Origin of the sequence: Methanobrevibacter sp. (genome assembly GCF_045541095.1) — an archaeon.
Lineage (GTDB): Archaea > Methanobacteriota > Methanobacteria > Methanobacteriales > Methanobacteriaceae > Methanocatella.
On record NZ_JAZQIJ010000186.1, the window covers coordinates 1 to 41,676 of the forward strand.

The following is a 41,676-nucleotide window of genomic DNA, read 5'->3' on the forward strand; positions in this document are numbered from 1 at the left end:
TAAATAATCAGATAAAAACATTAGAAAAAGAGAGAGATGATAAAATATCTGAAAAAACTGCAGCTAAGATCTTATTAAATGAAACTGAAAGTAAATTAAATATTGCGTATACTAATCAAAAAAGACAAGAGTCTAATAATAAAAAAGTTAATAATCTTAAAAAACAATTAGATCTTTGCAATGATGTAATTAAATATGTTGAAGAATTAAAGGATGTTATTGATAATAATATTAGAAAGAATGTTGAAAAAGCTACTTCAGAACAATTTAAACAGTTAATGTGGAAAAATAATTTTGAAAAGGTATTAATTTCAAAAAATTATGATGTTAGTTTAGTGGAGGTTACTGGGGATATCAGTTCAACAGGGACATTATCTGCAGGTGAAAAATTAGTTTTAGCATTATCATTTGTTGCTGCATTGAATAATATTTCTACGTTTAAATTGCCAATAATTATTGATACTCCTATGGGTAGATTAGGTCCTGAAATGATAAATAATATTTCTAAAACATTTCCAAAATACATGGCTAATAAACAAGTAACTTTATTAGTTACTGATACGGAGTATAATGAAGATTTTAAAAATGGAATAAAAGAAAAAGTATTTTATGAATATAGAATTCAGCATGATGAAGGAAATAATGGATCTAAGTCTTGGGTGGTTTTAAATGAGTGAAAAAAAAATTAAGGATAGAGTTTATATTAGTAAATCAGATCGTAATATTTATCAAGACTTGCGTGTAAAACATGGGGTTTTACAAGGTGTTGAAAATGCTGATTTGTTTTTAATATCTATATTTTTAGCTTATGAGAAAGAAGGAAAAAATATTCTAAAAAAAAGAACTCCTAGATTGTCTGATGGATTAATTAGATTGGAAAGTTTTAGTCGTGATGCTTGGAGTATAATTAAAGCATTTGCAGTTTATATTGATGGGACGGTTGATGTTTTGGGTGATACTAATAGGATTGTAGAAATAGCTCAATCATATGCTTATCATGGTATTCATATATTAAATGATATATATTGGGATAATGATGATTTTGTAGATTATCTTGAAACTTCTATTATTGATAAATTTGATAAAGAAAAAATTGGACTTTGACTACAATTAAGGTGTTTTTATGGTGTATAAAGAAGAAGAATTTAGAAATGTTGCAGTTGCTAATAGAAAATCTTTAATAAAAAGTTCAGTAATCATTCCAATTGGTCAAAATAAGTATAAATTTAAAATTTCAGGAATTGGACAGAAAGCTATACAACTTGAAAAATTTTTTTATTATTCTGAAATAATTAATTCTGTTCAAAAGGGTATTGATGATGGATTGGAGTACCTTATTGAACAAATAATTATTGATCCTAATAAAGTAAAAAAACCTAATTTAGATAGTGCATCAGAATTAAACTTACGTGCAACTGCTAATAAACAAGCATTAAAGAAAATGTCTGTTGATGCATATGTAGGTACAAAAAAATATGAGTTTTTGATTGCAGGTATTGGAAAAAAGTCCATAAAAATTGTAATTTATATTGGTTATGAGAATATTTCCAATGAATTAAATCAGGGCAAAAATATTAATTTAGAATTTATTTTAAAAGAAATATTAGTTGGAAATGAAGTTGATTACAGTATTTTTGAGAATGTAATTGTTGATGAGGCTCCTGTTGAAATTTTACAAGAGAATGATGAAATTGTAACTAAACCGGTTATCACTAAATTGAGTCAAAATAAAAGTAAAGAATTAATTTCTAAAATTGAAGGAGTAACAAAATTAATTTTTGATTCAGTAGATGATATAAATTCGGATATTTTCACGGTTAATGATGTACTTGAACAAGATCGTATAAAATCATATGCAGTTCAAGGAAAAAGTTTTGAGCCTATAATTATTAAAAATATTGAGGAATTAATTGATTTGGGAATTATTTCCAAAGGGGACGACGAAAATTACTATAAATTGTGGTAAGTTGCCTTTTTTATTAAACTATATAATGTAAGCTGCTAAATATTAAACCAGAGATGACTAATCATGAAAACTTTAAATGTTGTAGCAGCTATTATCAAAAAGGACAATAAAATTTTAGCCACAAAAAGAGGCTACGGTGAATTCATAAACATGTGGGAGTTTCCAGGCGGAAAAATAGAAAACAATGAATCAAAAGAGCAGGCTCTAATCAGAGAAATCAAAGAGGAACTCGACTGCATCATAAAACCAACAAAATTCGCCCTAGACTTAGAATATCAATATCCTACTTTTTATCTCAAGATGAGCTGCTTTGAGGCAATAATAACTGAAGGAACTCCAAAGCTACTGGAACATAATGATGCCAGATGGCTTGCCAAAGCAGACTTAGATACAGTTAACTGGATTCCTGCTGACATTCAGATTATTGATTACTTAAAAGAAACTATGGGTGATTAATATGGATACAGATGACATTAAAAACATTGAAAAAAGAATCGAAGATGCCCAAAATCTAAAATCAAACCTCGAATCCAAAGTAGAAAAACTGCCGGACTCACCAAGAAAGGATCAGTTCCAAATGCAACTGGACAAAATAAATGACCTAATAGCACACCTGGAAAAAGAAAAAGAAGAGCTATCATAAATGAATCCTGAAAACATTTTAAAGGGCGCTGAAACCGCATTCATAAATGAATTTTCAAACTCCAGTGAGGACTATCGTCCAAAGCTATTGTACAATGACAAAAACACTAAGGTAATCAATTCCATAAAGGATGAACTTAAAAACTGCGATGAATTCATCATCTCATCAGCGTTCATCACTATGGGAGGTATCACACCACTTTTAGAGGATTTCAGATATCTCGAAGCACACGACATTCAGGGCAAAATCCTCACCACTGACTATCTCACCTTCACTGAACCCAAGGCATTGAGAAAACTCAACGAATTTAAAAACATCCGGATAAAAATCTACTCACAGGATAAGGAAGGTTTCCACACCAAGGGATATATCTTCAAAAAAGATGATCTCTACAAGGGAATTGTCGGAAGTTCAAATCTAACGATGAACGCATTATCCGTCAACAAGGAGTGGAACGTTGAGTTCACATCACTCGGTCAGGGAGAAATGCTTACCCAAATCAAGAGGGAATTCAACACTTTATGGGACGAAGCAGATGATTTAAAAGACGTACTTCCCCAGTATGAAAAGATTTACAACGACAACAAGAAGTTCGCCGATTTGAGAAAAATCAGGGAAAAAATCAAGGAGCAAAACATAACGCTCACTCCAAACTACATGCAGGAGGAGTTTTTGGATAACATTAGAAATCTCATAAAGCAAGGAGAAGACAAAGCAATTCTGGTATCGGCCACAGGAACAGGTAAAACATACGCTTCAGCATTCGCCGTAAAGGATTTCAAACCTAAAAGATTTTTATTCCTAGTCCACCGTGAACAGATTGCAAAACAGTCCATTAACGCATACAAGCATATTTTCGAAGACCATGAAAATTTCGGCCTTCTTTCAGGCACTTCAAAGGATTTCAAAAAACCTTATCTTTTCTCAACCATCCAGACAATGTCCAAGGAAGACGTCTACAGAAATTATCCTAAGGATTATTTTGACTACATCATTGTCGATGAGGTTCACAAGGCCGGTGCTTTGTCATACTTGAAAGTAATTGACTATTTCGAGCCGAAATTCCTTCTGGGAATGACCGCTTCACCTGAGCGTACCGACGGATTTAACATATATGACATTTTTGATAATAACATCGCTCATGAAATCAGACTTCAGGAAGCTCTTGAAGAGGATTTGTTATGTCCGTTCCACTATTTCGGAATTACAGACGTCGAGTTTGAAGACTCCACAATAGATGATGACTTCACCGACTTCAATCTTTTGGCCTCTGATGAAAGGGTAAATTATCTCATTGAAAAATCAAACTTTTACTCATATTCTGGAGACAGGAGAAAGGCTTTGGTGTTCTGCTCAAGAAAAAGGGAAGCCAAACTTTTATCTGAACAGTTCAACAAAAGGGGATATAAATCTGTTGTGCTTACAGGTGATGATTCACAGGAGAAAAGGGAAAAAGCCATCGACAGGCTTACCAACGACTCAAATCCGGATAAGATTGAATTCATTTTTACGGTTGACATCTTTAATGAGGGTGTTGACATTCCAGAAATCAACCAGGTTTTATTAGTCAGACCAACTGAATCTCCAATTATTTTCATTCAGCAATTGGGAAGAGGTCTGAGGAAATTCAAAAACAAGGAGTATGTGGTAATCCTTGACTTTATCGGCAACTACAAGAACAACTTCATGATTCCGATTGCGCTTTCAGGGGATCGGTCCTATGACAAGGATAAAATAAGAAAATATCTGATGGAGGGAAGTAAGGTAATTCCCGGCGCTTCATCTATCAACTTTGATGAGATTTCAAGAAAGCGTATATATGACTCAATCAATAACTCTTCATTTTCCAAAAAGACACTGTTTAAACAAAAGTACGCTAATTTAAAATATAAGTTGGGAAGGATTCCTTCATTATATGACTTCGCAATCAACGCAGAATTCAATCCGGAAATCATCCTCAACCACAAGGACTATCCGACATACCACACTTTCCTCAGGGATATTGAGGACGACTATTCGTCTGAACTTTCAGATATGGAGCTTGCGTCACTGAGTTTCATCTCCAAAAAGATAATCAAGGCCATACGGCCACATGAGCTTGTCATCCTGAACTGCCTTAAATACAACAGATACTTCACAATTGAAATGATTGGGGATTGTCTGATGAAGGTTTACGGTTTGACAAACCAGGATGAATCAATTTACGGTGCAATGAACTTCTTAAGCCTTAATTTCTACAGAAAGGAAAAAGGCGAAGGATATCAGGCAAACACCGTCAAGGGTTTTGTCGGCGAGGCAATTGATTATGAGGATATCTTCTTCAAATATGATGGCAATAATGACAAATCACACAGGTTTGAAATTTCAGATTATTTCAGGAAGTGTCTTGCAAATCCTGTTTATCTAAAACACTTTGAAGATGCCTTAAAATACGCATTTTTCAAATACGAGCATGTCTATAAAAGCCAGAACCCGTTCAAGCTATATGAGAAGTACTCAAGGGAGGACGTTTTGAGAATCCTCAACTGGAAACATTTCATGAACGGCCAGAACATCGGAGGATACAAGATAAAGTACAATACCTGTCCGATATTCGTAACCTACAACAAGTCCGAAGACATATCTGAAACCATTAACTACGAGGATCACTTCATATCCAAGGATACCTTCAACTGGATGAGCAGAAACAACAGAAAAACTTCTTCAGCCGAACTTGAACCGTTAATCAACTACAACGGTCTTGACGTTGAGCTTTTCATACAGAAAAACAACGACGAGGGAATTGAGTTTTACTACATTGGCCAGCTTGAACCTTTGAAATATAAGCAGATGTATCGTACAATCAATGACAAAGAGCAGCCTATCGTCAATTTCAAATTCAAGATTTTAAATGAAGTCAAAGATGAGATTTACAACTATTTTGTAAATGACTGATTCTATTTTTAATGTCGTCTGTTTCCAGTATCACTTTCACATATTTGCATCATTCACATAAGGCGGTTTGGTCAAATCGGTCAAGTTTTAACGGATGCGATTAATTGGTGTCCTGTTTTTTCCCACAAAATATTTTTATGTGGAAAAATTGTAATTTTTTATCTTGGAGTATCAAATATCTTTTTTTTATTTTTAATCCATTAAACATACGATTCAAAGTGAAATAAGTTTTATTTTTATTTTTTTAATTGTTTTAAGATGTAAGTGAGCACTAACATTCGAAAAACTTTATATATGGGCTTGTTTATATAATTAATTGTGCAAAGCAGTGTTGATTTGTGAAATCAGACACTTGCATTTTATACTCATCAAAAAGGAATAAACATTAATGGAGGCATAAAAATGAAATTCAAAAACAAAATATTTGCAATTCTTGCAGTTTTCTGCGTAATTCTTTCTGCATGTGCAGTAAGTGCGGCCGACGACGGTATCTTAAGTATGACAGACGGTGACATGTACGATCCTGGTGTTCCATACCATGCTGATGGAACTGATCCTACACTTTCTGCTGGTAATAATTCAACTGACGGTGACATGTATGACCCTGGTGTTCCTTACCATGCTGACGGAACTGATCCTACTGGTAATGCTACTGATGGTGACATGTACGATCCTGGTGTTCCATACCATGCTGATGGAACTGACCCAACTCAAACTCCTATTGGAAATGAAACCGGAAATGCTACCGGCAATGCAACCCAACATGCCGCTGGCGGGGAACATACAACAACCCACACAATGCCTGCTACCGGAAATCCAATCTTAGTGCTCCTGGCAATCGGTGCTGTTCTTGGTGGAGCAACTTTAATGACCAGAAAAAAATAATTGGGATATGCGAAAATCATCTGATTTTCAAATCTCCCTTTTTATTTTTAAACTATTTTTTTTTAAATTTTATATTTTTCTATTTTAAGCATTTTTAACTCTTTTTTAATCATTTAAGGTGTAAGTAAGTGCTTGCTTTCGAAAAACTTTATATGTGGGGTGTTATATATTATTATTTAGATTGCCTAAAAAGATTTAGGATAATAATACGACCTGGTGTTCCATATCCTGGTGACTGGTCAGATCTTACAAACTTCTATTGGAAAACCGGAAATGCTACCGGCAATGCAACCCCATCTTGCCGTTGGCGGTGAACATATACCAACCTACACAAGCCTGCAGCCGGAAATCCAATATTATTTACCTCTAAACTATTTCTCAATTAAACCTTTTTTTAAGTATTTTCACAGTAATCAGCGCAGAAATTACGCCGATTATTGCTCCTCCGATAATGTCTATCGGATAGTGGACTCCTCCGTAAATGACCACAAATGATAATATCGCCAGATATATGACGGTCACAACAAGCAGTTCTCGCCTGTATTTGTCGGCCGTCAAAAGAACGGTTGAAAGCACTGTAGTTGAAATGCCGAAATGTCCTGACGGAAAGGAATAAAAACCGTTATCATTGACGGCCAGCCGTATGCCTTCAAGGGCTATGAATGGCCTTGGACTCGGATAGAATGTTTTTGATATCATTATCAGAACAATCGAAAAGAAGTATGCCACAAGACAATACAGGGCGATTTTGAAAATCCTGTCCCTTTTTAAGATTTTTGATCCTATCAAAACCAGAATAATCAGGGCAAATATCACTCTTACATCGGTGATTGAGTATATTATAGGCACTACGGTGTCCAAAAAAGGACTTTGCAGGCCGTTGTTGATAAAATACATCAGGTCTATATGTATGTTTCCCATTTTCATGCCCCTTATAATCAGTCATGTAAATGTATGATAAGATATGTTAATATAATTGATGCATGAAAAATTTTTCATCAAAAGAAAAAAAATAATCCGCACGGGGCGGATTATCAAAGACTAATTTTTTAGCGTTTAGACGTAAACCCAGTAGTAGCGTGTAGTTGTGTATGTCTGGTAGTTGGAATCTGTACTGTATCCTGTGTCATAATCCGTGCTTGCCGGTGCGATGTATTCTCCAACTTCCACCGTATCGCTTTTAGCTGACGGGGCATATGTGTCATCTCCAAGAATGCGTGCTGAAACGGTGTATTCTCCAGGTTCCAGGTTCTCAATTTTCACATCTCCGAAGTAATCCGACACAAGAGTGTATTTCACGGTCGTGTTGTTTTCATAGGTTATGTTCACTTCAACGCTTGCGTTTTCCAAATAATCGGTTTTTGTTTCATTTTCATAGTAACGGCAGTCAATTTCAATATATCCTGTTCCGTTTTCGTCTGCATGGTAGCCTGTTATGTCAATTTCTGTTTTTAGGGGATCTTTCGGCTGCGGCCATAAAAGAAAAAGGGCCGCAATGACAAATATCACAATTATTCCCAAACAGCATTTGGTACCGTCATCCATATCATCACCTTTATGTTAATATGTAATCCGGATGTATTAAGTCGCATAAAGCAGAAGCTTTAATCATGTTATTTTCTTTTATTTAATTAAATAATTATTTAAATTATATATTTTCATATTTTAAGCATTTTTAATTCTTTTTTCACTATTTAAAGATGTAAGCAAGTACTTGCATTCGAAAAACTTTATATGCGGGGCTGCATATATTATTATTTAGATTACAGAAATGTAATTGAAAAAATTGATTTATGGTGATAATTATGATAGTATTTGGACCTATAACAAAAGATCGTCCTGGACATAAGAAAGCTGGTGGTTTCGGCCGTTTAGCTGGATTACGTCCACTGGCATAGATTAATAAATTAATAGCGGGAAATTAATTTTCCTATAAGTTTACCTTCATTTTTGAAGGGATTATTCTTTTTTATCTATCTTTTTTTAATTCTGTATTTTTTATCTATTTTTTCAATGTTTTCCTAAAGTTTTTTGCTTTAAAAATAATATCCGATTAAAGTGCTGTTGTATGGCCAAATGTCTCGTTTTGATATTTTTCGGAGTTGCCCAAAACAGCAAATTTGTTAAAACAGACTTAATTTCCTGTCGGGACTCCTCGTAGCCGGTGTAGATTATCACCTGCAATGATGCAATATCCATGTCAGTGATTTCCTTATTGTTTTTAAGTTTATATTAGGATAATCTGTTGATGGCCGTGTTTTTTTGAAATCGGATACAAACTTAAATATTTTAAAAATCATAACAAATATTATAAGCTTATTCATTGGTGGATTATGAATAAAAAAATGATTGAATATCTCATTATTGCAACTGCCGCAATCCTTTTGATTTATGGGGCTTATTCCATTATGAGCTATGAGTACAGGGATTCACAGATTGATGTAACTGATTCGATGTTTGTGACCTATCCTTCAAGTTCTGAATACAATGTAGTCGGAGATAAGGTTGAATTCAGAAATGCGGCATATGATTTCTATAATATGGACATCAGCAAAGTTAACTCCACAGATGGGAGACTTTCCAATCTGCTGAACCATTTTGCCAAAGTCAGTCAGGGAAGTATCGATTATAAAAATGAAAGCTGCTATTTGCTCACCATGGAATTTGATGACGGAAGCGGTTTTAAATATCATTCAATGATTATTCCTTTTGACTCATTCAACAAGGACAACCTTACTTTCACAAAACCTGCAACGGTGTATCTCTTTGAAGCAAACAACAGGGAATTCGTTGTAGATACCGCATTCAACAGTAGGGTGATATTATGACCATACAACATGATGTTTTTATAAGCTATTCAACAGCCAATCAGGACATTGCAGACAAGATACATTTCACACTTGAAAAGAACGGACTCTCATGCTGGATTGCCACAAAAGACATTCCGTCCGGAAGGCTTTATATTGATGAAATTGGTGCAGGCATAAAATCCGCAAAAATGGTGGTTTTAATCTATTCTAAATTTTCCCAGGAGTCAAAATACGTAAAAAATGAAATCCACATGGCATATAAGTATGACAAGCCTATAATTTCATTCAATATTGACGGATCCGAGCCGAGTGAACATATGGGATACTATCTCAAGGTGATGCAGTGGCTGGCGGCATATCCTAATCCTGAAGATTATCTTGAAAAACTTGTTAGGGATGCAAGGGAAATATGCGATGAAAAAAATGACGTTCCGGTTGTAGTTGATTTCACCAATTTTGAAAAAACCGACTTTTCAAGGCATAAACATGACTGGATATCCCTGGCACTTCTCTGCCTGCCTGTCTACTGGGCTTCTTTTATATATATGGGAATTACGGCCAACAAAAAGAAATGGGTTTTTATGGGATTGCTGTATCTGATTCCAACACTGGTGCTTTTAATTTTATATTTCCAGATAGCCGACTATCTGTTCATATATTATCCTATGTTTATCCTTTTTGCCGTAATATTTGTTCTTATCTGGATACTGGCCATCATACATGGTCTTGTAATCAGAAATGAATTTTTAACATTAAAAGCAATATTAAGATTCTCATCCATGGATGAGGAGCTCTTCAATTACCTGTTTGAAGGATACATTAATGCTAAATGAGAGGTTTTGATATGAGTCATGAAGTTTTCATATGCTATGATGTAGATGATGAGGATGCCGCTGAAGCGCTCTATCATATACTTGAGGAAAACAATATCTCATCATGGATTAAATCCAGGGAAATGGAACCTGATGATCCCGTTGACGAAATAACCACTGCAATTGAAAATTCAGACTCCTTTGTTTTCATTCTTTCAAAAAATTCAAAGGATACAAATTATGTCATTACCGAAACTGACATTGCATTTTCCAGAGAAATTCCAATCATAATATTAAACATCGATGATACAAGATTGAAGGGCAATCTTGAGTTTATTTTACAAAATCCAAATGAACTGAATTCATTTCCCGACTGCAAAATGCAGCTGGAAACCCTTGTTCGAAAGATTTCAAATAATCGTATTTCATATCCTAAAGTCGATTCCAAATATCTTGCAGCTTTTGAAAAAAGAAATCCCCGCCGCAGGCATAACGTCATTAAAAAATATGCCCGTATAGCCGTTCCGGTTATCATTGCATTGCTTTTTATTTATTTTGCAGTCATTATTCCGACAGGGCAGATGACGAGTGATGACGGTGTATTTTCAATGAACATTACTCACGTTGAAGTCACTCCTTCAGGGGGTGATTTTAAATATGTCGTTTACGGAGAATCCTATAACCTGCCGGTTGATAAGGAAAAGTATTTCATGAACATCAGATTTTTCGATAAGGACGATACGATGGTATATGAAATAAATTCAACGGCAGATGAGTTTAAATCAGGCATTATATGCACAGATTATCTTAAAAGCGATAACGTAACTCACATTGGTTTCAGACTGACCGATTTGGAGGATAATGAGCTTAAAAGCCAGGACTATGTGATGAACGGTTAATCATTTAACTGTTATTTTCACTTTTTTAGTAACCTTGTTGTAATATTTATTGCCTTTATATGTAACTGTGGCCTTGAAAGTTCCTTTTTTAGTCAGTTTCAGCTTAAAGGTGGCTTTTCCTTTTGAATTTGTTTTCGCGGTGTAGGTCTTTCCTTTGACTTTAACTGTAACTTTCACTTTTTTCATAGCTTTTCCAAGGTTGTTTTTAAGTGTAACTGTGTACTTTTTGCTTTTTGTTTTGAATGTTTTCTTTTTGGCTGTAAGTTTAGGTGTAGCCTTTTTGATGGTAATTTTAACTGTCGTATGTGCGGAAGTGTAGTATCCGTTGTCCTCAAAGCTTATATGGGCATAATAAGTTTTAGGCACGAGATTTACATTCATGCTGTCACGGCCATTGGAGTCTGTAACTAAAATGCTTGTCTTTCCGTTTAATTTGACGCTTAAAGGCGCATCTGAAATAACATTTCCGTTGGTGTCTTTTAATGTTATGGTAAGTTTATCCCCTTTTCCGTATACTTTTACAAGAGATGATGCTAAAATTGCAGGGGCTGTTCTGCCGAATTCATCTGTAATCTGGAGAACTGCGGTTTTCACGCTGTATTTGAGAATATCGTTTGTAATTGTTCCTGAAAGTGAGTATGTTCCATAGTCCAGGGAAGTTGTATCCAGATAAAATCCTTCATAATCTTTTGAATAATTCAATAAAAGTTGGATTCTGTTGTTGCTCTGATCAGTCAGTGTTATATTGAGTTTTCCAAATCCTGTTACGTATATTGCATCTCCGTCTGCATCTTCCATGCGGCACACACTTACGTTCTGGCCTTTGACTGTTGTGAGGTCTGCAAAGACCAGATACAGTTTGGTATCAGAATCGACTCCGTTAACGTTGTAGTGGACAGTTTTGCCTTCAACATCGATAGTGTTGTTTTTCAAATCCAGTTTTCCATAGGCCGGTTTATCATCACTGTAGTGATATGAATATTCAATCGCCGGGATGTCCTGTGAGGATGTGATGTTTGTCTTGTCAACATATATGTAGGCTGCACAGTACATGGCGCTTCCCCATCTGGCGGTGTTGTTTATGAGACTGGATGATTCTATCTGTGTTCTGGCATCTGTGTAAAATGCTCCTCCGCTTCTTAAAGCATTATTCTGCGTAAAGTTGCACTCAGAAACATTGAGATATGCCATTATCTCTTCATTACCGGCATAGATGTAGACTGCACCACCGTAATTTGCACTGTTGGCCTTAAAGCTTGATGCGGTGAGTGTGTAGGTTCCGTTTTCATAAAAATCAATGGCTCCTCCGTATGAATGGGCAGTGTTGTCTTTAAAGAGGCATGATGAAATTTCAGCATTTTCCAATGCAAATAATGAGCCTCCAAAGTTTGCGGTATTGTTTATAAATTCGCATTTCATGACTGTATGATTTTCCTCTCCGCCCATGTAAATTGCTCCTCCGCTTGTATCGGCCATGTTGTCGCTAAAGCATGATTCGGTGATGTTTAATTCATTTTCACTATAAATTGCTCCTCCAAACGGAGCTGAGTTATTTTCAAATTCTGAGTTGTAAACATTCAATATTCCCATGCTGCAGATACTGCCTCCCCCATCGTCTGCTGAGTTGTTTGCAAATCTTGAAGAGTTAATTATTGTGTTTGAAATAAATCCTGAATTATAATTCTCATATTCCTCGGAATAAATGGCGCCTCCAATTTGGGCATGATTTCTTGTAAAATCGCTGTTAAATATATAAAATTCACTCATTCCATTGTAATAGACTGCACCTGCGTATTTTGCTGAATTATTGATAAATTTTGAGCTGTTGATGATTTTTGCACCATAGAGTGCACCTCCTATATTGGCAGCGGAATTCTTTGTGAAAGTACAGTTCACTATCAAATCGCTGCCGTATATGGCTCCTCCGTTATTTGCATGATTTCCGATAAATATGGAGTTGTAGTAGCGTGACTGGGCGAATTTCCAAATTGCATCGGCAGATTTTATCATTTGCAGCTCAGTGTTGTAAACTGCACCTTCGCCATGTGGGGCGGTATTGTTTATGAATTGGGAGTCATAGACATTCAGAAACTTGCTGGTATAGAGAGCTCCTCCGGAATCGGAAGCTGCACTATTGTTTATGAAATTTGAGCGATAGATATTCATATTGTCATAAGAGATTATGGCACCTCCGCCATAACCTCCAAGTATTCCTATATTGCCACGGTCATTTTCAGAAACGGAATTGCTGATGAAATCAGAATCATAAATGTTTATTGTATTGTGGGCATTTATTGCACCACCGGAATTATTAACGGAATTTCTTTCAAATCGGCAGTTTATAAATTCATTTACATACGCTTTGGAAAATACCGCTCCTCCTGAAATTGCAGAGTTGTTTTTAAACAAACACTTTTCAAAACTGTTGGAATATACACTTGTCCTTACTGCTCCTCCGTTGGACCGGGCAGCGTTTCCTGTGAAGTTTGAAGCTGTAACCATAACATTTCCAAGACCTTCCATATAGACTGCAGAGCCGTATTTATCTGCAGTGTTGGCCTCAAAGATGGAATTTCTGATGGTTGTGGTTTTACTTGCAATCAGATACAGTCCTCCGCCCATATTTGCTGAGTTGTTGAGGAATCTGCAGTTGTTTAAACTGACATCGAATAATGAATAGATTCCGCCACCATTTTGAAGAGCATGAGAATTTATGAAGCTGCAGTTGTTCAGTGTGACGTTTCTGGCTGCAATAAATATTCCTCCTCCGTTTGAGGATAATGTATTGTTGAATATTATGTCATTTAAAACGACATTGTCTGCGCTTATGTAAAATCCTGTTGCTTTACCAAGTCCGTTGATAACATGTCCGGCACCGTTTACGGTTAAAGTCCTATTTACATGCACTCCATATTCCCTATCATCGAATTTTTCGCTGTAGAAATAATCCCTATCAAGGCTGACTGTGTCCTTTGCATTGTTAATCAGATCCTGAATCGCATTGAATGAGACATCCTCATCGTTCTTTTTCACTGTAAAGCTGAAGCTAACGATGTTTGATTCAAAAAGATTGTCCCTGTACTGGGCAGAAAGGGTATGCTGACCATCTTCAAGATTTATATTCAAATTGGCCACTCCATTTCTGATTTGGCCATAATATGTGCTGTTGTCGATTATGAATTTCACAAGACAGTAGTTGATGAAATCCATGTCAACGTCACTGAATTCGACTCTGATATTGAAATTATTTGTGTTTACTGTGTCGAATTCATCGATTTTTATTCTGATGTCTGTCAGATTGATGTTTTGGGTGAATGCCTTTATGCAGGCAACATTGCATGAATCCGCATAGTCATAAAGGTCAAACCAGGTTTCACCATCAAGGCTTATGAAGGAAACGTTCTGGCTGAAAGTTTTTTTGGTAATTTCCTCTGCTGAACATACTGGAATGCAGTTATAGCCCTTGTTGTGATTGTTTATGGCAATTGTGAACTCATCGCCTTCATCCAGCTGGATGACTGTGTTGAATGGTATGGTGTAATATCCCGCAGGTGAAGTTCCGTTCTGTGTAAAAATAAATTCTCCGTTTTTATAAACCATAACTGTAAAATTGGTCTGTCTGTCAAAATATGTTGAAAATGCAGAAAGGATACTGTCATTATCTGCTTTAAAAGTATTTTTAAAAGATATTGTATCCATATAATGATAAAACTCGCTCACTCCGGCAAAGTCATACTGGTAAATTTTTGTATAAGGATTGTTGTCATTGAAAATGAATGTATATGCGTGCAGGTTGGGATATATCTCTTCTGATATCTTTTCATAATATGAAAGGTATCCAAAACCATTGTTTTCCCATTCGGCTCCCCAGCTGTTTTTAAATATCCATGCACCCTTTGAAGGATTGCCCAGTGAGTCATAACCTGTATAGTTGTCATCCCATCCGACAAGTGAAACTGAATGGTAGTCATTTCCCCATCTGAATGTCACGGAAACTGCACCATTGTCCTTTATTGCAAGTTTATACGCGGTGTTGTCTCTGCTGTCGGTCCTGCCAGGCAGGAATTTGACATTCTGAATATGGAACAGCGGATTTTCCAGAATGGATATTGAAGAGTAATCGTCATAGGTATCTTTTGACTCATCAACCGGACCTAACCAGCTTGTCAGGTAACTTAAAAGCATGGAGTCGTATCCTGCATAATTTGTTTCAATTTTTATTCCATAAACCGAATATGCTGACATCAGATTCTTGGCGTTTTCTGTGGAAAAATCGTATTTGATGCCTGTGGCCTTGCTGAGGCATGTTTCAAGAGTTGCAAGTCCGGAAAATGCCCAGCAGTTACCTCCTGTTTTCTGGTCTTTAACGGATGAGACAAAACCGTAGTCGTTTGAATTGTAATATGATGACAATACCTCTATTTGGGAAGGGAGTGGTGTTAAATATACAATGGAGCTGTTGACTAGATTTGCTGGCTTAAATGAAGTCGCTTCATAGAGATTGTCATGTTTGATGTTTACATATGGATTTCCAAAATCTATGGTCAATGCTTCAGTGAAGTTATAGTTTCCGTTTTGAACTTTATTGGACAGGTCTATGCTATAGTTTTCAATAAGGTTATACTCTCTGAAAAGCTTATCTCTTGAACCGGTATATAGATTACCTTCTAATCCTTTATTATATAATAATATATCCAAATCTTCAAAAAGATAAACGTTTAATCTTGGATTGGTGAGCTGGTCACTAAACGTAAGGTCGATTGAAATATTGTTGAGTTTATGGTGGTTTGAAATTGAAGTTAATCTGCTTGCGTCATCAGTTCCGTAAATCATCATGGTTACCAGATCGTCATTAACCTCATAAACGGGATACGGGAAATACAAATCTGGATTGATTTCAGATGACATTCTGTAATATAGGGGATTACTTATGATATAGTAATCTTCACCGTTCAAAGTAGCTCTGAATTCGGCAAAAACATGATAGTTAGTGGAATAATAATTTGAAATTGTACCCTGTTTTCCGTCGTAGAATATTGCCTGTCCTTCTTTTGCAAAACTGTTACCAAATGTATTTTCCACCATTATGAAGTTATTCGGAGTCCTTGTGTATATTGAACCTCCCGCTAAAGCATGTGAAGTATAAAACCTGTTTGTAAAGTAGTCTATTGTACCATAAGTGTCATAAATTGCGCCTCCATAATAGTTTGCATGATTATTGGAGTAAGTAGACTGGTAAGAGTTTAAGATTGAATCCAAATTGCATATGGCGCCTCCAAATTCAGCGGTATTATTGTTGAATTTTGAATTAAAGATGTGCAGTTCACTTTTTGAATTATAGATTGCTCCTCCTCCGTCAGTCTTTGATATTGAATTGTTGAAGTTGCTTTCCCTAACGGTGATATTGGAATTCAGGGAAGCGATACATCCTCCGAAACTGAATGATATTGAATCGCTGAATCCGCATCTGTCAATGAAAATATTTGAATTTTTACTGTAGATGGAACCTCCATAATATGAAGTGTATCTGTTTTCACCGTAATCTTCATCATTTTGATAGATATATGGTGTGAAATGTGCATTGTACATGTTCAAATCGCAGTTTTCAATATAAATTGCACCTCCCTTATATGTGGAAGAGTAATCCAAAAACCGTGTACTTCTAATGGAAATTTTTGAATTTATTGCCGCAATTGTTCCACCATTAAATGCGTTGTGAACATTTTGAAAAGTGCAGCCCTCTAAAATCAGTGCAGTTTTACTGCTTTCGGGTGTATCACAAGTGATTATTCCGCCGTAGGTACTGTCGAATATTCCTGAACCTGTTTCAATTTCGTGAGGATTTTGCAAGTCAAATTCTTTTTTTCCCTCAAAATTACAATCTTTTGCCTGCAATGTTGCCTGATTGAGAATTCTGATATTGTTTAAAAGCAGGCGGTTCAATATTAAATATGACTCTTCTTTTATAATGAAATCATACTGGTTTGACACTTTGGAGCTGATTATGACATTTGACCCTTCACCGACCAGTTTTGCCCCATTAATAATGGTGCAGCTGTCGTTCAACTCATATGTTCCGTCTGCAAAGTATGCTGCAGATCCCTGACGGATTCTATCGGCATATAAATATTTATAAGGGTTACTTTTAGAACCGTTCCCGTCATATTCTGCATTTGCATCAAAATAGATTATATTGCCGTCATGTGATGAAGAGGAATTTATGAGTTCAGTATTGAATGTATCATTTCCTGAAATATTTGCATTATTTGATTTGAATGTGCACCTAGTTGCAGATCCGCCATACATTGCTCCACCATATTCTATTGCCGCATTATATTCAAAATATGAATCTATGATTTCCACTTCGTATGTTGCTCCGCCGCTTTGAGCATAATTGTATTTGAAACGGCAATTTTCGGGAGTTAGGTAATATCCGTACATTGCTCCTCCATAGAATGCGTAATTTCCAGTGAATCTGCAGTATTCGGTTATAAATCCTTCATATATTGCACCTCCATAATCCGCATAGTTTTCAGTAAATGTGCAGTTTATGCATGTGCCCTGATATGAGGCTCCTCCGAAATTCGCATTGTTTTCGCTAAAAGTACAGTTTCTGGCAGAACCGTATTTCATTGCACCTCCATAATCTGCGGAGTTTTGAGTAAATGTACAATTATTGCATACAACATTATATATCGCACCCGCTTCCCATGTTGCTGTGTTGTTTGTAAATCTGCAGTTTTCAACGGGTGCATATTCGGAAAACTGTATATTGACGGCGCCTCCTACATTTGCACGGTTGTCAGTGAAACTGCAGTTTTTAATGGTGTACTTTTCCATATTTGAACCGGTGTAAATTGCCCCTCCAAGGTGCTGTGCACTGTTTCGGGTAAAGATACAGTTTACAAAAGAGCCTCCGCATCCTGCACCTCCGTTATATTTTGCTGTGTTTTCACTAAAAGTACAGTTTAAACAATCAACACTGTAAGTTGCACCTCCGTAACCTGCAGTGTTTCCAATAAATGTACAATTTTCAGCACTGCATTTGCCGGTTATGGCTCCGCCCTGGGTATCTGTTTTACCATTGATGAATATTATATCGCGGAATATGATATTTTTATTTTTAACATCAAAAATCTTTGCCGCATTGCTTCCGTCTATTGTATGGCCGTTACCCCAGATGGTTACTGCATGGTTGAGGATAATGCCGTCATTATGGATAATGTCAAATTCAGGGTTATACGCATAGTCATGATTCAAATAAATTTCACTGCCCTCGTTACTTTTAATGTATTTGTCCAGATCAATAAATGTTTTTTGAACTCCTGCCGTTTGAGGGTCCTGATTTTCACATATTACTTCTCCGGCATCACTTGATATCAATTCTTCATTGATGTCTGCAGTCAGGTTTAAATCATTTGCATTTACTGCAGACATGCTTGCGATTATTAGAATTAATATTGATAAAAAAAGTATAACCCTTTTATTAAACATAATTTAATTTATATTTTAAGTAATATTTATTATTGTGGCTATTTTTCTATTAACTAATTATTTTTTAGCATTTTTCCTGAAAATAAGTTATATAAATTGTAATAAATATTTTCCAGATTATTTAGGATTTGATTTTTTCATAGGCAAACTCACCAATTAATCCGATTAAAAACAGTGCAAATATTAAAATAGGAATTGTAATGTAATCATTGCTTCTAATTGCCTTTACAATTCTTGATGAGTCAAAAAAACCGTTGCTTGAACTTGAATTCATTATATTTTCTATTCTATCTTCAATACTTCGGACCAAATTACTGATTGTGCCGGTTGTAATTTCTTTTGATACGCTATTGGATGATGATTCTTCCTGTGAATCTTCATGATTCCTTTCGGAACTTGAACCTTCATCTTTATCTTCTGATTCCGAACCTCCCTTTTTTTCACCTGGGTTGGTTTGAGGATTATTATCGGGCTGTTTTTCATTTTCGCCGGGAGGTGCAGGGGTTTCATCCTCTTGAGGAGTATTGTCTGAAAAGTCAGGTCTATTAATTCCTTTTGCCATACTGCCATAATGAGCTGTGTGCTGGGTTGAACTCTTATCGGCACTGGTTCTGGTGACGTTTGAAGAAATCTTTGATGTAACTTCAATGTTGCATCCGAGATAATTGTTTGTCAAATCGGTATCGTTGGAGTCTGTTGTTGAGTTGATGGAAATGAGGTATTTCCCTTTCTCGTTAATTTTTGTAAATATTGTAAGAACTGCATCTTTATTGCTGTTTAAATCTCCAATCTGCCAGATTCCGCTTTCAGAGGAATATGACCCAAGTGTTGCATCGTGCGATACAATTTCAAACTCATCAGGTATGCTTATAAAGACTTTTGAATTTTTTGCCACGCCTTCAGCGTTTTTTGCAGTTATAATCAGAGGAACATCAAAACTTATCTCATTGATTCCAAAAGTGCTTTTTTTAATATCTCCAAGTTCCATTTCAACAGACAAATCTGCTTTGCTGGTGGAAGATATTTTTTGAGGATTTTCTTCTGATTTAATCTCAACATCTACGTCATCACTGTCTGTGGGGTGAACTGGAATGTTTAAAGCGGATGCATCATCAGAAGAATTCGCCATTAAATCGATATCTTCTCCTGCTGTAACGCTTCCAAGTAAAAATAGTGTAGTTAAAATCAGCATCACTGCAAAAAGATATTTGTATTTCATGTTTCCCCCACATTTCCGGATACATTAATGTATCTTATTTAATATATTTGATTTGTCAGTTAAATTAATGTTTTGGTTTTCTTAACCGATTGGAATTTGAAAATTTTTATATATTTTTCAGTTTCATCATTTATCCGGAACGTTTATTGCATACTGTTCATTTCATGTGGAAAAATCTATACTGTTTACTAATTTTTGATTTGATGAGTAAAGAAATCCCATCAGGTGTAAAATATTCATTACATATGATATTTCTCTAATCATGGTTTAAGGATTTCTGATATGGGTATACAATTAAATATTGTTAATGATAAAGTTATAATCATGTTTAACAGGAAGGCATTTTTAATTTTATTCATATTTTTGATAATCGCCGGAACGTTGTCTACTGTTAGTGCAGGTGAACTGGCCAATGATACTGTGGGGGATTCTGTCGGCGATAATATCCAAGTAAGTGAAAATGATGAAGTAAATGGTATAAAAACAGATGAAATTATGGGGGAATCTGATGAAAGTGATGTCCTGAAAGACGATGCACAGTGGCGAACATTCACAGATCTTCAAAGGATTATTGATGATGTAGAGGAAAACATAACAATCACGTTATATAACAATTATTACTGTGATGATGAATTTGCAGAAAGCGGTAAGTATGGAATAGTAATCGATAAATCCATAACAATCGATGCTCGGGGACATACCTGGGATGCATGCCATAAAACCGGTGTTCTGCTGATATATGCAGACAATGTTGTAATCAACAACCTGAATCTTATAAACGGTCATGATGAGAAATATTCAGGAGCTGGAGCTTACGTTAGGGGCAGTTTGACCACCTTCAATAATTGTAATTTCATAAACAATACTGCAGGAAGCAACGGCGGAGCGATTGATACCACAGGCACTCTTATTCTCGACCACTGCATTTTCTACAATAATGTTGCTTCAAGCGATGGGGGAGCCATATATGCCCATTACCCTAAAAACTACGGTGTGTCTTTATTTATCAATGATACAGTTTTCGATTATAACTGGGCAAAAGGCAACGGAGGTGCCATTTATCTTGACTGCTTTAATGGCGATGATTATTTGGTTGATGGTGCTGCAAAGACATTTATCAGTCAGTCTCTTTTCACTCGAAATGAAGCGGGTTATGATGGTGCATACGGATCAGGTGAAGCAGGCTACGGAGGAGCAATATTCAATTTCCAGTATAGCGATATTGAAGACACTGAATTCAGCTATAACTATGCATCAAACGGTGGCGGAGCAATATATTCGAACAACGGTATAAGCAATACTGGAGGAGACGTTACTCAGACTTTCGGTTTGGACATTTATGGTGACTCCAGTTTCATTGGTAATGGTGCTGGAAGATATGGTGGTGCAATCAAGATGTATGCGGACCCTACTTATCTTAATAAAGGCATCAGGGGAGTTTTAAACATTTATAATGGGGTTCGCTTTGAAGGAAACGAAGCAGAAACCGGTGGAGCATTATCAATCATAGACAGTAATTCCAATATTGAGCTTTGTTATTTCATAAACAATCATGCCCAGAAAGCCGGTGCAGTTGAAGGCGGAAAAATAGTAAATTGTTATTTTGAAGGAAACAGCGAACCGATTACTTCAGGAACTTCTGTAGTTTGTGATGTCAAACCTCAAATAACAATTAAACAGTCAGGCACTTACTACCCGGACAAAAAACTGACCATAACTTTAAAAGATTCAGCGTCAGGCCAGATAATGGTGAATCAGAAATTAACAATCGTATTTTCAAACGGCAAAAAAGCTACTGTAACAACAAAATTAAATGGAGTGGCCACTTATGCTGTTCCTTTCACAGGAACCGTTACTGCAACAGTCAGCTATTCCGGAACAGGCATTAAATATAGTGCAAGCCAGAAAGTAGTAATCAAAAAGTTAACTCCAAAGATAACTGCAGCCAAAAAGACCTATAAAGTGAAAGTGAAAACTAAATCATATGCCATAACACTTAAGGCAAACAACAAGGCGGTCAAAAATGTAAAAGTTACTTTAAACGTCAACGGTAAAACCTATAGTGCAAAAACCAACTCCAATGGTAAGGCTACATTTAAAATAAATAAACTGACTAAAAAAGGCACTTTCAGAGCGGTTATCAAATTTGCCGGTAATGCCTACTACAACAAGGCATCAAAAACCGTTAAAATAACAACCAAGTAAAGGCTTTGCCTTTACCACTTATTTTTTTTACTAAATTTTGTTCATTTTCTATATTGTGGTCTACTTATTCAATCCGTCTTTGTATTCTAGATTAAGCAGTAATTTTAATGGTAATGTATGTGGAGTTCAATCTCACTGAACTTAAAAAAATAGTCGTTTAAAAAGGAAATAATGGGATTAGATAATTCTAATCCAGTGAATACAAAAGGGTATTCACAGTATTTCCAGGGCATGTCGGAAGCAGTTCGGATGTTTCAATTTTTTCGGTTTTTGTTATGTCCTTTTTGTAAAGGCGTGGTTTTTCTTCCGGTGTTTTCAATGCTTCCGAAATCCTTTCGATTGTTTCACTAATTTTCATATTATCACCCCATAATATTTTTAACTAGTGCCTGTTTATATTTTCGTGCTTACTTATTATAAAGATTTTCGCAAGTAAGTGCTTGCTTTCTTAATAATAATCCTTAATTTTGCTTAAATAATAGTTTAAACCGATTTAAGAAAAGAAAAATCAAATCAGTATTGTGCCAGCATTGCGTATCCTGCAATTTGTCTGCTTTTGTCACGATCAGTTTTGCCTTTTTCATCTTTTATCTCATAAGGTTCTACAGTAATTGCTTTCATAATCCTTTTGAGTGAAAATTTCATTATATCACCTTCTGTGTGATTTGACTTGAAAGATGCATTTAAGCTTGTGGTAATAGTATGTATGAGGTTGTTTATAAATATTTTCGAATGTAAGTGCTTGCATTAATTAAATAATAATAAATTAAACTTTATTTAAAAAATAATGTAATTTAGTGTTTTAAAAATAGTATAAAGGGAATAAAGGATTAGATTAAAATCCAATCTTTATAAGAATAAGTGCTTATATTTATGAAAATGTTTAAGATTTTAGGTATTGCACTAGTTTTACTGATGCTTGCTGTAGGTGTTGCATCTGCAGTAGACATTTCAGATTTTAAAAATCCAAAAGGCTTTGATGAAGGATTTGGGGAAGCTATGGAAAAAGATGACTTTGCAATTTCCATTGAAGATTACGATAAGGATTTACATGAAGGAAAACTTGACGGAGATCATTTCCACAAATACACTGTCAAAGGAAAAATTGCCGAATTCAACAACACATTCGATAATGAGTACGGCGTTGCTGAAATCGTTGAGGTAGGCAAGGAAACCTATGTCGTTAAATGTGTATACAAAGGTGATGAAAAGGACAAAACTCCTGAATGTACAAAATACCTTGAAGAGTTCACCAAATTAAACAATTTAAAACAGCTTAAAATTAAAGAGTAAAGTTGTTTAGACAACTTTAACTTTCTTCTTTTTTTTCAAACCAGCCATATCTTTTGCCAATGTATAAAATCAACGCACCACAGACCAGTTGCATTACTATATCTGCTAAAACCCCGTCCTATGTCGCAACTGATGATGTGGATGACACTCCAACGGCGCTCATGTATGCAACAAACAGGTTGTTTATTGTGTGAATTGCAGAGCTTGCCTCAAGGCCGTGTGTTTTCCAGCAGACAAATCCGTAAACTACTCCGCTTACAATAATTGAAAATACTCCGAGGGAGTTGTAGTCATGTGAAATTCCAAACAGTATGGCTTGGATTATTATTGCTATGATTGGAACCTTAATCCATGAACCCAGAGTCTGCATCAGGAGTCCTCTGTATACATACTCCTCTGCTATGCACTGTGCAGGCACGATTATCAAAAATAGAATTGCCGCAAGCGGTGTGAGATGGCTGATTCCACTGCCGTCTTCGCTTCCGGTAACATAAGATAGGATTTGGGCAATTATAAACACTACTAGAGGTATTGCAAGACATTTGATGTAAAGTTTCCATCTCCATCCTCCAAGTGACGATCCGTATGATGAAAATGGTCTGTCTTTCACGATTCTGTTTGCAATATAAAGTGATGGAATCAGGATTGCGATTAACAGGAATGAGATCAATGTTATGGCATTGCTGTCATCCAGGCTTTCATAGCTTCCGGTGACAGCTTCAACCATTCCCGGACCATATATTGCTGTTATTCCTGCAATTAATATTAACATGAATAACAGATAAAATATTCCGGTAATTGCTGCTGTAAGTATGGGTTTGTACCATCTGTAGTTTTCAAATTTTCTTGCAAATGTTATGTAATCGGGTATTTCATTTGTATGTTCGGGTATTGTTTTCACCTGGCTATTATATACTATTTATTTTTTCTATTTTTAATTTTGGGTATTTTTTTGAATTTATTTGAAATGATTTTTTTTCAAATAACAGTCTATTTTCACATATTTTTTCATGATTTTACAAATGCCTGGATTTTATTGTATCGTGAAATTCAAATTATAATTGCATTTTAAATATCTCAAAGCCGGATTTTTTTATAAAAACAGATTTCTAAGGGGTTAATATTATTCAGCATGGTGGAAAATAAGTTACTGTATGGGAATCTTTTGTGAGTAAATCGGATTTTTTACCACAATCATGATTTAAAATATTGTTTTTCAATTTTTTTTAAAATTAAAGTAAAATAATTTGAAAATTGGCATTTCAACTTAAATTTGTCTAAAAACCATTATCTGACATTTACACTTGAAATATACCTCTAAATGGTGTTGGATACCTCACTCATGTGAGGTAAACCAATCGTATTTTTTGCCGATATATAATATTAGAAATCCTGCAATGGCTGTGACTGCAACACCCATTAGGGAATCTATAATACTTGCCTGTGCATGGACTTGGGATAGTCCGAGCAGTGATAGATAAAATACGATTAAATTATTGGCGGAATGCAGTCCTGAACCTGCTTCGATACCATTGGTTTTCATTGCAATGTATCCGAAGATAATTCCGCTAACTAAATTGATGCCATTCCAAAGATATTGTAGGGATGCAGTGCAGCAAAAATCAATGTCGGCACAATCAATGCCACAATAGGCATGTTTGTCCAGGATCCTATTGTCTGCATTATGAATCCTCTAAATAGGTATTCTTCGGCAATACTCTGCAAAGGTATAATAATTAAAAATGTGATGAATGCGATTGCAGTCAACTGGTTTGTTCCATGCTCAAATCCATCTATAACTCCCACCAACATCATTAAAATAAAAATCACTGCGGCAGATATCAAAAAGGATTTGAGGTAAATCTTCCAGTCCCATCCTCCTCTGGATGATGAATATGATGAAAACGGTCGGTCCTTGATGATTCTGGATGCGATGTAGAGTGAAGGAATGAATGCTATAAGTGTCAAAAAGCCGAATATGTTTGCCGCATCGAAATTGTTTATGCCCTCATAGCCCATTGTCAGCTTTGCACCAAATTGGTCTCCGAAGACGCCCATAAAGATAACGCTTATGATTGAAACAATTACCACATATGCGATAATGCCGACAATTGCGACAAATAGGGGCTTATACCATTTGTAATTTTCAAATGTTCGTCCAAATGTTATGTAATCTTGAATTTGATTATCTTTCATAATTTTTCCCCAATAGTTAATTTTTATATTAATTATTTAAATTTTTTTGACGATTTTTTAAGTTTAAGTGATTTTTAGCTTTTTCCAGTATGAAAAAATTTTGAGAGTAAATGCAGATTTTTGGAGTTTTTTCAAAAATAGGGATGTTTTGTGTGGGATTTTTCCAAATCATCATTTTCATGCATGTTTATATCAAAAAAAGTTTTGTTCATTGAATGTGTTTGATATTTAATCCTGAAGAAAAATCAGGAAATTAACAGGTTAAATAAATTCTTAAAGGATAGTACACTAAAATACAATTTAATATTTTCATAATACTGATTTAAAGTATTATAATGAAATTCTTAAATTGACGGCATTGTTTAAAAAAAAGGAAATATTTAATTAATGAAGTTGAATTGCTCTTCATTAATCAAAAGATAATTTATCAGTTCAGATGAATCAAGATTCTCCCGATACAAATCGACTGCTGTGATTTGTGAGTTATGGTATGTCCTGTAATACAGGATTGCCTTGTTGGTGTTGTAGCAGGAAGTGTATATTGTGTATTCATACAAATCAGGATCATCTATGAATGTGCAGCCGTTCTGCTGCTCGACTGAGCCAAGAATATGGAAAAACTGACCTACACTGCTTGCCTCATCATTATCCGAATAGGAATTTGCACGGGTAAATGCAACCTTTGCAAATCTTGAAGCTGATGACAAGTCACCCGGAAGGCCTATCGCACCCATACCTCTTGAGTACTCCTCCAAATCCACACCAAATGTGTTTTCAGGATTTTTGTTAGATAAACCCCTGTAATTATTCAGGTAAAACAGCTGCTTGTCAAAAGGAGGATTGTTGGTCAAAACACCTACAGGATTGTCATAGACCTTCAGACCGTCGGCCAAGGGTTCAACGACAATGGATTCAACCTCATCAGAAATCATCCAGTGAAGCGGGGACAGTGGAAGCTCATCGGCAAAGTTAATGTTTACAAGATTGATTTTTCCTAATGCCTCACGGGCTTCAGACACACTGGAGCAGGTCCCAAGCAGATAAGGAATCAGTTCAAAAGGAGTGATATTAACCATATCCTCTTCAAATTCCCTGTAGACTGCATTTCCAGCAAAGTTCAGACCTGCAATAGCCAATCCCTTTTCATTGCATGCATCATAATATAATGGATACTCGTCAATGCCTGCAGCTATTCCGATTATAGCGTAATGGGTTTTAATATCATCTATTTTTCTGAATTTAAGCTCATACTTTCTTGGAGTAACGGTTACCCTTTCGTTATAGGATATTTCATAGTCAAAGTTACGGCCAAAATAATGATTGTCAGTTATATAATTGCTTGCTGTGCACATTTTATCACCTTATAAGAAATTTGAATATTTCAAAGCCCTTTGCTTGATATCTGCAAAGGTATCATCAATCAGCAGTTCTCCGTCTTTAAATACGGTCTGAAGGTAATCTTCACCTTCACTATCAATTGGAACTGTTCTGAATGAATTGTTCTCTCTTATTAGCTTAAATCTTCCGGTCTTTGATTTTTTACTTGAATCAAGAGGATTCTTGAATATGTCATGCCAGACACCGTTACGCAATTGGGCTGAACATTTGAATGCGTTTCTCTGGGTGTCACGATTGACGGCTGTGTGCAGTCCTCCGCCCATACCGAATATGATGTTCTGGGCGGCCCATCCGGCTGATTTCATGGCAAACAATATGTCACGGATTTTCTGATAGTTCAGTCCGTCACCCCATAAGAGTCCTATGTTCAAGTCAAAGACCTTATAGCCCTTGTCGGTGAGATGGCTTCCAAAGCCTTCAGAAAGCAGATTCAGACAATCAATGGTTGTGGATACAGGTTCACCGCTGTCCGGCCTGAATACGACCTTGTTATCCTCACCATCCAGGAAATTCAGAATGGCCTCATTCAGCTCTGTTCCAGATTTTCCGGATTCTTCGAGGAAGTTCCTGTAGTTGTATGAATCTATAACCAGTGACAGCACTCCATCCTTTGCATTATCGATTACATTGAGAATCTGTGAAATTTCACCTTCAGGACCGAGAGATGTCATTACGCTGTGTTCGGTTGCCTGGACGGAAAATCCGTATAGATTGGAATCGTTGTAATAGTTTTCAGGTATTGTCAGTGCCGCAATGGTGTCTGTCCCTGAAAAGCTGAGCAGATGAGCTGATCCGGAAAGCATTGAGGATTCGGTTGAAGTTGCACCCCTGTATCCGAAATCATGGAGCATGAAGTCAAGATTATCCTTAACGGAACCTGTCACTTCAAGATAGAAATTGCACAGTTTTCTGACCTCTGCTGAGAGAGTTGCAACAGTTGAAGGGTACCAGACCTGCAACAAAAGAGGTTCCAAGTAATTAGGCAGCCAATAAGACTTGTCATCGGTGTTTTCGACTGTCATCAGTGCATTTCCCACATCAACAGGAGTTCCTTCCGCAACTGCCTTTATTTCAATCGGCAAATGGCCGTCATGTTCATCCAAAATATATTGCCAGCCATCCCTGTTGAAGATATCCGGACCGATATGATTGGCAATCAGGTTATCGGCTTCGTCAATTTTTTCCTGAGTGACAATCTGGCCTTCAAGATATTTCTTGAGGATATATTGAAGTCCGTAAAAAATTGTTTTGTTAAACTCAGCACCTACTCTACTTTCAAGATATGAATAAATCTTTTCAGTGCCTTTAGGATAGAAATAGTGATGAGTTACCTTATAACTGTCTGTTAAAAGACAAATGTTGTTTTCTATCATAATATCACTTTTTAATAGATATTAGATAGTTGAATAATATAAATGTTACGAAAAAAAGACAATGCCGTCAATTTAAGAATTTCATAATTTTTTTATCTTTTTGATTTTTTATATATCTCTTTTTTCATGTTAATCTGTAGTTCATATTGAATTTTCTTGCAGATGTAGGTCTTCTGGGTGATTTTCTATTTTTTCTAATTTTTTCAGGTGATTTGGAGCATAATTTGATTATTTTTTATTGAATATAGTAGAGTTCATGAAAATGCTTTAAAAATTTTTTTATATTATGTTAAATAGACTATTTAACAATGAAAATGAAGGTTTTTATGGTCGGCATAATAATTATTCTTATGCTGGCAGTGGGGAGTGTAAACGCCAATGAAAACGTCACTCATGATGCATTGGCGCAGGATTGTGATGCTGAGGTTATTGGCGATGACTACAAGGAATATAAGGAAGGAAGCGGTACTCATGATTTTAAAATGGATGTGAGCTGGCCTGGAAAGGTGCGGATTGGTGAGGAATTCAATATAAATTTCACCCTTCCCGAAGACATTGATGAAAACTCAAAGATAGTACTCTACATCAATGACCAGAGGGTAGATGACGGGCTTGATGCGGCAGATGAGGATCAGTATCCTTTCATGTTTGAAAATGCAGGGACATTTTCCCTGAAGCTAAAATTCATGGGAGATGACTATTACGCTCCAAAAACATCCGCAAGAGCCTATATGCTGAATCCTGAAGACTATGTCTTTGACTGCGAATTCGGTGAGGAAATCATCTACGGCGCTGAAAACAATGTCACAATCACACTTCCGGAAGACGCCACCGGAAACATCAACGTCAACGGATACGTCTACACATTGGATGATGAAACCGGCTATGTATCAATACCTCTGACCAACTTGAACCTTGGCGAAAACATTATTCCAATCACCTACAGCGGAAACTCCAAATATCCGTCCAAAAAAATCACTTCTTCCATCAATGTCATAACAAAAGTTCTCTATGATTTCAGCATGGATTATGACAATGTGGAATTTATCCTGAACCTTCCGGGAAATCCCAGCGGAACCTTCACCGTCACTGTTGATAATGCCATTACAAAATCTTCCAGATTTACTAATGGGGTAAGCAGAATCAAATTTGATAATTTGCCACTGGGACTGCATATTTTCACCCCTACATATACGGGCAGTGACTTCAATTTGGACTTTTCATCACAAAGTGAAATGCCTTTTGATGTGGTTCCAAAAATTATCGCCGACAGCTTCAGGACAGTAAACGATGAAAACTACATATATGTCGAGTTTCCTCAAGACTTCCAAACAACCGTCAACATCACCCTGCTGAAATCCGCCAGCGAATATTCAGAACCGAACGTATACGGGAATCCGATCCATCAGGTAATGAACGGGTCTGCGGCAAACTTCTCATTCGGAAAATTATCTCCGGGATACTATCAGTATGAAATTTCATATAAGGTGAACAACTATACCTGGGACGTATACGACAGAATTTTGGCAGGATACATTACAAAACCTCTCAAACTCGATATAAATCCGCAAAAGGTTGCCGTGGCCGATGAGGATGAGGTTCAAATCATCTTCACACATGACAGGGGTGTTGAAGGAACAGTGGCATTATATGCCGATGGAGTTTATGTGGATGAGGTTTTCCTGGAGCCTAACGCCATAAAAACAGTGTTCATCCTGGAAGAATACAAATTCAAGATGGGAGAAAACGTATTTACTGCAGTGTTTGAAGGGGATAACCAATTCGCTCCTGTAACAAAGACTTTCAAAATCGATGCCACATATGCACGTTTCGATATTCCAGAAGCAATCGTCATAAATGAAAAAGACTCAATCACATTGCATGCGCTTAAGAACGCCACAGGATATCTGACAATTTATGTCGGAGGACAACTGCTGGATAAAGTCGAGCTTGAAGACGGTCAGGCATCAATCAGTCTGGCTGATTTGAAATTCGATACATATGATGTCAAAGTGGTCTATGAAGGCGGAAACTATCCGTCAATATCACAGTCACTTAAAATCAAGGTAACATACACCCTGGCCATGGAGGATGAAAGCTATATCTATGGTGGAGAAAACATTTACACAATCATTTTGCCTGAAGAACTCTCATCAGCAGGTCTTGAAGTTAAAATCGACAACAAAACATATTCATACAGTCAGGATGAAAACTATGTCTATGTGGATGTTTCCCTTTTGGATTTGGGGGTTCATGTTATTGAAGCGTCACATCCTGGAAGCAGCAAATTCTACCCTATAAATGTTGAAAGAACAATTGACGTTGGAGCGGAAATCGTAATTCCCGATGAAGTCGTTTTGGGAAGTGATGCGGAAATCTATCTGATATTGCCGAACTATCCGGAAGGATATCTTGTTGCGGAATATTTCGACCCTTCACAGGGAGGTAATACAAAATCAATTATGGGATTCAGCGACCTGGATGACTATAGATCCATTGCAAGGATTCCGCTTTCAGTTTTGGAATATGTGGGAGATTATGAGTTCAGGATGTCTTATGACGGGACTGATTTTGACGTTCCCGCCAAAACTGAAACCGTCAGGGTTTCATTCAACATCACATTTAAAGAAGAGCTTGAGTTCGGACAAACCCAAATCATCGAGGTGGACCTGCCGGGCATTTCAGGAAGCATGGCATTTTATCTCAATGGTGAATATTACCGTTCATATATCTTCACAGGTGGTGGGGCGGTGGTTACTCTTAGAACCCTGGAGGTCGGAACATATGAATTCTACATTACCGGTGAAGACAGCAGCGATGATTTTGACTATGAAGGCACATTTGCGGTTTATCCTAAAATTACAGTTCCTAAAACAGTAATTGATGGCGCAGGTTCTATCAAGATAGATCCTGGTGATTACGGGGAAGGATATGTGACAGTTTATGTTGATGGTGAGGAATTCGCATTTCTTGAACTGGAAGGCGGTGAAACATCCCTCAGCCTTAAAAACCTTGCTTCTGGAAGTCATGAGATTGAAGTCGAGTATGAAAGCTTTGAAGACTACTATTACAGCGAGACATACACACTCAGCGTTAAAAAATCTTCAATCATTGCAAAGGACATGTCCATGAGTTATCTTGACGGTTCCAAGTTCAAGGTTCAAATCAGGGATATCAACGGCAATGCTGTTGGGTCAGGTCAGGCAGTGAAATTCTACGTTGCAGGAAAGCTTTACAAGACTTCAAAAACCGACAAGAACGGATATGCATATGTTGTTTTGACTCACGTGCCTAAAACTTATACGGTGAAGGTCGTCTATAAGGCCACAACTGTCTCCAAAAAGGTAACTGTCAAACAGATTCTTTCAATTAAAAAAGTCACTCCAAAAAGGTCAGCAAAAAGCCTTGTTCTGACAGCTACCCTTAAAAAGGTCAAGGGAAAGTATCTCAAAAACAAAAAGATCACTTTCAAGTTCAACGGCAAGAAATACTATTCCAAAACCAATTCCAAGGGTGTTGCAAAAGTAACAATTAAAAAAGCCGTGTTATCCAAACTCAAAGTGGGTAAAAAGATTACTTATCAGGCCACCTATGTAAAAAGCACAGTCAAACAGACAGTGAAGGTTAAAAGATAACTGATTGGACACATTCTCTTTTGAGATGTGCTCACTATTTTTTTTCATACTCAATTATTTTCTAATATGCTATTTTTTATAAGTTTAAATAATGTGATTTGTGATTTCATAATTTTATATACTTCGGATGTCAAAATATATAATATGTATACTCGAAGCATGAAATCAAAAATTATTCTAATTTCTATATTTTTCATCGCTTTTTTAGCAGTATCATCAGTCAATGCGGCTGATAACACTACTGTCGAGGATATAAACGTTACTTTTGACAGTCAAGTTTATAAAGAGGATTTAGGATATATTGAAGTTGAAATACCGGAAAATACAAGTGGTAATCTTAAAGCTACAATCAATGATGTCGAGTTCTACAACGAAAACGTCACATCAAGTGTTCAGATTCCAGTAAGCATTCCCGACAGAGCCTTTCCTGTGGTTGTTCCAAACAAGCTGACAGACCACAGGTCATTTAGTCTCTATCTTTATTTCAACAATATGGAAATCAAATCCAACCATACTCTTAATGTCATGTTTTATCCTCCTGACTATGAGATTCCAGCATTTCCAGATGAAATCCTGCAGTATGACGATTCCTTCTATCCTGCTCTGATTCTTCCTGAATTAATGAACGGAACATTGGACATATATGTCGACGGAGAGTTTAGGGAATCACTCCAGACAAGGCAGTTTTTGGTTCTAAATGCTACTTATTTCAACTCTTTAGCTTTAGGAAACCACACGTTCAGAGCCGTGTTTTCAGGAGATAAGTACTACAAAAAGTTCGATAAAACATTCAATTTTACAGTAGTTGATATGACTATCCACATACCGTCAAGAATAATCTTGGACCATGATGACTGTATTGTGGCAAAGACACTCAATAATACTGATGGTATTGTGACAATCTATGTGGATGGTGAGGCTGTATTTAAAGATTCTTTGGATAAGTATGGTGAGTTCTTATATTCCCTGTTTGATGATGTGACTTGCGGCCAGCATTTGGTTGAAGTGGAATACATCGCAAAGAATTTTACAAAATCAAAAAAAGCTGTTGTGAATGTGGAATATTATTTGGACATTATCGGTTCCGCCAACTACAGGTATGGCGAAGATGTTGAACTTTCAGTAATTTTCCCGTCAGATGCAAAAAAACAATTCATTAAAATTGCACTTGATGGTGTCGAAATTAAAAAATTCACCCTTGATAGGGATGGCTGGGTCAATTTGAACCTCAATAAACTGGCAGCCGGAAACCACAGCTTAAGATATAGCTATGAGGGAGATAAAAAGTACAACAATCTCTCAGATGAGTTTAATTTCACAGTTTCCTATTCAATTGACGCAACAGTTTTCCTATTCTTCAACGAAAACCATTATGTGGCACTGACACTCCCGGATGATGCTTCAGGCAAACTTGAAGTTTATATAAATGACGAATTGTTTGCAAGTTCAAAACTTAATGACGGCGATGCGGTTATTCCTATAGAAAATCTGATTCCTGGAGAATACAGGCTTCTTGCAAAATACACAGGCGATGACTACAACGTAAGCGATGTTGATAAAACCTTCATTGTAAAACCGGATATAACCTGTCCTTATGAGGTACTCTGCGGTGAAGACAAACAGGTTACAGTCATAGGTTCTAAAAACGTAAATGCAACCGCAACCTTCATGATTGGCATGAAAAACTATACTGTCCAGTTCAAAAATGGAAAAGCCAGTTTTTCACTTAAAGATCTGAAAGTCGGTGAACATGATGTGGATGTCAGATACCAGGATGAAAACGGATTTTCCTGCATGGTGTATTCATTTGTTGATGTTTTAAAACCAAGCGTTAAAATCAGCAACGTGAAAACAGTATACACTCAAAATGGAAAAGTCAAAGTCTATGCTGGTGGCAATCCTGCCAAAAACGTTTATGTTACTTTCAGGATAGCCAAAAAAACTTTGAAGGTAAAAACAGACAAGAACGGTGTTGCAATCCTTAAAACCTCACAGCTGAAACCTGGAACATACACAATCACTGCCAGCTATTTGGGTGCAAAATCTACCAAAAAACTAACAGTAAAACATATAATTACTTTAAATAATGTAAAAGTTAAAAAATCAACCAAAAAGGTAACCTTAAAGGTCAAACTATCCAAAAAACTCAAAAACAAGCAAATCAAATTCAAGTTCAACGGCAAGACAATGAAGGCAAAAACTGACAAGAACGGAATTGCCAAGGTCACATTCAAGAACTTAAAGCTCAAGGCCGGAAAACGTGTTGCATATTCTGCAACTTATCTGAAGGATACCGTTAAAAAAACCATTAAAGTGGGGAAATAGCTAATTTACTTTTCCCTTTTTTCTTATTTTTTCTTAAAACCATTTTTTAGCCTAAAAATCAATGCAACCAAGCACTTTCGAAAAAGTTTATATATCTCATTGATTATAGTTAATTTTGAAAAGTGTTGATTTAATGTGATAATATGAATAACAAAATTGCAATACTACTGTTAGTTCTTATAGTATGTTCAGTAATTATGGTTGCATCATGTATTGCCGCTTCCAGCGAACATGCTGCAGTCTCACATCACCACAACTATTCTGTACATGGGCATTTTACAAAAAAGTTCGATGCGAACAATTTTGCAATGCATCCTCATGGTGTGGTGAACTTTTGCGCTGGCGACTTTGAGGCTTTAATAAGCTGAACTTTTTTTCTTTTCTTTTTTTTATGTTGCCAAATATGTAATCAATCCTATTATATCTGGAATCCAGTCGTATATCAGATGGGATATGTATGAAACAAAAACATTCTTAGTTTTAATATATAAAAGCACGTCAAATATTGATCCGAGCCCCTGAACAATCAGAACTTTTATAAGAGAGCCCATCTCTCAACCCTCGTGTGCGGCTCCGAATATCATCAGGGTTATAAATACTGCAATCACCATTGATATCCTGCGGTTTTTACTAATTCTATATATGACTGCCATCAGAAGAATCAGCATAAATACCTTATAGAGTTCTTCTCCCACCAACTGAATCATAAGGCCGATTGCATTTTCGATATTAAATGCTAAATCTGATGAAAAGCTTTGCATCGTTATACCGGAGGCCATTCCAAGGAGTATTACAATAACAACCAATATCTCAGAAAAAATTAGCTGGATATTGTGTAGAGTATTATGCTTTTGATGTCCTGACGCCTTATTTTTCTAAAAAACATCGAAAGTTTTCCCTTGCTTAATCCATGGAAATTTTTCTCTAATTGGCACTAGTTAAGATATCCTTCATTTTCGAAGTGTTCATTGATTTTAAGGTAAAAATCCTCTGAAGTGAAGTTGAAATCCTGATTGAATGATTTGTATGCAAGCTGACAATCCTTTTCGAGATTATAATTGAAATCAGGGCATCTGCTGAAAAATTCCCTAAAGCAGTCGACAGAATGCGCAGGCAAGGTAACTTCATCAAATGTGATCTTATCGATTGTCATTTTCAAAGAGATTGAAAGAACTGTTAACTGAAGTGATGTTGCATATGCGTCATAATAATCTCCATAATCAAGATTTACATTGAAATAAATCAGAAAATTGACCAGCACATGTGAAATCCAAATCAATGAATTGGGCTGGAATTTTTCCAGCTGCAAATCTGTGAACTTGAAAATCAAATCCTTCAAATTTTTCTCATTATTGTCTTCACAATAGTCTACAAATTCCTCAAATGAGTAATTTGTCAGATATTTGGTATATGCTTCCTTGATTTTGCTGTCACAGGGATGTTTGGAAATTTTTTTCAAGTCCTTGCGCCTTAATTGTTTTGGATATGTAAACATGATTTCAAACTGATATTCAATTGCTAAAAATAATCAATTAATATTATATCGTAACTAGTTAAAATTTTTTCACAATGTTGATGTCATTTCAAACATTTCATCAGAGAAGTTTAATCATGTCTTTTAATCAAATTCATTCTTATATTTATTTTTTCATTTTTTATTCAATTATATATTGTTTTATGAGGTTTTAAGATGTAAGTGAGCGCTTACAGTCGAAAATCTTTATATATGGTCGAGTTCATATAATAAATTGAAAACACAGAGTTGTGTTACTTAATAGAAGGTGATAAACATGATTAAAAAAATTAGAAGGAACAGGATTAGAAAAATAAGGTCACATGATATCAAAATTAATACTTCTGGACTTTATCTTGGTGATATGGTGATCTATTAATGTTATTTTGCGTGTGATATTTGTATTGGGGGTTAAAAGAGGATTTTAACCCTAACAAATAATTTTATAAGGAAAATGGTGATTATTATGATAAAAGATTTCAAGTCAAACAAAACTGCTGAGGATTTTATTAAATTGCCTGATGGTCATTGGTTTAGAAAATGGACAATATTCTGAATTTAAATGCAGGATGTCTTGACCTGCATCATTTTTTCCTATTTTTTTTAACAATTTTATTTTATTGATGTTTTTTGATTATTTGTTTGGTATATCTATTAAATATGAACTTTTTTGTGGGGTTTTTCTGCATCGGCGATATGATTGATTTAATCTTTATTTGTGCGATCTCTTAATTTTCATTAAATTGTGTTTTTTTGTTTGTTCTTTTTTTGTTGTGTTTTATTTTTTCATCGAATGTTTTTTAATTGTTTTTTGTGGTTTTTAAGATGTAAGTGTGCGCTTGCAGTCGAAAATCTTTATATATGGGTGTGTTCATATAATAAATTGAAAACACAAAAGTGTTTCGAGGGTTTATGAATTTGGTGATTATTATGATTAAGGATTTCAAGTCAAACAAAACTGCTGAGGATTTTATTAAATTGCCTGATGGTCATTGGTTTAGAAAATGGACAATATTCTGAATTTAAATGCAGGAGGTCATGACCTGCATCACTTTTTTCCTATTTTTCAACAATCTTATTATTTTTTAATGTTTTAGACAACAATTGTTGTTAAAACCTGTTTACACAATCTTTATATATCTGTTTTTGTATACATTCAACTAGAGATGCATTTGCTCTCGGGTTTGCATAAATAATTTTTGGGGTTCAAATCATGTCAAAAGATTCTAAAAAGGACAGTATTCTTGTGTCCAAATTAAAACAGAAATCAGTTCCTGTGCCTAAAAAATAATTTCTCACTATTTTTTTCTTATTTTCTTATAAATACATTTATTAATTTTTAAAACAAAAATATTGCTATGCCTGAAAAGTATATCAGACAAAACAAGAATTCATGCCTCATAGTCAAAAATTCCAAGACTTATGCCAAAGTATCCAATCTGGATGATGCGATTTTTATAAGGGAAATGCTTATTGGCAATGTTTGGGATTTGTCAAAAACGCCGCAAACAGTCAAAAAAGAGGATAATTATCTGGTTTTAACAGTTTATGATGACAAGATTTACATTCTCGCCAAATACAAAACACTTCCTGACAGCAAAACCATCGAAAAACTAGTCAAAAAACATGAAAGAAATCCAAACAACTCAAAATATGGCCTTAATATCACAAAAATCTTTGAAACTTACGTAATCACAAAACAGATTGCAGGCGATGAGTATATTTTCGGATATTATGACATCCTGGAGGATGCGGAGTTTGTAAGAAACTTCCTTCTTGACCATATGTGGGATGTCAGCCAATTTGAGACGGTCAACTACTGTGAGGATTCAGATGACTATAAGGTGGTCAGGGTAATCGACGACAAGGTATATGTCCTTGATTCGTTTTTCTCAAAAAACATAGATTTGAACAAGGTTTACGGAGATTTTCTATCCAAAATATCAAAGCATAAGTATGGTCTTGAAATCCATCCTCATCTGGATGAACTGACTGATAAAATTCCCGAACTTGAACGTGAGCTCAATGTTAAGGCTACAGACAACACCTGGGATTTTTCAAATGTTTCTGATGATCCGTTAAACGAAATGATATTTAATCTGACTCCATTTCAGAAAAGCGTATATGATGTGGTTGACGATTCGGGATTGGAGGATATAAAAAAGGCGTTAATCAGATACAGGTCAAAAAATTTTGATGAAAAAATTCAAAAACACCTAATCGAACTTGTAAATATGGGTCTGATTGAAAAACAGGGTGAAATATATATTAAAAAATAAAATTGAAGGGAATTGACTATTCCCTGTCACTTAATAGTTTGCCGGCCACTCCAATGCTTTCCTTTGGATAGGCTTCAACTAAAACGGTTATTGCTTCAATTGGCAAGTCATATGCGTCTGCTACAACTTGTGATACTTTTTCAACCATTTCTCTTTTCTTTTCTACAGATATTCCGTCATTTCCTGCGATTGTAATTACTGGCATGTTATCACCATTTAAAATTTATTAATGTTATACTATATATAATTAGTATAGGTTTTGATATTATGCTAGGCGAAAAAGAATTGGTTAAACTCTTTCCGGATTTCAGGGACTTGGTACAGCCATCCGGAATAGATTTGGAACTCGACAAGATTTATGTTCAAAAATCAGGAGGCTCTCTTATAGACAATGATAAGGAACTGCCTGAAATTGAAGAGCTTGAAGGGGAAATCTACACCCTAAAGCCCCACACTGCCTATCTGGCAAGCATCAAAAGAAAGGTCAAAATCCCGAAAGGATACACAATGCTTTACCTTCCACGCTCAACACTTCTGAGATCTTTCATTTCAGTTCAGACCGCTGTGGGAGATCCGGGTTTTTACGGAACACTGATGTTCATGATTTACAATCATGGTGAATATGAATACAAAATAAAGTCAGGTGACAGAATAGCTCAGGCAGTCGTATTTCCGGTTGAAGGTTCAGGAGAATACAACGGGTCATATCAGGAGGCCGAAGAGTGAACGTTGCAGACAAACTGGTTGAAATCCTTGCCGAAGAGGGAATCTGCGATGTATTCGGAATACCTGGCGAGCAGATAATGCCTCTTTATAGGGCACTTTCAAAATCCAACATCAATCACATCCTAACACGTCATGAACAGGCTGCAGCCCATGCCGCCGATGCATATACAAGGGCAAGCGGTAAGATTGGTGTGTGCATTTCAACAGCATCTCCGGGAGCGCTGAATTTCACAATGGCCCTGGCAACTGCATACAAGGACAACGTTCCGATACTGGTTTTGACTGCTGACAATGAGCTAAAATACCGAAAAACCGATCATTTCCAGACAACTCCTCAATTTGAAATCTTCCAGCATATCACTCAAACATCATATAATCCATTAAACGGAACTGAGGCCGTATTCAATCTAAGGGCTGCAATATATGAGCTTAAAAACAATCCTAAAGGTCCGGTTCATATCAATTTTGCAAAGGATGTCCTGCTGGCGGAAGAATTTGAAGACTTTGACTTGTGTTATCTGTGTGAGGATGACATGTCCAACATCTCCAAGGCTCAGGAGCTTATAGATTCATCCGAAAAGCCTATTTTTATATTGGGAGCAGGTGCAATCTCACAAAAGGACAGAATCGGGGAAATTTCAAGAAAATATGAAATTCCTGTCACCACAACATTTCATGGAAAGGGCATAATATCAGAAATGGACGATTTGAATCTCGGTTTTGCAGGAATCAGGGCTACACCTCAGTCAAAATATGCAATTGAAAAAGCGGACTGCATAATCGCTCTTGGAATCAAGGCCAGTGAAAGGACACTGCCTGAAATTCCGGACAATCTGATTCATGTAAACATAAACAGGGATGTTCTGGTTGGTGATTATCAGATTCACGGTAAAGTTGAAGACTTTTTAAATCAGATAACTTTCCATAAGGTTGACTGGCTTGGCGAAATTTTAAAAGTAGACTATCATGTGGAAATTGAAGGTCTTGATGATGATATGGCTCCGCAAGCGGCAATAAAACGGATTTTTGATAAGTATGGGGATAATATCGTTGCATGCGGTGCCGGAAGCCACACCACTTGGGCAACATTACTGAAAAAATCAACAAGACCCGGACAGTTTCTCTTTCCGGGGTCAATGGCTCCGATGGGATACGGACTTCCCGCCGCAATCGGTGCGGGCATAGCAACCGGCGAGAAAATAATTCTCATCAATGGAGATGGGGACTTCCAGATGAATCTTCAGGAGCTTGCAACCCTGAAAAACAACAATCTGGATGTTTTGGTTTTCATCATCAACAATTCGGAGTTTGGCATAATCAGGCAATGGCAGGAGCAGTTTTATGGCATGGAACCCTACCAGATTAAACTTGAAAATCCGGACTTTATAAAATTGGCTTCAAGCTATCATATTGATGCTGTAAAAGTAGATAATCTTTCAGATTTGGAATATATTCTTGAAAAGGATTTGAAGGGTCCGATGATTGTTGAGGTGGTCTGCAGAAGTGAGGACATCCCTCTTCCTAAATGATTTTTCTTTTCACATATTCCTTAATAATTTCATTTATTTCATATGTCCTATCTAGGGGTGCGAATAAATATTCGCCATTTTCTTTAAAAATTATTCCCTCAGGTTTTATGGATGCCGATGAGATGTTGTCATTGAAAGTCATGATCTTGCTTTTGAATACAAATGTAAATCCGCAGAGTGTCTTGAAGTGATACTTGGTTATGTTTTTTATATTGAATGCGTCTTCAAGAAACTTCTCTATTTCATCCATTTCTAACACCTTTAATCAGTTCTCTTATTTCTTTTTTTGAAATCAGCCTTATTGCGGAGGGCATAATTTTCAGGATATTTATGTCAAGTTCATTGTGGCCATGTCCGTCAAGAACACTTCCGTTAAAGCTAGGTTCGGCACTTAATCTTGCATTTTTATGAACGCTGTTTACAACAGAAAGTACTGCCCAGATGTATCCGATATATTCTCCAGTGTCGCTGTAGGAGTCCATACCGAAAATTATGTGGTTTTGTAGTTTTTTGATTTTTATGCAGTTGGCTGTGGACTTTATGAATTCTTTAAAGTATTCAAAGCAGGGTTTTGCCAGATTGAATATTTTCTTGATGTCTCTTTCACTTTCATCATCTGAATCTTCTGATTTATCCTCGTCTTGTGAGTCTTTTGATGGAAAGTCAAGAGAGTAAACTTTGATTTTTTTTAAAATAAGTATTTTTAAACATCCTTTAAATTCGGAGCCTTTTTTGTTATATATTAATGTGATTTTAACTCCAATGAACAGTAAAATAATGATAAAAATGATGATTATCAAAATAATCATCAACAGGATGTTTAACATGTAGTTATTCCTATTCGTCTATTTTTTCATCGTATGTACTGTAATCTGGTTCAATGTATTCTGATTCGTCGTAAACGGTGGTTTGTGATCCAAGATAGTTTTTAACGATATCTGTTATAATCAATCCTAAATCAGACAGTGCTTTATTGGTTTCAGTTCCTTTACTTAAGTCGAGTACACGAACTCCTTCAGCATCATTTCCTTTTTTAGGAATCATTACCATGGATATAGGTTCAACACCTGCACCTGCACCGGCTACATCATTTCCTTCGTTTCCGAAGACGCTTTCACCAACTCCAAATCCTACTCCCATTCTCATAACTGGAATAAGGATTTTATCTTCAGTTTCAATTGGTGAACCGATTACATTGTCTACATTAATAAGTTTACGTAATTCTTCAACAGTTGTCTTAAGATTGTCTGCCATAGTTTCACATCCTAGTTAAGTATATAATATTATGTTTTTGGTTAATATATAATTTAGTGGTTGAAGTTATAACTTTTAAAGTATTACTTTTTTTACAATTGAGACATACGTTTCAAGTGTAACTTTTATCTTCCAACTTATAACTTATACATTGAGAGGTGCATTTCAAGTGTAACTTCTCACTTATAACTTCTAATATGTAAAAAATATATTACTTATAACTTATTATTAATTTTCAAAAAAATAGACTTATAACTTATAACTAAAATTTTTCAAAAAATAAAAAAA

Annotated in this window: 37 protein-coding genes; 19 read left to right on the forward strand and 18 right to left on the reverse strand. The window is 35.9% G+C overall.

Going from position 1 to position 41,676, the window contains the following annotated elements; all coding sequences use genetic code 11:
* From ACKI2P_RS07560 to ACKI2P_RS07595, 8 genes are all read left to right on the forward strand, one after another.
* Positions 1–677 (forward strand): hypothetical protein (locus ACKI2P_RS07560; protein ID WP_407376481.1); only part of this gene is annotated, 677 nt, incomplete at its 5' end.
* On the forward strand, positions 670–1,104 hold the full coding sequence (locus tag ACKI2P_RS07565) for a hypothetical protein (protein WP_407376483.1): 435 nt from the start codon (positions 670–672) through the stop codon (positions 1,102–1,104). The genes ACKI2P_RS07560 and ACKI2P_RS07565, both read left to right, overlap by 8 nt.
* Positions 1,105–1,123: 19 nt before the next feature.
* Positions 1,124–1,966 (forward strand): hypothetical protein, encoded by an 843-nt coding sequence (locus tag ACKI2P_RS07570; RefSeq protein WP_407376485.1) that lies wholly within the window; start codon positions 1,124–1,126, stop codon positions 1,964–1,966.
* Between the two features lie 63 nt (positions 1,967–2,029).
* Entirely contained in the window at positions 2,030–2,422 is a 393-nt protein-coding gene (locus tag ACKI2P_RS07575; RefSeq protein ID WP_407376487.1) for a (deoxy)nucleoside triphosphate pyrophosphohydrolase, read from the forward strand.
* 1 nt (position 2,423) lies between these two features.
* Positions 2,424–2,609 (forward strand): hypothetical protein, encoded by a 186-nt coding sequence (locus ACKI2P_RS07580; protein WP_407376489.1) that lies wholly within the window; start codon positions 2,424–2,426, stop codon positions 2,607–2,609.
* Positions 2,610–5,543, forward strand: coding sequence for a DEAD/DEAH box helicase (locus ACKI2P_RS07585; RefSeq protein ID WP_407376491.1), 2,934 nt, complete (start codon positions 2,610–2,612; stop codon positions 5,541–5,543). It abuts the gene before it with no gap.
* A 402-nt stretch (positions 5,544–5,945) separates the two neighbouring features.
* Positions 5,946–6,428, forward strand: a complete 483-nt coding sequence (locus ACKI2P_RS07590; protein WP_407376493.1) for a hypothetical protein — start codon at positions 5,946–5,948, stop codon at positions 6,426–6,428.
* 128 nt (positions 6,429–6,556) lie between these two features.
* Positions 6,557–6,742 carry a hypothetical protein gene (locus tag ACKI2P_RS07595; protein ID WP_407376495.1) on the forward strand — a complete coding sequence of 62 codons (186 nt, stop codon included), beginning with the start codon at positions 6,557–6,559 and terminating at the stop codon, positions 6,740–6,742.
* Between the two features lie 64 nt (positions 6,743–6,806).
* Here ACKI2P_RS07595 and ACKI2P_RS07600 read toward each other — a convergent pair whose 3' ends face one another.
* Together ACKI2P_RS07600 and ACKI2P_RS07605 are read right to left on the reverse strand one after the other, a co-directional pair.
* Positions 6,807–7,349, reverse strand: a complete 543-nt coding sequence (locus tag ACKI2P_RS07600; protein WP_407376497.1) for a phosphatase PAP2 family protein — start codon at positions 7,347–7,349, stop codon at positions 6,807–6,809.
* A 135-nt stretch (positions 7,350–7,484) separates the two neighbouring features.
* A complete protein-coding gene (locus ACKI2P_RS07605; RefSeq protein WP_407376499.1) occupies positions 7,485–7,973 on the reverse strand; it encodes a carboxypeptidase-like regulatory domain-containing protein in 489 nt (162 codons plus the stop codon).
* A 788-nt stretch (positions 7,974–8,761) separates the two neighbouring features.
* Here ACKI2P_RS07605 and ACKI2P_RS07610 point away from each other — a divergent pair.
* The 3 genes from ACKI2P_RS07610 to ACKI2P_RS07620 are packed head-to-tail and all read left to right on the forward strand — an operon-like array spanning position 8,762 to position 10,949.
* Positions 8,762–9,256, forward strand: a complete 495-nt coding sequence (locus ACKI2P_RS07610; RefSeq protein ID WP_407376501.1) for a hypothetical protein — start codon at positions 8,762–8,764, stop codon at positions 9,254–9,256.
* Positions 9,253–10,071 (forward strand): toll/interleukin-1 receptor domain-containing protein, encoded by an 819-nt coding sequence (locus tag ACKI2P_RS07615; protein WP_407376503.1) that lies wholly within the window; start codon positions 9,253–9,255, stop codon positions 10,069–10,071. The genes ACKI2P_RS07610 and ACKI2P_RS07615 overlap by 4 nt, the downstream gene beginning before the upstream one ends.
* 11 nt (positions 10,072–10,082) lie before the next feature.
* A complete protein-coding gene (locus ACKI2P_RS07620) occupies positions 10,083–10,949 on the forward strand; it encodes a toll/interleukin-1 receptor domain-containing protein (RefSeq protein ID WP_407376505.1) in 867 nt (288 codons plus the stop codon).
* Here ACKI2P_RS07620 and ACKI2P_RS07625 read toward each other — a convergent pair whose 3' ends face one another.
* Both ACKI2P_RS07625 and ACKI2P_RS07630 read right to left on the reverse strand, forming a co-directional pair.
* Positions 10,950–18,386: a lectin like domain-containing protein gene (locus tag ACKI2P_RS07625; RefSeq protein WP_407376507.1), complete on the reverse strand. Its 7,437-nt coding sequence runs from the start codon at positions 18,384–18,386 to the stop codon at positions 10,950–10,952.
* Positions 18,387–18,564: 178 nt separating this feature from the next.
* Positions 18,565–19,662, reverse strand: coding sequence for a DUF11 domain-containing protein (locus ACKI2P_RS07630; protein WP_407376509.1), 1,098 nt, complete (start codon positions 19,660–19,662; stop codon positions 18,565–18,567).
* A gap of 324 nt (positions 19,663–19,986) precedes the next feature.
* Between ACKI2P_RS07630 and ACKI2P_RS07635 the strand changes: the two genes are divergently transcribed.
* A complete protein-coding gene (locus tag ACKI2P_RS07635) occupies positions 19,987–21,867 on the forward strand; it encodes a hypothetical protein (RefSeq protein ID WP_407376510.1) in 1,881 nt (626 codons plus the stop codon).
* Positions 21,868–22,054: 187 nt separating this feature from the next.
* Here ACKI2P_RS07635 and ACKI2P_RS07640 read toward each other — a convergent pair whose 3' ends face one another.
* The gene (locus tag ACKI2P_RS07640) at positions 22,055–22,225 is read right to left on the reverse strand and encodes a hypothetical protein (RefSeq protein ID WP_407376512.1); all 171 of its coding nucleotides are present in this window, start codon (positions 22,223–22,225) and stop codon (positions 22,055–22,057) included.
* Positions 22,226–22,380: 155 nt separating this feature from the next.
* On the reverse strand, positions 22,381–22,512 hold the full coding sequence (locus tag ACKI2P_RS07645; protein ID WP_407376514.1) for a hypothetical protein: 132 nt from the start codon (positions 22,510–22,512) through the stop codon (positions 22,381–22,383).
* A 234-nt stretch (positions 22,513–22,746) separates the two neighbouring features.
* Here ACKI2P_RS07645 and ACKI2P_RS07650 point away from each other — a divergent pair, with 234 nt between their 5' ends.
* The gene (locus ACKI2P_RS07650; protein ID WP_407376516.1) at positions 22,747–23,160 is read left to right on the forward strand and encodes a hypothetical protein; all 414 of its coding nucleotides are present in this window, start codon (positions 22,747–22,749) and stop codon (positions 23,158–23,160) included.
* A gap of 118 nt (positions 23,161–23,278) precedes the next feature.
* Here the strand turns inward: ACKI2P_RS07650 and ACKI2P_RS07655 are convergent, their stop codons facing one another.
* The 5 genes from ACKI2P_RS07655 to ACKI2P_RS07675 form a co-directional block, all read right to left on the reverse strand.
* On the reverse strand, positions 23,279–24,061 hold the full coding sequence (locus ACKI2P_RS07655) for a CPBP family intramembrane glutamic endopeptidase (protein ID WP_407376518.1): 783 nt from the start codon (positions 24,059–24,061) through the stop codon (positions 23,279–23,281).
* Between the two features lie 435 nt (positions 24,062–24,496).
* Entirely contained in the window at positions 24,497–24,703 is a 207-nt protein-coding gene (locus tag ACKI2P_RS07660; RefSeq protein ID WP_407376520.1) for a hypothetical protein, read from the reverse strand.
* A gap of 29 nt (positions 24,704–24,732) precedes the next feature.
* Positions 24,733–25,356, reverse strand: a complete 624-nt coding sequence (locus ACKI2P_RS07665; protein ID WP_407376522.1) for a CPBP family intramembrane glutamic endopeptidase — start codon at positions 25,354–25,356, stop codon at positions 24,733–24,735.
* A 380-nt stretch (positions 25,357–25,736) separates the two neighbouring features.
* Positions 25,737–26,708, reverse strand: coding sequence for a choloylglycine hydrolase (gene bsh / locus ACKI2P_RS07670; protein ID WP_292748082.1), 972 nt, complete (start codon positions 26,706–26,708; stop codon positions 25,737–25,739).
* A 9-nt stretch (positions 26,709–26,717) separates the two neighbouring features.
* Positions 26,718–28,127: a nicotinate phosphoribosyltransferase gene (locus tag ACKI2P_RS07675; RefSeq protein WP_407376524.1), complete on the reverse strand. Its 1,410-nt coding sequence runs from the start codon at positions 28,125–28,127 to the stop codon at positions 26,718–26,720.
* A 308-nt stretch (positions 28,128–28,435) separates the two neighbouring features.
* Between ACKI2P_RS07675 and ACKI2P_RS07680 the strand changes: the two genes are divergently transcribed.
* The 3 genes from ACKI2P_RS07680 to ACKI2P_RS07690 all read left to right on the forward strand — a co-directional run bounded on the left by ACKI2P_RS07680 (position 28,436) and on the right by ACKI2P_RS07690 (position 34,455).
* A complete protein-coding gene (locus tag ACKI2P_RS07680; protein ID WP_407376526.1) occupies positions 28,436–31,762 on the forward strand; it encodes a hypothetical protein in 3,327 nt (1,108 codons plus the stop codon).
* 144 nt (positions 31,763–31,906) lie between these two features.
* Positions 31,907–34,087, forward strand: a complete 2,181-nt coding sequence (locus tag ACKI2P_RS07685; RefSeq protein ID WP_407376528.1) for an Ig-like domain-containing protein — start codon at positions 31,907–31,909, stop codon at positions 34,085–34,087.
* 197 nt (positions 34,088–34,284) lie between these two features.
* The gene (locus tag ACKI2P_RS07690) at positions 34,285–34,455 is read left to right on the forward strand and encodes a hypothetical protein (RefSeq protein WP_407376530.1); all 171 of its coding nucleotides are present in this window, start codon (positions 34,285–34,287) and stop codon (positions 34,453–34,455) included.
* Positions 34,456–34,476: 21 nt separating this feature from the next.
* On the opposite strand, the gene ACKI2P_RS07695 is transcribed toward ACKI2P_RS07690, so the two are convergent.
* The 3 genes from ACKI2P_RS07695 to ACKI2P_RS07705 form a co-directional block, all read right to left on the reverse strand.
* A complete protein-coding gene (locus ACKI2P_RS07695; RefSeq protein WP_407376532.1) occupies positions 34,477–34,638 on the reverse strand; it encodes a hypothetical protein in 162 nt (53 codons plus the stop codon).
* A gap of 3 nt (positions 34,639–34,641) precedes the next feature.
* Positions 34,642–34,848 carry a hypothetical protein gene (locus ACKI2P_RS07700; protein ID WP_407376534.1) on the reverse strand — a complete coding sequence of 69 codons (207 nt, stop codon included), beginning with the start codon at positions 34,846–34,848 and terminating at the stop codon, positions 34,642–34,644.
* Between the two features lie 173 nt (positions 34,849–35,021).
* Positions 35,022–35,582 (reverse strand): hypothetical protein, encoded by a 561-nt coding sequence (locus ACKI2P_RS07705; RefSeq protein ID WP_407376536.1) that lies wholly within the window; start codon positions 35,580–35,582, stop codon positions 35,022–35,024.
* Between the two features lie 1,376 nt (positions 35,583–36,958).
* Between ACKI2P_RS07705 and ACKI2P_RS07710 the strand changes: the two genes are divergently transcribed.
* Positions 36,959–37,879, forward strand: coding sequence for a hypothetical protein (locus ACKI2P_RS07710; RefSeq protein ID WP_407376537.1), 921 nt, complete (start codon positions 36,959–36,961; stop codon positions 37,877–37,879).
* 16 nt (positions 37,880–37,895) lie between these two features.
* Here ACKI2P_RS07710 and dmpI read toward each other — a convergent pair whose 3' ends face one another.
* Positions 37,896–38,084 carry a 4-oxalocrotonate tautomerase DmpI gene (gene dmpI, locus ACKI2P_RS07715; RefSeq protein WP_407376539.1) on the reverse strand — a complete coding sequence of 63 codons (189 nt, stop codon included), beginning with the start codon at positions 38,082–38,084 and terminating at the stop codon, positions 37,896–37,898.
* Between the two features lie 62 nt (positions 38,085–38,146).
* Here dmpI and ACKI2P_RS07720 point away from each other — a divergent pair, with 62 nt between their 5' ends.
* Both ACKI2P_RS07720 and ACKI2P_RS07725 read left to right on the forward strand, forming a co-directional pair.
* The gene (locus tag ACKI2P_RS07720; protein WP_407376541.1) at positions 38,147–38,605 is read left to right on the forward strand and encodes a dCTP deaminase domain-containing protein; all 459 of its coding nucleotides are present in this window, start codon (positions 38,147–38,149) and stop codon (positions 38,603–38,605) included.
* The gene (locus ACKI2P_RS07725; protein WP_407376543.1) at positions 38,602–40,134 is read left to right on the forward strand and encodes a thiamine pyrophosphate-binding protein; all 1,533 of its coding nucleotides are present in this window, start codon (positions 38,602–38,604) and stop codon (positions 40,132–40,134) included. The genes ACKI2P_RS07720 and ACKI2P_RS07725 overlap by 4 nt, the downstream gene beginning before the upstream one ends.
* Here ACKI2P_RS07725 and ACKI2P_RS07730 read toward each other — a convergent pair.
* Genes ACKI2P_RS07730 through ACKI2P_RS07740 form a run of 3 tightly spaced genes read right to left on the reverse strand, consistent with a single transcriptional unit; the run spans position 40,127 to position 41,388 of the window.
* Positions 40,127–40,384, reverse strand: a complete 258-nt coding sequence (locus tag ACKI2P_RS07730) for a hypothetical protein (RefSeq protein ID WP_407376545.1) — start codon at positions 40,382–40,384, stop codon at positions 40,127–40,129. The genes ACKI2P_RS07725 and ACKI2P_RS07730 overlap by 8 nt on opposite strands.
* Positions 40,377–40,934, reverse strand: a complete 558-nt coding sequence (locus tag ACKI2P_RS07735; RefSeq protein ID WP_407376547.1) for a DUF2953 domain-containing protein — start codon at positions 40,932–40,934, stop codon at positions 40,377–40,379. Before ACKI2P_RS07735 ends, ACKI2P_RS07730 begins: the two co-directional genes overlap by 8 nt.
* Positions 40,935–40,971: 37 nt before the next feature.
* Positions 40,972–41,388 carry a GerW family sporulation protein gene (locus ACKI2P_RS07740; RefSeq protein WP_407376549.1) on the reverse strand — a complete coding sequence of 139 codons (417 nt, stop codon included), beginning with the start codon at positions 41,386–41,388 and terminating at the stop codon, positions 40,972–40,974.
* Positions 41,389–41,676: the final 288 nt, after the last annotated feature.

What these genes read in the sequence shown, in the direction of transcription:
- ACKI2P_RS07625 (WP_407376507.1), bottom strand. Translation starts at nt 18,386, where the DNA reads ATGTCTGCAGTAAATGCAAATGATTTAAACCTGACTGCAGACATCAAT.
- ACKI2P_RS07690 (WP_407376530.1), top strand. Translation starts at nt 34,285, where the DNA reads ATGGTTGCATCATGTATTGCCGCTTCCAGCGAACATGCTGCAGTCTCA.
- ACKI2P_RS07650 (WP_407376516.1), top strand. Translation starts at nt 22,747, where the DNA reads ATGTTTAAGATTTTAGGTATTGCACTAGTTTTACTGATGCTTGCTGTA.
- ACKI2P_RS07705 (WP_407376536.1), bottom strand. Translation starts at nt 35,582, where the DNA reads ATGTTTACATATCCAAAACAATTAAGGCGCAAGGACTTGAAAAAAATT.
- ACKI2P_RS07700 (WP_407376534.1), bottom strand. Translation starts at nt 34,848, where the DNA reads ATGCAAAGCTTTTCATCAGATTTAGCATTTAATATCGAAAATGCAATC.
- ACKI2P_RS07685 (WP_407376528.1), top strand. Translation starts at nt 31,907, where the DNA reads ATGTATACTCGAAGCATGAAATCAAAAATTATTCTAATTTCTATATTT.
- ACKI2P_RS07710 (WP_407376537.1), top strand. Translation starts at nt 36,959, where the DNA reads ATGCCTGAAAAGTATATCAGACAAAACAAGAATTCATGCCTCATAGTC.
- ACKI2P_RS07615 (WP_407376503.1), top strand. Translation starts at nt 9,253, where the DNA reads ATGACCATACAACATGATGTTTTTATAAGCTATTCAACAGCCAATCAG.
- ACKI2P_RS07630 (WP_407376509.1), bottom strand. Translation starts at nt 19,662, where the DNA reads ATGAAATACAAATATCTTTTTGCAGTGATGCTGATTTTAACTACACTA.
- ACKI2P_RS07605 (WP_407376499.1), bottom strand. Translation starts at nt 7,973, where the DNA reads ATGGATGACGGTACCAAATGCTGTTTGGGAATAATTGTGATATTTGTC.
- ACKI2P_RS07640 (WP_407376512.1), bottom strand. Translation starts at nt 22,225, where the DNA reads ATGAAAATTAGTGAAACAATCGAAAGGATTTCGGAAGCATTGAAAACA.
- ACKI2P_RS07730 (WP_407376545.1), bottom strand. Translation starts at nt 40,384, where the DNA reads ATGGATGAAATAGAGAAGTTTCTTGAAGACGCATTCAATATAAAAAAC.
- ACKI2P_RS07590 (WP_407376493.1), top strand. Translation starts at nt 5,946, where the DNA reads ATGAAATTCAAAAACAAAATATTTGCAATTCTTGCAGTTTTCTGCGTA.
- bsh (WP_292748082.1), bottom strand. Translation starts at nt 26,708, where the DNA reads ATGTGCACAGCAAGCAATTATATAACTGACAATCATTATTTTGGCCGT.
- ACKI2P_RS07620 (WP_407376505.1), top strand. Translation starts at nt 10,083, where the DNA reads ATGAGTCATGAAGTTTTCATATGCTATGATGTAGATGATGAGGATGCC.
- ACKI2P_RS07720 (WP_407376541.1), top strand. Translation starts at nt 38,147, where the DNA reads ATGCTAGGCGAAAAAGAATTGGTTAAACTCTTTCCGGATTTCAGGGAC.
- dmpI (WP_407376539.1), bottom strand. Translation starts at nt 38,084, where the DNA reads ATGCCAGTAATTACAATCGCAGGAAATGACGGAATATCTGTAGAAAAG.
- ACKI2P_RS07570 (WP_407376485.1), top strand. Translation starts at nt 1,124, where the DNA reads ATGGTGTATAAAGAAGAAGAATTTAGAAATGTTGCAGTTGCTAATAGA.
- ACKI2P_RS07610 (WP_407376501.1), top strand. Translation starts at nt 8,762, where the DNA reads ATGAATAAAAAAATGATTGAATATCTCATTATTGCAACTGCCGCAATC.
- ACKI2P_RS07680 (WP_407376526.1), top strand. Translation starts at nt 28,436, where the DNA reads ATGAAAATGAAGGTTTTTATGGTCGGCATAATAATTATTCTTATGCTG.
- ACKI2P_RS07665 (WP_407376522.1), bottom strand. Translation starts at nt 25,356, where the DNA reads ATGAAAGATAATCAAATTCAAGATTACATAACATTTGGACGAACATTT.
- ACKI2P_RS07675 (WP_407376524.1), bottom strand. Translation starts at nt 28,127, where the DNA reads ATGATAGAAAACAACATTTGTCTTTTAACAGACAGTTATAAGGTAACT.
- ACKI2P_RS07695 (WP_407376532.1), bottom strand. Translation starts at nt 34,638, where the DNA reads ATGGGCTCTCTTATAAAAGTTCTGATTGTTCAGGGGCTCGGATCAATA.
- ACKI2P_RS07645 (WP_407376514.1), bottom strand. Translation starts at nt 22,512, where the DNA reads ATGAAATTTTCACTCAAAAGGATTATGAAAGCAATTACTGTAGAACCT.
- ACKI2P_RS07565 (WP_407376483.1), top strand. Translation starts at nt 670, where the DNA reads ATGAGTGAAAAAAAAATTAAGGATAGAGTTTATATTAGTAAATCAGAT.
- ACKI2P_RS07635 (WP_407376510.1), top strand. Translation starts at nt 19,987, where the DNA reads ATGTTTAACAGGAAGGCATTTTTAATTTTATTCATATTTTTGATAATC.
- ACKI2P_RS07580 (WP_407376489.1), top strand. Translation starts at nt 2,424, where the DNA reads ATGGATACAGATGACATTAAAAACATTGAAAAAAGAATCGAAGATGCC.
- ACKI2P_RS07660 (WP_407376520.1), bottom strand. Translation starts at nt 24,703, where the DNA reads ATGAAAACCAATGGTATCGAAGCAGGTTCAGGACTGCATTCCGCCAAT.
- ACKI2P_RS07585 (WP_407376491.1), top strand. Translation starts at nt 2,610, where the DNA reads ATGAATCCTGAAAACATTTTAAAGGGCGCTGAAACCGCATTCATAAAT.
- ACKI2P_RS07600 (WP_407376497.1), bottom strand. Translation starts at nt 7,349, where the DNA reads ATGGGAAACATACATATAGACCTGATGTATTTTATCAACAACGGCCTG.
- ACKI2P_RS07740 (WP_407376549.1), bottom strand. Translation starts at nt 41,388, where the DNA reads ATGGCAGACAATCTTAAGACAACTGTTGAAGAATTACGTAAACTTATT.
- ACKI2P_RS07575 (WP_407376487.1), top strand. Translation starts at nt 2,030, where the DNA reads ATGAAAACTTTAAATGTTGTAGCAGCTATTATCAAAAAGGACAATAAA.